This is a genomic window from Variovorax sp. P4_B10, assembly GCF_056402375.1.
The window spans coordinates 1-57303 of sequence record NZ_JBFUHN010000009.1; the positions used below are offsets into that span (position 1 = coordinate 1).

Here is a 57303-nt window from a genome sequence, read left to right on the forward strand (position 1 = left end):
GTGCGCAGCGAAGCGAATGTCCCCCGGCGCGGCCTAGGGCCGCAGGCCTCCTCCTTTATTTCGCTGCGCAGAGCACACCATCGGCGTGATCGCTCAGAGCAGTGGTTGATCGGCCGCAAACCAGCAGCGTGCCCGGTGCGCAGGGCACCGGGTGCTCCCCGCAGCGAAATAAAGGAGGAGCGAAGCGGGGGACATTCGCGGAGGGGAGYACCCGGTGKCCTGYGCACGCRCCCCGGACAAAAGCCCACAGAACACAAGCAACCCGCCACCCCGACGGGAACGTCCGCGGTCAGGTAAGAGGCACAGAGAGAAAGAAAAGACATGTTGGACCATCTGAAAGAAATCGACTACGGCACCCCCAAGCGCGAATCGACGCGCGAGGTGACGCTGGAAATCGACGGCACCGAAGTCACCGTGCCCGCGGGCACCTCGCTGATGCGCGCGGCCGTCGATGCCGGCGTCAACGTGCCCAAGCTCTGCGCCACCGACAGCCTCGAGCCCTTCGGCTCGTGCCGCCTGTGCCTGGTCGAGATCGAGGGTCGCAAGGGCTTCCCGGCCTCGTGCACCACGCCGGCCGAAGCCGGCATGAAGGTGCGCACCCAAACGCCCAAGCTGCAGGACCTGCGCAAGGGCGTGATGGAGCTCTACATCTCCGACCATCCGCTCGACTGCCTCACCTGCTCGGCCAACGGCAACTGCGAGCTGCAGGACATGGCGGGCGTCACCGGCCTGCGCAACGTGCGCTACGGCTTCGACGGCGCCAACCACCTGAAGGACAAGAAGGACGAGTCGAACCCGTACTTCAGCTACGACCCGTCGAAGTGCATCGTCTGCAACCGCTGCGTGCGGGCCTGCGAGGAAACGCAGGGCACCTTCGCACTCACCATCAGCGGCCGCGGCTTCGAGTCGCGCGTGTCGCCGGGCCAGGACGAGGCCTTCATGGATTCCGAATGCGTGAGCTGCGGCGCCTGCGTCGAAGCCTGCCCCACGGCCACGCTGCAGGAAAAGTCGGTGATCTGGCTCGGCCAGCCCGAGCACAGCGTCATCACCACCTGTGCCTACTGCGGCGTGGGCTGCGCCTTCAAGGCCGAGATGAAGGGCAATGAAGTCGTGCGCATGGTGCCGTGGAAAGACGGCAAGGCCAACGAAGGCCATTCGTGCGTGAAGGGCCGCTTCGCCTGGGGCTACGCCACGCACCAGGATCGCATGCTCAAGCCGATGATCCGCAAGAACATCAGCGACCCGTGGCAGGAAGTGAGCTGGGACACCGCGCTCAACTACGCCGCCGGCGAATTCAAGCGCCTGCAGGCCAAGTACGGCAAGGACTCGATCGGCGGCATCACCTCCTCGCGCTGCACCAACGAGGAAACCTACCTCGTGCAGAAGCTCGTGCGCGCCGCCTTCGGCAACAACAACGTCGACACCTGCGCTCGCGTGTGCCATTCGCCCACGGGCTACGGCCTCAAGCAGACGCTGGGCGAATCGGCCGGCACGCAGACCTTCGCATCGGTCGACAAGGCCGACGTCATCATGGTGATCGGCGCCAACCCGACCGACGGCCATCCGGTGTTCGCCTCGCGCATGAAGAAGCGGCTGCGCCAGGGCGCGAAGCTGATCGTGGTCGATCCGCGCCGCATCGACATCGTGAAGTCGCCGCACATCAGGGCTTCGCACCATCTGCAGCTCAAGCCCGGCACCAACGTGGCCGTGGTGACGGCGCTGGCGCACGTCATCGTCACCGAAGGCCTGATGGCCGACGCATTCGTCGCCGAGCGCTGCGACACGGTGTCGTTCAAGGAATGGAAGTCGTACGTCGAACGCCCGGAGCAATCGCCCGAGGCCACCGAAGAAGCCACCGGCGTGCCCGCGGCCGAGCTGCGCGCCGCCGCGCGCCTGTTCGCCACAGCCGGCAATGGCGCCATCTACTACGGCCTGGGCGTGACCGAGCACAGCCAGGGCTCGACCACCGTGATGGGCATCGCCAACCTCGCGATGGTCACCGGCAACGTCGGCCGTGAAGGCGTGGGCGTCAACCCGCTGCGCGGCCAGAACAACGTGCAGGGCGCCTGCGACATGGGCTCGTTCCCGCATGAGCTGCCGGGCTACCGCCACGTGTCGGACAGCACCACGCGCGCTTCGTTCGAAGCCGCCTGGGGCGTGCAGATCAACCCCGAGCCGGGCCTGCGCATTCCCAACATGTTCGATGCCGCGATCGGCGGCAGCTTCAAGGGCCTGTACTGCGAAGGCGAGGACATCGTGCAGTCCGACCCGAACACGCAGCACGTGGCCGCCGCGATGATGGGCATGGAGTGCGTGGTGGTGCAGGACATGTTCCTCAACGAAACCGCCAAGTACGCGCACGTGTTCCTGCCGGGCTCGTCGTTCCTCGAGAAGGACGGCACCTTCACCAACGCCGAGCGCCGCATCTCTCGCGTGCGCAAGGTCATGCCACCCAAGGCGGGACTGGCCGACTGGGAAGTCACCGTGAAGCTGGCGCAGGCGCTGGGCTATCCGATGAGCTACAACAGCCCCGAAGAAATCATGGCCGAGATCGCCGCGCTGACGCCCACTTTCCATGGCGTGAGCTACAAGCGCATCGACGAACTCGGCAGCATCCAGTGGCCCTGCAACGACGCAGCGCCCGAGGGCACGCCGACGATGCACATCGACGCCTTCGTGCGCGGCAAGGGCCGCTTCATCGTCACGCAGTACGTGGCCACCGATGAGAAGGTCACGCGCAAGTTCCCGCTGCTGCTGACCACCGGGCGCATCCTGTCGCAGTACAACGTGGGCGCGCAGACACGCCGCACCGACAACAACCAGTGGCACAGCGAAGACCGGCTGGAGATCCATCCGCACGATGCCGAGGAGCGCGGCGTGAAGAACGACGACTGGGTGGGCATCCAGAGCCGCGCCGGCGAAACGGTGCTGCGCGCCACGGTGTCCGAGCGCATGCAGCCGGGCGTGGTCTACACGACCTTCCACTTCCCGGAGTCGGGCGCCAACGTCATCACCACCGACAACTCCGACTGGGCCACCAACTGCCCCGAGTACAAGGTCACGGCCGTGCAGGTCATGCCGGTGATGCAGCCCTCGGCCTGGCAGCAGGAGTACAGCCGTTTCAACGAGGTCCAGCAGGGCCTGCTGAACGCGGCGCAGGAAAGCAACGAGACGGTCTCGGCCAAGTAGCTGCGAGCAAACAAGCACCATGGACATCGCCACCTTGCCCGCCGCCGACGGCACCGACACCTTCTGCGAAGGCGCGCTGCTGCTCCCGGTGCGCGGCGTGCGCGGCGGCGAGGCCTACGCGGTGCAGGACTGGGTCGCCGAGGAAGTGCCTGTGGCGCTGGAGTTCAACGGCATCTCGCATGCGGTGATGCTCGCGACGCCGCTGGACCTGGAAGACTTCGCGCTCGGCTTCTCGCTCAGCGAAGGCATCCTGGACCATGCGCATGAGCTCTACGCGGTGGAGACGGCGTCTTCGGAGCTCGGCATCACGGTGCGCCTGCAGGTGTCGAGCGGCGCCTTCCATCGCCTGAAGCAGAGGCGCCGCACGATCGCCGGCCGCACCGGCTGCGGCCTTTGCGGCACCGAGAGCCTGGCCCATGTGTCGCGCGAGCTGCCGGTGCTGGGCAATTCCGCGGCGTTGGACCGCCAGGCCATCGCCCGCGCGATGTCGCAGTTCCAGTCGCTGCAGACGCTGCAGCAGGCCACCGGTGCGGTGCACGCGGCGGCCTGGTGCTCGGCCGAAGGCGATGTGATGTGGCTGCGCGAGGACGTGGGCCGCCACAACGCGCTCGACAAGCTGATCGGTGCGCTCGCAAACAACGACGTCGATGCGGCGACCGGCTTCATCGCCGTCACCAGCCGCGCTAGTTTCGAGATGGTGCAGAAGACCGCCATGGCCGGGGTGCCGTTGTTGGCCGCGGTGTCTGCGCCGACCTCGTTCGCGGTGGCCACCGCAGAGCGCGCACGGCTCACGCTGGTCGGCTTTGCGCGCAAGGACGACCTGGCTGTCTACTGCCACCCGGAGCGCGTCACAACAACCGCTGGGCAAGAACCCAAGACCGGGCGCCGCGCGCACTGACGCGAGCGGCCGTCGTTTCCCTTCACCTCAAAGGCAGTGCATGTACGACCATGACCCGATAGCGCAATTGGTCAAGATGGCCAACCAGATCGGCACCTTCTTCCAGGCCCAGTCGCCCGACAACGCGACCCTGGCCACGAACGCGATCGCGGCGCACCTGAAATCGTTCTGGGCGCCGAGCATGCGCGTGCAGCTGATCCGCGCGCTCGACGGCGGCGCCGCCACGCAGCTGCTGCCGATCGTCGCGTCGGCGGTTCGCAGCCACCGCGAGAACCTGCTGCCCGGCGGGGCGCGCGAGGTTGGCGATGTGAAGGAGCAGTTTCCGCAGGGCGGGGGCGACGCGGGCTAGGAGCGGGTTGAAAGCGGGTCAGGCGCGGCCCTTGCCGTCGGGACTCGGCGGCGCACGCCGCAGGTTCCGCAACAGTTCGAGCGCCGTCGCCCGCGGTGCCTTGGGATCGCCGTTGACCAGAACGGTGAAGGTGATGCGAAGCTCGTTCAGCCCCATTGCCCCTTGCGTCATGTACTTGTAGCCGCCGGGCTCCGGTTGCCGGTCGGTGACGGAGAAGTAGTAACCCGTCCTTCCAGGCGCGCCCAGCTCGCTGATCTCGATGTCGCGCTCGACGGCCTGCGAGCGCACCTGGTCCGATGCGCCGCGCACCAGCCCGCGAAGCTCCTCCGGCGTGGAGCCCTTGGCCGACCCGCTCGGCCAGATGGGCGTGATCAGCATCTGCAGAGATCCGGCGGGCGAGCCGGTGATGGCAACGGTCGGCGGCAGATCGGGCCGCGCTCGCCGCACCTGGCCCTGCCATCCCGCCGGCAGGTCGATCACGAGATCGTCCCGGCCTTGCAGCGGAACGCGAAGTTCCTCGGCTGCCACGGACGCCGCCATGAAGAGTGCAAGAAGTGTCGTGATGATTCTGAGCACGGGTTCCCTTGGTTTCTAGGTGCGCTGCGCCGCGGCGCGCAACTTCGCGGCATGAAAGATCGAAGGAACGTCCGACTTCCACTCCCTGAGCACGAACGAAATCGCCAGTCCCTCGACGTCGGCGACGATCCCCAGGTAGATGGGCGCCGCGATCCACGCGCCGGTGTAGCCGCACGCCAGCAGCGCGAAGAAGGCCGCGAACAGCGCGAGGCCCCACGCCTTCGACGACCACATGTGATAGCTCGCTTCGCGCTTGAACTTCACCAGGTCGAAGACATACCGGCCTGCTTCGAGCACGGCGAGCAGCAGCAGTGCGCCGGCATGCGCCTTGATGACCTGCGGGTAGAGGTGCCACGCGGCGAACGTCGCGGCGACGTAGAAGAAGGTGTCGGCGATGCTATCGAGCCGGCGCAGGCCGGGCGTCGCGATGCCCAGCCTGCGGGCAATGACGCCATCGAAAACATCGGACAGGAAGCCCGCAAGGAGGCAGGCGCCGAACGCCCACGGATCGGGATGGAAGATGGCCAGCCCCACCACGACCGGCGCGAGCAGGGCGCGCAGCGCGGTGAGCGCGAGGGGAATGCGTAATGCGATCTTCATGCGGCTGCCACTATAGGGGCAGCCGCGACGCGGATTAAGCGCTCAAGCCGCGGTGTCCGGTGCGCTCCTGCTGCGACTTGAGCAGTGCCTCGTAGAACAGGCACAGCGGCATGGCGATGAACACCATGCCGGCCACGTAGATCACCAGGCTCAGCACCGGGAAGTTGTCGCCGCCCCAATGGGGGATCGACGTGCCCAGCGCGAGGAGGGCGATGACTGCGATCGCCGCATGCAGCGCGCTGCGCACGAGGGTGATCCGTGGCGATGCCGGTGCGTCGTTCGACGGACGGTCCGATACCGGATTCGGGCTGTGGTCGCCCTTGTCTCCATCATTTTTCATCGTCGCTCCTCGGTGAAGGCGTCGATGATTCTTGACCGCGCCCACGGCTCGGTCAAGATCGAAGTCCCTAGGATTCCGCTCAGTCGTACTTCACCGTGTAGATCAGGTCCAGCCCGCTTTTCTGGCCGGCCTGCCCGCGCAGCGTGAGCCTTTGCGTGAGGTCGTAGAAGATGAAGATGGTGCCGAAGGTGCCGCCCAGGCTGCGCTCGTAGGTCACGTAGAAATCCTTCGACAGCCGCTTGCCCAGCGTCATGGCCGACTCGCGCAGGTCGCCGCCGTTGCCGGGGCCCTTGAAGCCGAGTTCGTCGAGGCCGAAGCGGCTGGCCAGGCTGCCGCCGCTGCCGCTCTTGCCGATCTTGCCCAGCACCGCCAGCGCGGCCTGCTGCAGCAGTGCCGATTCGCCGCCGCTGGTGGCCGAGGCGCGCCCGAGGATCACCCACGACAGCGTTTCGGCATCCGACAGCGCCGGCTCCGAGTAGAGCTTGACGCGCGGCGATTGCGCAGTGCCCGTGATCTGCACGCCGGCACGCTGCGAGAGGTTCGGCCGGATCGCGAGGATGTCCAGCGCCGGGTTGTCGAAAGGCCCGTTGAAGCGCGCCACGCCGGTTTCTACGTCGAGCTGCTGGCTGTACGCGCGGTACTGGCCCCTCACCGTCTTGACCTCGCCGGTGATGCGCGGCGGGGCATTCAGCTTGGTGCTGCGGATTTCGAGGTTGCCTTCGAGCCGCGTGGTGATGCCGCGCCCCTGCACCGCGAAGTCGTCGCCGAGGTCGAAATTCACGACGATGTCGGGCGGCTTGGCGGTCTGGGGCTTGGCGGCCTGCGCATCGGCGCGTGCCGATTCACGCTGCGCCGCTTCGGCGGCCTCGCGGTCCCTGGCGGCCGAGCGCACGACCACGTCGCCGCCGAGGCTGGGTGCGGTTTCGTCGGGCAGGATGATCACGGCGCGATCGGTCTTGAGCTTGCCGCGCACGGTGAATTGTCCGTTGTCTAGCCGTGCCTGCAGGTCGCCCGAGAGCGTGACCTGCCGGTCGGTGCGCACCAGCACGCGCAGTGCGCGCAGCTCGCCTTGCATCGCCATGCGGATGCTGGGCGCCGATGCACCCGATGCGCCCCAGCCGAGCTCGCCGTGCACCGAGAGCGATCCGCCGTCGGTGCCGGCTTCGCTCGCCGCGGTGCTGCGGTTGCCGCTCTGGCCGCCAATGCGGGCGGAGTTGCCGGCGCCGCCCTTGAGGGTGAACTCGGTGACTTCGATGCGCTCGCCGGTCATCGTGGCTCGCAGGCGGCCGTCGCGCAGGTCCAGCCCTTCGACCGGTGCGCGCAGCGCGAGCTTGTCGGCGCCGAGCGTGCCGTTCCAGCGCGGCGCGGCGCGGTTGCCCGAGAGCGCGGCGTTGGCATCGAGCGTGCCGGCGATGCGCCAGCCCGGCGGCGCGAGCATCGACCACACGCCGAGGTTGGGCAGCGTGGCCTTGATGGTGCCGCCCAGCGGCGCATCGGGCGCCCATTGCCAGCCGCCCGCACGTTGCGTCACGCGCGTGTTCACGTCGGCGTTGATCTTGCCGGCACGTTCGCTGTCCCATGCGAGCGCGGCGCGCACCGCATCGCCTTCGGCATCGAGCCGAAGCTCGGCCTGGCGCAGGCCCGCCGGTGTGCTGGGGGCTTCCGCGCCCGCCGCCGAGGCGGCGTTCATCGTGCGCTCGCTCGCGGTGCCGGTTCCTGTGCTCGTGATGCGGGTGACGAGCGCGGCCTCGCCGGCCTGCACGCGGATGTCGCCGCTCTGGCGCGCGATCCGGGCCTTGGCGCGCAGCGTGTCGCCGGCGTCGATGTCCCAGTCGCCGTCGAACATCAGGTCGCCGCTGATGCCAAGTTCGCTCAGCGTCGAGTTCGCGCCGAAGGCGCCGGCCCAGGCCATCGGCAGCCCCTGCATCCGGCCTTTCGACTGCACGCGGAAGACCTTGTTCGGCGCCGCGCCGCTCTGGCTGAAGCGCAGCGGCTGCCAGTCGATGCGCACGGTGCCGGGCACGGGGCCGCGCAGCGTGGCCGCAGCAGCTGAGGCTTCGACGTCGAGACGGCCGGCACTGCCGCCGGCACGGATGGTGGCGGAGACTTCGCGGCTCAACTCCAGCAGCCAGGGGCTGCCGGGGCGTTCGCTGTCCTGTGCCTGCAGGCGCAGGCTGGCGAGGGCTGCGCGCCATTGGTTGGCGCCCGCGAGGCCGCCGCTGGCGCGGGTGTCGAGCATGAGTTTCTGGGTGCCGGTGCGGGCTTCGCCTTTCAGCGCCAGCGTGGCCGCGGCGAGGCTGCCCGCGAGGTCGGCCTGCAGTTCGCGCAGTTGCACGGCGGTGGCGGTACCGCCGGGTTGGGCGGCCGCCAGGGTCAGGTCGAGGCGGGGGACGCCGAGCGCGGCCTTGAGGCTGGGCTCCGCGACACCGCGCTGCGCTGGCGCGTTGGCGTTCCCGATCCGGCGCTGGATGGTCTGCCAGCCGCCTTGCCAGCTCGCATCGAGTCTGGCGGCGCCCTTGGCCGTTGCGCCCGCGAACACGCCCGAGAGGCCGGGCAGGGCCTCGATCCAGCGCTGCACGGCGTCGGCATCGTCGATGCGCGCCTGGATGTCGCCACCGCCTGCGTTCGGCGCGATGCGGCCTTCGAGTTGCGCGCCGCCGCCGGGGAGCGCGAGGTTCAGCTTGCCGCTGGCGGCCTGCTCGGCCACGCGCACCTGCAGCCTGCCGACGATGCTGGCGCGCTGGGCCTCGACGCGCAGCGTGCGCAGGTCGAGCACCTGGTCTTTCCACTGGCCTTGCGCCAGCGCGCGGTCGAGCGCAAAGCCCGGCAGCGCCTTGCTGCCGGCGCCGCCTTCTGCCCTGAGCGCCATGTCGAAGGCGATGGTGCTCTCACGCTGCTGCGCGGTGAGCTGGCCGCTGACGGGCGCGCCGGAGAGTTCGCTGTACAGCGCACCGGGCCGTACGCCGCGCACCGTGGCACGCGCCTGCCACGGCGACGGTGCGGGGCTCCAGCGGCCTTCGGCCTCGATGCGGCCGCCGCCTGCGCGCACGGTGGCTTCGGGGAGGGTCCAGTGGGTGCCGTCGAAACCCACGCGCCCTTGCACCTGTTCGACCGGCAGCTTCGCCTTGTCCCAGGGGCCGGGCACGGCATTGCGGATGTCGGCCGAAGCCTTCCAAGCGGCCGGGCCCGCGTCTGCATCGGGTTCGAGGGCGACCGTGCCGGTCAGCTGGGTTTCCGGGGCGCCCGGCCACAGGCTCGATGCATCGACGTTGCGGAGATCAGCCTTGGCATCGATCACCGGCTGCGGCAGCCAGGGCGCGATCTGCGCCTGCAGCCTGGCTTCCATGGGCGCTTCGGTGTTCTCTTCGGCGGGCTTCAGTTCGGCGGCGACCTGCAGCCGCGCCGCCGTACCGGACAGCGTGCCCTTCACCGTGGCCTGGGCCAGCACGTCGATGCTGTGGTCCTCGGCGAGCGGCGCCTTCACGCGGCCGTCGAGCGACGCGTCGAGCGCCATCGGCGCCGGGCCCTGCAGCTTGACGCGTGCGCCGTAGTGGCCGTCGGCAATGTCGACGCCCTTGACCTCGAGCGCATGTTCCGCGGCCTTGTAGGTGTAGCTGCCGGCAAGGTTGCGCGCCTGCAGCGCGGGCGGGCCGGCCCAGCGCAGATCGTCGATGCGGAAGGGCACGTCGACGTCGACCGGCAGTGCGAGTTGCGCCAACGGTTCCACGGGCTTGTCGCTGGGCGGGCCGCGGCGCTCGATCAGCACCTGCGCTGCATGCACCTCGCCGAGCTGCACCTTGCGCTGGAACAGCGGGGCCAACTGCCAGCCGATGGTGGTGTCCTTGACCTCGACGGCGATGCTCTCGCTCTGGTACTTGAGCCAGCCGATGCGGCCGCCGGTGCGCAGCGAGCCGGTCACGTCGCGGCTTTCGAGCGTCTGGCCCGCAGGCAGCCGCTGCGCCGCCTGCGCGAGCGCGAAGGCCAGCGACTTGTTCGAGCCCAGCCACCACCAGGCGCCCGCGCCGAGCAGGAGCACCATCGCGAACAGTGCCGCCGCGGTCCATGCCAGCGCGCGCATCGCCCGGCGCGCACGCGAGCGGCGGACGACAGGTGGCGTGGGCTTGGAGACGGAGTCGGTCGACATCGATGCGGGAGGTCAGAAGGTGAAGCCGAGGCGCAGGTGCAAACGGAATTTCTTCGAGTCCACGCCGTAGGCGAGGTCGGCCTGCACCGGCCCCACCGGGCTGCGCCAGCGCGCGCCGACGCCCACGCCCACCTTGGGCTTGAGCTCGCCGGGCTTGTCGGCCACGGCGCCGGCGTCGACGAACACCACGCTCTCCCATTCGGTGAGCTTGCCGTTGTAGACGAAGGGCCGTTGCCACTCGACGCTCGCCACGCCGAGGTAGCGGCCCGCGATGGTCTGGCCGTCGGCGCGCACGGTGCCGATCTGCTTGTAGCTGTAGCCGCGCACGGTGGTGTCGCCGCCGGTCAGGAACATCAGGGTGGAGGGAATCTGCGCGCTCTCTTTGGCCGCGACCGCGCCGGCTTCGACGCGCAGCTGCAGGCGGCTGCGGCGCGCGCGCGTTTCGGTGTCCTCGGCCGCGCCGATCGGCACGATGCCGAGCCAGCGCGCATAGGTGCGCGTGAAGGGCAGTTGCTGCCCCGTGAGCGTGTAGCCCGCCGCCACTTCGAGCGCGAGGGCGTGGCCGCGCGTGGGGGCGGCGTTGTTGTCGAAGTAGCGTCCGGTCCAGCCCCAGTTGGCGGTGACCGCCGAGGCCGAGGGCGGCGCATTGGTGCCGCGGTTCTGCGCATAGTCGTACTGCAGGAAGTAGCTGCGGTCGATGTGGTCGCTGGCCTTGTTGCGGCCGCCGCGGACGCGCCCGCTGTCGACGATGTAGCTGCCCGATGCCTCGCGCTTGAGTTCGCCGCCGGTGAACCAGCGCCAACCGCGGTCGTTGGGGATGGCGTTCCACTCGGTGCCGAGCGACTTGATGTCGTTGTCCACCGAGAGCCGCGACACCGCGCGCCAGCCGAGCAGCGGGATCTGGTTGTGGATGTGGTCGATCGAGAGGCGCGGGCCGTTGTCGGTGGTGAAGCCTGCGCCCATCACCACCTTCTGCAGCGGCGCCTCGCGCAGCTGCGCGATCACGGGCGCGGCCAGCGGGTTGCCGCTCTCGGTGTCGAGCGTGAGGAACACAGAGTCGTAGTAGCCGCTGCTGGCCAGGCGCTGCTGGGCGTCGAGCAGCTTCTGCTGGTCGTAGTCGGTGCCGGTGGGCAGGCGGGCGATGCGGCGCGCGCCGTCGGGGTCGTAGCGCTGGAGGCCGCGCAGCATCAGCGGACCGAACTTGTACGCCGGCCCCGACTGGTAGGTGACGCTGAGGCGGGCTTCGCTGCGGTCGGCATCGACCTCGGCGCGGCTGACCTCGATGTTGCCGGTCGGGAAGCGTTTGGCGGTCAGGCTGCGCAGCGCGGTGGTCTTGGCGTCGTCCCAGGCCTGCTGGGCGAAGGGCAGTCCGGCGCGCAAGGCCCAGTCGGTGCGGATCGCGTCGCGCTGCGCTTCGGCGGCCGCGTCGCTGGCGATCGGGCCGGCGTAGCTGATCTGCACATTGCTCACCTTGGTGAGCTCGCCGGGCGCGACCGTGATGACGATTTCGCGCGGGGCCTTGGCGCCCTCGGGCGTCTCGTTGAGTTCGAGCGTCAGCGTGGGCGTGAAGTAGCCGAGGGTGCCGAGCAGTTCGCGGGCGTTGGTCTCGGCGGCCACCATGAGCCGCGAGATCTCGGTCGCGCCGAGGTCGTCGAGTTCGCGGTAGCGCTGGATTTCGAGGTGCAGCGCGAGGTAGTCGCGCACCGTTTCAGGCCCGCGCACGTCGACGGTGAAGGCGTCGCGCCGTTCGGTCTTTTTTTCGTCCTTGCTGTCCTTGTCGCCCGTGGTGCCGGCCTCGCCGCTGCGCACGAGGCCCGCGACCGGCTTGCCGTCGGTGCTTTCTTTTTTCGGCAGCAAGCTGCAGCCTTGCAAGAGCAGGACGCCGGAAAAAAGCAAAGCCGGCCACCACGCCGGCGCAAAAGCGGAAACCACCCTGACCATGGGCGGATTCTGACAGCAAGATTCGCCGCTTCCTGAAGCGGCCGGATACAGGCGGTTGCGTCCTACTTGGAGAGCATCCGCATCGCTTCTTCGAGACCCCGCAAAGTCAGCGGGTACATGCGGTTCGACATCAGCTGCTGCATCACCGCGATGCTCTGCCGGTATTGCCATACGCCCTGGGGCTCGGGATTGATCCAGGCGAACTTCGGGAAGGTGTGCGTCAGGCGCTGGATCCACTCGGCGCCGGCCTCTTCGTTGTTGTATTCGACGCTGCCGCCGGGCTGCAGGATCTCGTAGGGGCTCATGGTCGCGTCGCCGACGAAGATGAGCTTGTAGTCCTTGTTGTACTTGCGCAGGATGTCCCAGGTCGCGAACTTCTCGGAGAAGCGGCGCTTGTTGTTCTTCCACATGAAGTCGTAGACGCAATTGTGGAAGTAATAGAACTCGAGGTGCTTGAACTCGGTCTTCACGGCCGAGAACAGCTCCTCGACGCGCTGGATGTGCTCGTCCATGGTGCCGCCCACGTCCATCAGCAGCAGCACCTTGACGTTGTTGTGGCGCTCGGGCCGCATCTTGATGTCGAGGTAGCCGGCGTTGGCCGCGGTCGACTGGATGGTGTTGTCGAGGTCGAGCTCTTCCTCGTGGCCTTCGCGTGCGAACTTGCGCAGGCGGCGCAGCGCGACCTTGATGTTGCGCGTGCCCAGTTCCTGGCTGTCGTCGTAGTCCTTGTAGGCGCGCTGGTCCCACACCTTCACGGCGCTCTTGTTCTTGCCGGCTCCGCCGATGCGGACGCCTTGGGGGTTGTAGCCGCCATTGCCGAAGGGCGAGGTGCCGCCGGTGCCGATCCACTTGCTGCCGCCTTCGTGGCGCTCCTTCTGCTCCTCGAAGCGCTTCTTGAGCGTGTCCATGAGCTCGTCCCAGCCCATCTTCTCGATCTTGGCCTTTTCTTCCGCCGTGAACTCGCGCTCGAGCGTCTTCTTGAGCCAGTCGAGCGGCACTTCCTTCGTGAAGTCGGCCAGCATCTCGACGCCCTTGAAGTAGGCGGCAAAGGCGCGGTCGAACTTGTCGTAGTGCTTCTCGTCCTTCACGAGCGCGGTGCGCGAGAGGTAGTAGAAGTCGTCGAGGCCGAAGGCGCCGTCGGAGTTGGGGCCCACCACGTCGGCCTGCAGCGCCTCGAGCAGCGTGAGGTATTCCTTTACGGACACCGGCAGCTTGGCCGAGCGCAGGGTGTAGAAGAAATCGATGAGCATGGAGGGCGTCCTAATTTCGGCTTCGAAGTTGAGTTGGAGCGCAAGTCAACGCTGGAGGCTCATTTGCGCCAGCACAGGATTCTGAAGATGTCTCATGCATGGAAAGATGTAGGCGCCTATAACGGATGCATCATCCCAGCTCGACCAACGAAACGGGCCGAGCTTCGCATCGGCATCTTTGATGACTGCAAGTTTTCTTGAATCGATCTTCGACTCAATCAGCGTGACTGTCGTTTCGTCAATGGTGGTGCCTTGTTTTCTGGCACCTAGCAACCAGTAATAGGCGGCGATGAACTCGTCCTCGGTAGATGCTTTACGGAGCAGTCGTTCGGCGAGTTGTAACTGCGATTTATGATGGCCATGTGCCGCAGCAAACTCTAGCCACCACGTATTCTTCGATTCAGACTTGGGTATTCCTAGGCCCTTGTCGTACATCTCTGCTACCAGCTTGACTGCATGAGGGTTTCCTCGCCGGGCGGACAGTTCCAGCCACGGCAGGCTTTTCTCGTAGCTTTGCGGAACGTTATCGCCAAAATAGTAAGCAATTCCGATGAGCCACGGCGCAGGGGCAGACCCTAGTTCGCTCAACTGGTGCAGCAACTCGAATGCGCGCCGCGTATCTTTTGGGCGCTCATCGCCGCAATACAAAAGCAGGGCGAGATTGCCAATGGCTTCCCTGTTCCCTTTTTTCGCAGCCTTTTCATACCACGCCTCTTTTTGCGCGATATTCGGAGTCGTCACGGCGTTCAAGAATTGACTGCCCGCGATGCCCGCGCTTCCCATGATCTGATGGTAGTTCCCGAAAATATCAGGAGATGCGCTCTGCGCAAGTGCGTGCTGTGAAAATGCCCAGCCACAAGCGAACATCAAAAAAAATCGCTTGAGATTGGCGTAGCTGGATGAGTTCAGCATGAAGACGATAGTGCGGAGAATCAGCGGAGCCGAATTGTTATTGATCGAAGCGCCTGCAGACGAGCCGCGTCCCTTCAACTGCGCGGCTTGTCGAGCAGATAGAGCAACTGGGCCTTCACCTCGGGCCACTCGCCCGCGCGCAGGCTGTACATGACGGTGTCGCGGATGGTGCCGTCGCGGCGCATTGCGTGGCCGCGGATCACGCCGTCCTTCTTCGCGCCCAGGCGCTCGATGGCGCGCTGCGAGGCGAAGTTGAAGTTGTCGGTGCGCCAGCCCACCGTGTTGCAGCCCAGCGCGTCGAAGGCATGGCTCAGCATCAGCAGCTTGCAGGTGGTGTTGACGTGGGTGCGCTGGCAGCGCGCGGCGTACCACGTGTAGCCGATCTCGACGCGCTTCACGCCGGGCAGGATGTCGTGGTAGCTGGTGCTGCCGAGCACGGTGCCGGTGGCCGCCTCGGTGACGGCGAAGGCGAAGCGGTCGGCCGTCTTCAGCGCGGTCTCGATGTAAGTGCGGGTGTTCTCCGGCTCGGGCACGGAGGTAACGCGCAGCTTCCAGAGCTCGCCGTCGGCGGCCGCGGCGCGCAGGCCCTCTTCGTGGTCCAGCGACAGCGGCACCAGCGCGATGTCGCGGGCCTTCAGCGTGACAGGTTCGACGAACGCCATCTCAAACACCCCTGAATTCAGCTTCTCGGATTGCCGTACTTGCGCACATACCAGGCCCGCGCGATCTGCACCCCGCCACCGCCGCCCAGGCCGATCAGCAGGATGCCGAAGATTTCCTTGTTGCCATAGCCGCCGGGGCCGAAGGCATCGAGACCCAGCAGCAGCCCGACCCAGCGGCCGAGCAGCGCACCCGCGACGAACAGCACCGCCTGGGCCAAGCCCAGCTTGAGCAGTTGGCGCGTGGGGTGCGGCGACTGGCTCATCGGTTGTTGCGTTGCATGAAGACGAGCTTCTCGAAGAGCGTCACGTCCTGTTCGTTCTTGAGCAGCGCGCCCACCAGCGGCGGCACGGCGACCTTGTCGTCCTTGCTCTGCAGGGCCGCGAGCGGAATGTCTTCGGCCACCAGCAGCTTGAGCCAGTCGAGCAGCTCGGAGGTCGAGGGCTTCTTCTTCAGGCCGGGCAGGTTGCGCACGTCATAGAAGGTCTTCATCGCGGCCGTGAGCAGCTCCTGCTTGAGGCCGGGGAAGTGCACCGCCACGATGCTCTTCATCGTCTCGGCATCGGGGAACTTGATGTAGTGGAAGAAGCAGCGGCGCAGGAAGGCGTCGGGCAGCTCCTTCTCGTTGTTGGAGGTGATGAACACCACCGGCCGGTGCTTGGCGCGGATGAGTTCGCGCGTCTCGTAGCAGTAGAACTCCATGCGGTCGATTTCGCGCAGCAGGTCGTTCGGGAATTCGATGTCGGCCTTGTCGATCTCGTCGATCAGCAACGCCACCGGCTGGTCGGCCGTGAAGGCCTGCCAGAGCACGCCCTTGACGATGTAGTTCTGGATGTCCTTGACGCGTTCGCCGCCGTCCACATCGGAGAGCTGCGAGTCGCGCAGGCGGCTCACCGCATCGTATTCATACAGGCCCTGCTGCGCCTTGGTGGTCGACTTGATGTGCCACTGCAGGAGCGGCAGTCCCAGCGATTGCGCCACTTCCTCGGCCAGCATGGTCTTGCCCGTGCCGGGTTCGCCCTTGACGAGCAGCGGGCGCTTGAGGGTGATGGCGGCATTGACCGCCAGCATCAGGTCCTGAGTGGCGACGTAGTTGTCTGAGCCCTTGAATTTCATGAGTGAGCGGAGGCGAGGTGGAAAGGCAGGGTGGAGAAAAGAACACACTCGATTCGCATCGCACAGCCTCTTGGGCGGCCCGCGCGGGGTTCCCGCGGGACCCTTGCATATAATCGAATGTTGATTCGAAAAACTGTATCTCCACGAGATTGTGCGCGCAAAATGAACAAGTTGTTGACCACGATGTTTGCCCTTGCTGTCGCTTGCGTGACGCTCTCGGCAGAAGCCCAGCAAGTCACGGGCAAGGCCCAGGACGGGGCGAAGAAGGTTGCGATGTGCGTGGGCTGCCACGGCATCATCGGCTACCAGGCCAGCTTCCCGGAGATCCACAAGGTGCCGATGATCGCTGGCCAGAGCGCCACCTACATCGTCTCCGCGCTCACCGCCTACAAGGGCGGCGACCGCAAGCACCCCACCATGCGCGCCATTGCCGACACGCTCACCGAGCAGGACGTGGCCGACCTGGCCGCCTACTACAGCCAGCTGGGCGCGAAGGAAGGCGATGCGCCGCCGGCCGCTCTGGCCAAGGCCATGCCCGACAACATCACCGCGCTCGTCGGCCGCAACGGCCCCGACAACAGCTGCACCAAGTGCCACGGCGCCAACTTCAACACGCCGAACGACGGCACCGTGCCCAAGCTGGCCGGCCAGCATGCCGACTACCTCTTCGTGGCGCTCAAGTCCTACCGCGTCAAGAACAACGCCCACCTCGGCCGCTCGAATGCGGTGATGGCCGGGCAGGTCGAACCCAAGAAGTTCACCAACGCCGAGCTCAAGACGCTGGCCAGCTACATCAGCTCGGTGCCCGGCGAACTGAAGACGGTGCCCGAGTCCCGCATGCATCACGCGGCACAGTAAGCGCTTCGTTCCCCAACAAAAAGCCCGCGCGATGCGGGCTTTTTTGTGTCCGGGATTTCCCTGAGATCAAACGTCGAAGAAGGCCGTCTCGTCCGCGCCCTGCATGCGGATGTCGAAGCGGTAGCTCACCGCACCGCCCTGTTCGACGCGTTCGGCGATCAGCGTGTGGCGGCGGTCGGCCGGCACGCTGTTGAACACAGCATCCTTCGCGTTGGCCTCGGCCTCGTCGCTGAAATACACGCGCGTGAACGCGTGCAGCAGCAGGCCGCGCATCAGCACGATCACGTTGATGTGCGGCGCCTCACCGGGCGTCTCGGCGCCGGGCTTGACGGTATGGAACACGAAGCGGTTCTGCGCATCGGTGCCGGTGCCGACGCGGCCGAAGGCGCGAAAGCCCAGCGCGCGGGCTTCTTCCGGCGTCTGCGGATAGCGGCCTTCGCCGTCGGGCTGGCTGATCTCGACCAGCGCGTCGTTGATCGGGTTGCCGTCGCCGTCGATCACCCGGCCTTCGAGGCGGATGCGCTCGCCGGCGGCGTTGTCCAGCGCCACGACGGCATCGAAGGGCTGGTCGAAGTCGTAGCCGTACTGCGTGGCGGTGAGGCCGTAGGCGAAGTAGGGGCCCACGGTCTGGGAGGGGGTCTGGCCGAAATCGGCTTCCTGTGCGGTCATCAACATGGTGGTCGTCTCCTGGCTCAGCGGTTCTCGAAGGGGGTCTCGTCGGCGCCGCGCAGCACGATGTCGAACTGGTAGCCCAGCGCGTAGCCCTCTTCGGTGATGTCGAGGCTGAAGTCGGCAATGAGCCGGTTGCGGTAGCGCTCGGGGGTGCCGGTGATCATCGGGTCGTACTGCATCAGTGGGTCGCCGGGGAAGTACATCTGCGTGACCAGGCGGCTCGCAAAGCTCTGGCCGAACAGCGACAGGTGGATGTGCTGCGGGCGCCAGGCGTTCGGGTGGTTGCCCCAGGGGTAGGCGCCGGGCTTGATGGTCAGGAAGCGGTAGCGGCCTTCGCTGTCGGTCAGGCAGCGGCCGGCGCCGAGGAAATTGGGGTCGAGCGGCGCGTCGTGCTGGTCGACCTTGTGCACGTAGCGGCCCGAGGCATTGGCCTGCCAGAGCTCGACCAGCGTGTTGGCGACCGGACGGCGGCGCTCGTCGAGCACCTGGCCGGTGAGGATCATGCGTTCGCCCAGCGGCTCGCCGTTCCTGCGGGCATTGCGCGTGAGGTCGTGGTCGAGTTCGCCGATGCTGTCGTGGCCATACACGGGCTGCTGCAGCTCGCCCAGCGAGGCCTTCAGCGGGATCAGCGGCTTCTGCGGGCCGCGCTTTGCCGTGGACTTGTAGCCCGGGTAGATGTAGGCGGGGTGGGCTTCCCAGTCGCGCGGGGTGAGCGTGGGAAGGGGGCCCTGGGTCTTGGTCAACATGTGCGTTGTCTCCTGTCGTGGGACGAATCCGGAAGCCCAGACTTTAGAAGCGGCATCCGATGATGTAAATTGAAGATTGATCCAGTTTCCATAACCAGCAGGCATTGAAAAACCCCGCCGACCTTCGCCAGGACTTCGTGCGCAACGTGCAGTTGCGCCATCTGCGCGCCTTTGTCGCCGTGGCCCAGGAGCGCCATCTCGCGCGCGCGGCCGCGCGGCTTGCGCTGAGCCAGCCGGCCGTGTCGAAGACCCTTTCGGAACTCGAAGCCATCGTGGGCACGCGCCTGGTCGAGCGCAGCCAGGCCGGCCGCCGGGGCGTGCAGGGGCTCTCGCCGGCCGGCGAGCAGTTGCTGGCGCATGCGCTGCGCGTGCTCGAGGCGCTCGATGCCAGCGCCGAGGCGGTGGCGCCGGCCTCCGGCGAGCGCATCGATCGCCTGCGCATCGGCGCGCTGCCTAGCGTGGCGCCGGCCCTGCTGCCGGCGGCGCTGGCGCGGCTTCGCGACCATCGGCCCGCCGCGCAGATCGCCGTGAAGAGCGCCGCCAACGCGGTGCTGCTCGACGAACTGCGCGCCGGCGAGCTCGACCTGGTGGTGGGCCGCATGAGCGATCCGCGCCTGATGGGCGGCCTGAGCTTCGAGCTGCTGTACACCGAGCCGCTGGTGTTTGCCGTGCGCACCGGCCATCCGCTCGCGCTCAAGCTCAAGGCAGCGCCGCTGCAGGCGGTGCTGGGTTATCCGCTGGTGGTGTACGGCGAGGGCACGATCCCGCGCCACAACACCGAGAGTTTCCTGTCGGCGCGTGGCCTCGTGCTGCCGGCCAACGCGCTGCAGACGCTCGACGTGGCGGTGGCGCGCGCGCTGGTGGCGGTGTCCGATGCGGTCTGGATCACGCCGCTCGGCGCTGCGCGCGGCGAGCTGGCGGAGGGCCGCCTCGTGCGCCTGCGCATCGACACCACGGGGACGGAGGAGCCGGTCGGCTTGCTGCTGCGCAGCGACGCCGAGCCGTCGGCCTTGCGCAGCGCCATGGCCGCGCTGCTGCGCGAAGCCGCGAAGCAGCAGGGTGCCTTGCCGCCGCAAAGTAGGCAGAAACCCTGATCAGTCTTTCGTGGCGCGGCGCTGCACGCAGGCTACGTAGCTTTCGCCATCGGGCGGGCGTCCCGCGCGCTGGCTCTCCCACATCATCTGGCCCAGGCAATCCATCGCTTCGTGATGCGCATGGAGCAGCGAGCCGCGGCGCGCTGCCAGCAGCTCGACGGCCTGGCGGATGCCGCGCGGCTGGTCGATGGAACACTGCTCGCTGATCGACAGGTGCATCGACAGATGCAGGAACGGGTTCTCGCGGCCGTTCGATCCGTCGTAGACGCGCGCCACCGCGGCGTCGGCATCGAGCAGGTCCTCGTGGTACTCGGGGTGTTCGTCGATCCAGCCGGCCGCGATGGTCTCGAGCGCTTCCATCGGAAGGCCCTGCCGGTGCTTGGCGTACACGTCGCAGAAGAAGCGGCGCACGTCTTCCTGGGAGGGATTGAACATATATGGATGGAGGAGAAGAAAAGTGAAGGAGAAGAAGCAGTGCGTGAGGCCATCGCGTTTGGCGCCTGAAGGACCCGGGAACGCGCGCGGCGTTCCGGGTACAGGACGTTACATCGTTACGTAACGAATCGCGAAATGACCTCCTTGCGAGCTCTTTTCACAAGCGGCCCTGCAAGCAGATTTCAGAAAAATATTCATACAGATCAATGACTTGAATCGTTGGCGGCGCGTCGTTGGCAAGGCTGCAAGAAAGCGGCACGCAAGTTGCCCCTGTACATGCATCTTTTGTCACAGAGGCTGCCATGACCGCTCAACAAGCATCGACCCCATCGACCGAAGGACTTGCCGCAAACAGCGCAGCTCCTGTGGTCATCGCCCAGGCCACCGTCACTCCTCTCGGCAGTCCTGCCGTGATGAGTTCGGCGGCTTCCACCGCCCCTTCCGGGCCAGCCAGCGTGGGCACATTGTCCAATGCTACGCCCGGCGTTGCCGTGATGCGCGACGGTGTCCGCATCCCGGTCGACGGCAATCAGACGCTGATCGCGGGCGACCGGGTGATCGTTCCGCAAGACGGCCACGCCAATGTCCTGTTCCCCGGCTCGGCCAGCAACAAGGCGCCGCTGGCCGGCGTCTTCACTGGCGGCACCGATGCCACCATCGGCTCGACCAAGCTGCCCGGCGGCCTCGAACAAGTGAATGTCGACGTCGCCTCGGGCGACCTGCAAGTGACCCCGCCCGACAGCGATGCCGACGCAGCCGCTCTGGCCGTGACCAAGAAGCTCGCAGCCGGTAGCGGCCTGGGCCTGGGCGAATTCGCGCTGGGCGCATTGGGTGCTGCTGCACTGGGTGCCGCGCTGGGCGGCGGCAGTGATGGTGGCAGCAGCGGTGTGCCGCTCTTTGTTCCTGGCGTGGGTGAGTCCGACGCCGATGCCGACGCGGACGCCGATGCGGACGCTGATGCCGATGGTGATGCCGACGCGGATGCCGACGCAGACGCAGACGCAGACGCAGATGCAGATGCCGACGCAGACGCAGACGCAGATGCAGATGCAGATGCAGATGCAGATGCAGATGCAGATGCAGACGCGGATGCTGATGCCGATGCCGATGCCGATGCCGATGCCGATGCCGATGCAGACGCAGACGCAGACGCGGACGCAGATGCCGATGGAGACCACCTGCTCGATCCATCCGACAAGCTCACCGGCGGCGCGGTCGGCGCCGTGGACGGCACGCTCGGCCTGGACGGCGCGCTCGACCCGGCGCCGCCGCTGGCCGACGGCCTGACCGATGTCGTCGACAACGCGCTGGCTCCGCTGCTCGGGTCCGAGTTTTCGCGCAACGACGCCAACGAATTCGACCCGGTCGACGACTTCGCCTCCAACATCACCGATCCGCTCGGCAGTTCGCTGAGCCCGCTCGTGGACAGCCTGCTTGGCGACGGTGTGGCCGCGGCTCTGTCGAACCAACTCGAAGGCCAGGTCGACTACCTGACCGACGGGCTCCACAACCTTCTTGCCGATGACGGCCTGCTCGGCGGCGTGACCGGGAATCTCGGCCTCGACGGCGTGCTGGGTGAAGACGGTGTCGTGGGCGGCTTGCTCGATGGCGTGCTGGGCGACAGCGGCCTTGTCGGCGGCCTCGTGAGCGAAGACGGCCTGGTGGGCGGCCTGTTGAGCGAGGACGGCCTCGTCGGCGGCCTGCTGGACAGCGTGGTGGGCGATGACGGCGCCCTCGGCGGCGTGCTCGGCGATGACGGCCTCCTCGGCGGTCTGCTGGGGGGCGATCTGCTGGGGGGCGACCTCCTCGGCGGCGTGCTGGGGGGTGATCTCCTCGGCGGCGTGCTCGGTGGAGATGGCGTTGTCGGCGGTCTGCTGGGTGGCGACCTTCTCGGCGGCGTGCTGGGTGAAGACGGCGTCGTCGGCGGTCTCGTGGGCGAAGGCAGCGTTTTCGACGGCCTCCTGGGTGAAGAAGGCGTGGTCGACAGCCTCCTGGGTGAAGACGGTGTTGTCGACGGTCTGCTCGGCGGTGACCTGCTGGGTGGCGACCTCCTCGGCGGCGTGCTGGGTGAGGACGGTGTTGTCGGCGGTCTGCTCGGCGGAGACCTGCTGGGTGGCGATCTCCTCGGCGGCGTGCTGGGCGAGGACGGTGTTGTCGGCGGCCTGCTCGGCGGAGACCTGCTGGGTGGCGATCTCCTCGGCGGCGTGCTGGGCGAGGACGGTGTTGTCGGCGGCCTGCTCGGCGGTGACCTGTTGGGTGGCGACCTCCTCGGCGGCGTGCTGGGTGAGGACGGTGTTGTCGGCGGCCTGCTCGGCGGTGACCTGCTGGGTGGCGATCTCCTCGGCGGTGTGCTGGGCGAAGACGGCGTTGTCGGCGGTCTGCTCGGCGGTGACCTGCTGGGTGGCGATCTCCTCGGCAGCGTGCTGGGTGAGGACGGCGTTGTCGGCGGTCTGCTCGGCGGTGATCTGCTGGGTGGCGATCTCCTCGGCGGTGTGCTGGGCGAAGACGGCGTTGTCGGCGGCCTGCTCGGCGGCGACCTGCTGGGTGGCGACGTCCTCGGCGGCGTGCTGGGCGAGGACGGCGTTGTCGGCGGCCTGCTCGGCGGCGACCCGCTCGGCGGCGACGGCCTCGTGGGCAGCCTGCTCGGTCAGGACGGCCTCGTGGGCGACCTGCTGGGCGGCACCCTCGGCGGCGACACCCCGGTCGCCAACATCCTGGAGCCGGTGACGAACGCTGCAAGCGGCCTGACGGACGCCGTCGAGCCGATCGTCTCGGCGGTGGAAGGCGCTGCTTCCGGTGCGACGGAGCCGGTGACCGACATCCTGGCCGGCACAGGGGGCGCGGCAGCGCCGGTGGTCGATACGGTGAACAGCGTCGGCGACGGCATCGCCCCGCTGGTGACCGAGGTCGTGACGCCGATCACGAGCCTGGTCGAACAGACCGCAGGAGGCAGCACCGTGTCTCCCGTGACGAACATCCTGCACGGCCTGCTGGGTTGACGAGAACGAGCGAAGGAGAAGGGGAACCACAGCACCAGGGACAGGCCGCCACCGGCCTGTCCCTCGAAAGGATTGGATATGAAGAAGAGTCTCCGGATACTGGCCATCGTCGCTGTCGGGGCAAGCCTCGTCGCCTGCGGTGCGCCACCCAAGAGCGGCCGCGACGACGCGACCTACTACTACTCGAACAAGGTCGCCGCGCCCCCGGTGGCGAAGGTGGAACCGCCGAAGCCGGAGCCGGTGCAGAACGGCCCGGCCGGCGTGTCGAGGATCGTGTATTTCGACTTCGACAAATACAACATCAGGCCCCAGGACCGCAACATCGTGGAAGCGCATGCAAGCTTCCTGAAGAACCGTCCGGCGAGCAAGGTGGTCATCGAAGGCCACACCGACTCGCGCGGCGGCCGCGAATACAACCTCGCGCTGGGGCAGCGCCGTTCGGAATCGGTGCAGCGGGCGCTCACGCAGCTCGGCGTGCCGGCCGAACGCATCGAGGCCGTCAGCTGGGGCACCGAAAAACCTGCGTCTCTCGAAACCACCGAGGAGGGCTATCAGCTCAATCGCCGGGACGAGTTCGGCTACCGCTGAAACAAGGGATAGCGATGACTTCGAGGGCAGTGTCCGGCCAGCGACCACGTCGAAGCGAGAGCCGATGACGGGCGCGGCCGGTTTCCCGCACTCGATCGGGGCCGAATGATGTCCTTCTCAGACCAGCTCCACGCCTGCCACGAACGCCTGGTGCCCGTGTGCGCGGCACTGCCAGCCCCTTACCCCGCCTTCACGCTTTTCTTCTCGGTCAGCGACGGTTCGCAGCGTGCGCATGTCGTGCATGCGCGGGCCGCCGAATTCGAGACCGCCTGGCGCGAAGGCGCCGGCATCGTCGAGCGCTGGGTGAGCGAACACGGCATGGTGTCGCCGTGGCTGCGCATCGACTGGATCGAGGGCGCGAGCCCGATGGACTGGGGGCAGTTCAAGACCCAGCTCACCGCCGTCAAGCGCAACTACTTCCGTCTCGGCCTGGCCTTCGACCAGGACTTCGAGATCGCCTTCACCGAGCAGGAGCTCAACGCCAACGCGATGCTGTGCGGCGACTCGACCGTTGCGCACGCGGTGGTGAACCCGCGCAACTTCGAGGCCTACGGCCAGGCACGCTTCCAGCGCACGCCGGCGCTCGACGTGCCGACGGACCGGCCGGTCTACCTGCTCGCGACGGTGGGTGTGTTCTGCCAGCCCGACGGCGTGGTGCACAAGCTCGTCGGTACGGGGCTCGACGCGGGACGCCGCCACCTGCCGGCACTGAACCCGCAGGCAGTGCTGGAGCTTGCGCGCAGCGGCTCCGCCTACCTTGCGCGCCAGGTGCAGAACGACGGGCTGTTCGTCTACGGCTACTTCCCGTGCTTCGACCGCCGCATTCCAACCTACGACGCGATGCGCCACGCGAGCGCGCTCTACGCCATGCTCGAGGCGTGGGAGCTCACGCGCGACGAAACGCTGCGCTCGGCCATCGACCGCTCGCTCGACCATCTCGTCAACCGGCTGATCCGCGACTACCGGCTCGCGGACGGCAGCGAGGTGGCGTTCCTCGTCGACACCGGCGGAGAAATCAAGCTGGGCGGCAATGCAGCCTGCGTGCTCGCGCTGGTGAAGTACTGCGAGCTCGTGGACACGCGCCGCTGGCTGCCGCTGCTGGAAAAGCTGGCGCTCGGCATCGTGTCGTTGCAGGACCCGGCCACCGGCCGCTTCAATCATGTGCTGCATGCCACCGACCTGGCGCTGAAGCAGGCCTCGCGCGTCATCTACTACGACGGCGAAGCGGCCTTCGGTCTCATGCGCCTCTACGGCCTCACGCGCGACGCGCGCTGGCTGGCCGCGGTCGAGAAGGCCTTCGATCATTTCATCGCGAGCCAGCACTGGCAGGCGCACGACCACTGGTTGAGCTGCTGCGTCAACGAGCTCACGCACTGGAGCCCGCAGGAGAAGTACTTCCGCTTTGGCCTGCAGAACGTCGCGGGCTACCTCGACTTCGTGCTCGACCGGAAGACCACCTTCCCGACCCTGCTCGGACTCATGCTGGCGGCGCAGCAGATGCTCCAGCGTCTCGAGAGCATGCCCGCGATGCGGCACTTGCTCGACGAGCTGGACACCGAGAAGTTCTACCGCGCGCTCGACTACCGCGCCCACTACCTGCTCAACGGCTTCTTCTGGCCCGAGATGGCGATGTACTTCCGGCGGCCATCCACGATCGTCGGCTCCTTTTTCATCCGCCACCACGCGTTCCGGGTTCGCATCGACGACGTCGAGCAGTATGTGTCGGGCTTCGCGGCCTACCACCGCTACCTGCTGGAGCGCCGCGTACCCCTCGGCGTGAACAGCGCCAGCAGCCCGAGGGACGAAGGCGCCGCCTGGACGGCAAGCGAAATGGCGCGCGTGACCGGCGGCGAATGGGTGGTGTCCCCGGAGGATGGGTGGCGCGCCAGCGGCGTGACGCAGCGCTCTTTCATGCGCAAGGGCCGCGTCGTGTTCGAGCACCAGGCGCGGCTGTCGAAGGCGCCGCTCGCGGCCGTCACGCTCAAGGGCGTGCTGCAGCCGGCCGCGGCCGTGCTGTGCACCGACCCCGCACCGCACCTCGACAAGCGCGTGCCCGTGCTCAAGGTGCCGAACGTGCTGCAGGCCGTCCTGCAGCTGGGCGAGCATGCGCGCACCGAGTTCACCGGGCGCGTCTGCGGCGTGCTGGGCAACGGCACCGGCAGCAGCACCGTGGCCGCCATGATGGCCGGTGCGCTGACGGTCTGGGGCGAGGTCGGCCGGCCCGAAGGCAACATCAGCCTGCCCTCCGGCATCGCCTGGAACCTCACCTGCATGCCGCGGCATGCGGCCTACTGGGTGCTGGAGATGGGCACCTCGCACATGCCGGCCTCGTCGCAGCTGGTGCGGCCGTCGCTGGTCGTGGTGACGGGGCTCTCGGCCGCTTCGCAGAAGCACCGCGGCCCGTCGGAAGCCGCCGCGCGGATGGACAGCCGGATCTTCCAGGGCATGGCGGCCGGGGACAGCGTGGTGCTGAACCGCGACATGCCCGAGTTCGCGATCTTTGCCGAAGCCGCGATGGCGCATCAGCTGCAGATCGTGACCTGCGGCGAGCACAAGGACGCCGACATCCGCCTGCTCGCTTTCGACCACGGCGAGGTGCAGGCGCTGGTGTCGGGCGAACCCTTCCAGCTCCGGCTCAATGCGCCGGGACGCCACATGGGCGCGAGCGCCGTCGCTGCGCTTRCCGCCTTGCAGGCGCTGCGCCTGCCGCTGGCCGCGGCCGTCGAACCCTTCGCACACTTCGAGCCGCCGGGCGGACGCGGTGCGCTGCACACCATTCACATCGGCGGCGGAAGCTTCAAGCTGATCGATGAAACCTACGACGCCAACCCGAGTTCGATGCGGGCGGCGCTGGAATTGCTGTCACAAGCCCCCTGCGAGCCTGCACGCCGCGTGGCCATCCTCGGCGACATGCAGGAGCTCGGCCCCGCGGCGCAACGCCATCACCTCGACCTCGAGGCCGAACTGCTGGCCTCGCAGCCCGATCGCGTGCTGCTGTGCGGTCCCTTGATGCGGGCGCTGCATGCGCGCATCCGCACCAAGGTCCGCTCGCACTGGTTCGTCGACGTGTCGGATCTCTCCACCGCGCTCGGCGGACTGCTGCAGCCGGGCGACTGGGTGCTGGCGAAGAGTTCTGCGGGTGTCGGTCTCTCCCGGCTCGCCCGGGTTCTGAAAGCATTGCCATGACGAGATGGAACGCGCGCATTCACATGCCTTGCGAACGCGCATCGGAATCGCCGCGCCGCTGGTGGCTCGGCTGGCTGCAACTGTTGTGCGCATGGGTCGTCTGCATGCTGCTGTGCGCCAACCTGGCGCTCGTGCTGGCCAAGGGTTTGCCCGAGGCAAGAAGCGAATCGACGGGGTACCGGCAGGCCGGCTGCGCGGCCGCCGAAACTGCGTCGCAACGCGATGCGAAACATGAGCGGCAGGCCGATCCGACGAAGGGGCACACCCCCCGATGCTGAGGCGCACGGAGCGTGATTTTTTGCCTTGTAACAGTCGAGTAACAGTTGATAATGACTCAGGCGTCATTGCACGACGGATCGGCTCTTTCTCATGATCAAGTTCCTCCTGCCCAGCCAGTTGGTTGCCGAAACGCCGGACGAGCCGGGCGCCAGTCCCTACGCGGGTGCGCTCAATACGGCGTTCCGCGCGGCCTACCCGCTCGTCAAGAGCGCGGCATGGCGCTCGCTGCCCATCAGCCTGTTCGGGTTGCTGCCTTCGATCTTTCTGCTCCAGGTCTATGACCGCGTGCTGTCGCGCAGCGGGATCTCGACGCTCGCCGCGCTGGTGAGCGGCATCCTGTTCTTCCTTTGCATCGAGTTCTGGCTGCGCACGCGGCGCTCGCGCATGCTGCGCAATGCGGGCGCGATCATCGACCACGGCGTGTCGGGCGCCTTGCTGCAGTCGATGCTGGCCCGCCCGCTGCGCGCGCTCGAGGCGCGGCCGGCCTCGGTCTGGCAGCAATACTTTCGCGACGTGGGCTCGGTGCGCGGCACYGTCACGGGCGGGCTGGCGCAGTCGATCTTCGACCTGCCGATGGCGATCTTCGCGCTCGCCGTGATCGGCATCGTTGCCTTGCCGGTGCTGCCGGTGGTGGCCGCGTTCCTGGGCATCATGTCCTTCCTGGCCTGGTGGTGGGCCGACGAAGTGCGCGCCGGACGCGTCGAGGAAGTGCAGCGCGGCCGCGGCCTCGACCGCATGACCTCCGAGATCTGCAATGCGCGCGAAACGCTCAAGACGCAGGCCAACGACGGCCCGATCAGCGACATGTGGCGCCAGACCTACAACGCCTGGCTGACCGAGAGCTTCAGCAAGAACGGCCAGATCGAAAGCGCGCGCGACGGCACCACGGTGCTGCTCACCGTGTTCTCGGTCATCGTCGTGACCGTGGGCGCGGTCTCGGTGATGGAGCAGTGGATGACGGTGGGCGGCCTGGTCGCCTCCAACATGCTGGCGCTCAAGGCGCTGCAGCCGGTGGCGGGGCTGGTGTCGAACTGGCGCGCGCTCGCCACCGCAAAGGAGGCGGCGAAGCGGCTCGAAACCGTGCTGCGCGAGCCGGTCGAGAAGCCGCCCACGGGCATGACGCTGCCGCAGCCGCTGGGCCGCATCACGCTGAAGGACGTCAGCTTCAGCTTCTCCGAAGCCTCGCAGCAGCCGGTGCTGGAGAACGTCGACCTCGACATCGGCCCGGGCGGGCTCCACGTGATCGTCGGGCGCAACGGCGCGGGCAAGTCGACGCTGCTGAAGCTCGTCTGCGGCCTGTATGCGCCCACGCGCGGCATCATCAGCATCGGCGAGTACGACCTCTCGCAGTTCGGCCGCGAAGAACTCTCGCGCTGGATCAGCTACCTCTCGCAGGAGGTCTACTGGTTCGGCGGCACGCTGATCGACACCATGCGCCGCGCCGCGCCGGGCCAGAGCGACGAGCAGATCGTCGCAGCCTGCAAGCTCTCGGGTGCGCACGACTTCATCTCGCGGACGCCCGACGGCTACCGCACCATGGTCGGCGAAGGCGGCACCGGCGTGTCGGTGGGCGAGCGGCGCAAGCTGGCACTGGCCATGAGCTTCCTGCGCAAGCCCTCGGTGCTGGTGCTCGACGAGCCGAGCAACGACCTCGATTTCCAGAGCGAGCGCAACCTGCTCGCCACGCTGCTCGCGGTGGCCAAGGTGCGCACCGTGGTGGTGGTCACGCATTCGCTGCGCATCGTGTCGGCGGCCACCGTGGTCTACCACGTGACCGGGCAGGGCGATGTCGAACTGGGCACCGCCGCGGTCATGGTGCCGAAGCTCTTCGGCGTCAAGAAGCCGCTGGTGGCGCTGGGCGATTCGGAAGACAACGCGGGGGCTGCGGCCTCCCGCTCCATGGCGTGATGCTGCTTGATTCATGACGAGTGATTGGGGACCGTGACCTTGAAATCAGACTTGCCGCAGATACTCCAGGATGAAGACCAGAAGCGCGCGGCGCGGATGTCGCCACAGGGGCGGCGGCGCCAGTGGATCATCGGCGGCGCCATCGGCGTGCTGGCCCTGGTCGGGCTGGGCTTTCCGATGGAGACCGTGGTGGTCGCACCGGGCCGCGTGATTCCTTCGGACCGCGTCAAGTCGATCCAGCATCTGGAAGGCGGCATCGTCAGTTCCGTGCTGGTGAAGGAAGGCGAGAAGGTCAGGCAGGGCCAGTCGCTGGTCGAGATCGACCTGGGCGGCAGCGGCCTCAACCTCGAAGAACTCACCGCCCGCTACGCGGCCACCCAGGCGACCCGCGTGCGGCTCATCGCCGAGAGCCGCGGCCAGCCGCTCACGCGCGGGTCCTTCGCCACCGACATCGACGAGAGCGTGTTCGAAGGCGAGTCCGGCGCCTACCAGGCGCGCGCCCTCGAGCAGCGCGGCGTCATGGCCGGCGCCGTGTCGGGCCTGGAGCAGGCGCGCAGCAAGCAGCTCGAACAGCAGGCCAAGGTGAAGGGCCTCGGCGACCGGCTGGCGCTGATGCAGAAGGAGCTCGAGATCTCCGAGCAACTGCTCAGCGAGAAACTGGTCGGGCAGGTCGAGGTGCTCGAGAAGCGCCGGCAGGCCGAGGGCGTGCGCAGCGAACTCGCGGTGGCGCGCCAGGGCGTGATCTCCGCGAACGCCGCCATCACCGAAGCCCAGGCCAAGATGGCCGAGGCCGAAGGCCGCTACCGCCGCCGCGCATCGGACGAACTGGCCACGGTCGAACGCCAGTTCGCCAGCCTGAGCGAAGACCTGGCGCGTGCCCGCACCCAGCGCTCGCGCACCGTGGTGAAGGCGCCCTCGGACGGCATCGTCAAGGGGCTGCGCAACTCCAGCCCCGGCTGGGTCGTGAAGCCCGGCGAAGCCATCCTGGAGGTCGTGCCCGACAAGGACGAGACCATGGTCGAGGCCCGGCTCAATCCGAACGACCGCGGCTTTGTCGAGATCGGGCAGTCGGCGCGCGTGAAGATCACCGCCTACGACTACCTGCGCTACGGCGCCGTCGAAGGCAAGGTGATGCTGGTGGCGGCCGATGCCGACCGAGACGCGGCCATTGCCAGCGGCGCGCCTTACTACCGCCTGCTGATCAGCATGTCGCAATCGCATGTGGGGCGCGAGGAGAACCGCATCACCGCCGGCATGGAGTCCGAAGTCGATCTGCGCGTGGGCACCGATCCGTTCATCTGGTACATCCTTCGTCCTGTGCTCAAGCTGCGGCGCGAAGCCTTCCGCGAGCCATGAAGGGAGAAACCTTGGCAGCCCGGCGCCGCATGGGCCCCGGTGTACTTTGCGCGGCGCTTTGCGCCAGCTTCGTGCTTCCTTCTACCGCCCTGGCGCAGGAAGAGCGGGCGCCGTCGCTCTCACTCGCACGCCGCCTTTCGACCCCGTCGATCGGCGCAGCGAGCTACGCCCAGCGCGTGAAGCAGGCGCTGATCGCGCTCTCCACCGAATACCCCGAGGTGCAGTCGGCCCAGGCCGCGGCCAACACCAGCGGCTTTGCCGTGGACCAGGCCAGGAAGGCCCGCTACCCGCGCTTCAAGGTCGGCACCTCGTCCGGCAACTACAACAGCGGCGCGGACAACGCCAAGACCCAGGGCTACACCGTGCTCACGGCCGAGGCGCGCGTGAGCCTGGTCGACGGCGGTGCCATGAATGCCGCGGTGCGGGCCGCCGAAGCGGGCAACCAGGCGGACGACGAGGCCGTGGCCACCACTTCGCAGAAGGTGGTGCTGGATGCGCTCACCGCCTACCTCCAGGTGCAGCGCTTCGACCTGAAGAAGCAGATCGCGCACAAGGCCACCGACGTGATGGCGGAGCTGTCCAGGGCGGAAGCCCGCCGCGTCGCGCTCGGCGTGTCGGGCGACAACGACCTCAACATGGCCGCCTCGCGGCGCGCACTCGTGGCGGCACGCGAATCCGACTTCGAGGCCCAGCGCGACGAAGCGCTCGCCAAGTTCCGCAACTACTTCAAGTTCACGCCCAACACCGAGTCGCTGCCCGTGCTCGCGGCGGCGCCGCAGTGGCGCATCAGTTCGCAGGAAGAGGCGCTGCGCCGCGCCGAGGCCCGCAGCACCGAGATCGCCGAAGCCCAGGGCCGCATCGACCGCGCCAGGGCCCTGGTCGACCAGCAGGATGCCAGCCTCTATCCGACGCTCGATGCCGTGGTCGTGAAAAGCAAGGACCCGCGCGGCGTCTCGCCGCAGGACCCGACGCGCGCCGCCTTCGAACTCAGCTGGAACTTCGGCAACGGCTTCGACCGGCAACTGCGATTGAAGTCCGCGCTGGCCGAGGTTGCCAACCAGGAAGCCAAGCTCGAGGGCGTGAAGAACAACCTGTTCGAACTCACCTCGGCGTCGTGGGCCCGCACGGTCTCGGGACGCGAGCGCGAGAAGCAGCTCATGGAGGCCGTCAGCACATCGGGCCAGGCCTTCCGCGGCCGCCGCCGGCTGATGGAGTTCGGCCGCGAGACCCTGCCCAACGTGCTCAATGCGCAGCTCGACTACTACACGCTGCTGTTCGACTATGTCGACGGTGTCTTCGACCTGCGCATCGCCGAGCTGCGCCTTGCACGCACCACCGGCGAACTGCGCATCGAGCCCGAAGCCGGCACCAGCTGGCTCGATCGCGTCTTCGGCCCGCCGAACCGCTCCATGCTCACCGAAGACGGCCTGCTCTCGGCGCTGTGCATTTCGAGCAACGCAGCCTGCCCGAACGAGCCCGTCGCCGAGCGCTCCCCGGCCGCCTCGACCGCCAACCCTCCGCTGCGCCGCACGCCCCGTCTGGCACCGCGTTAGGCAGGGGACGGCAAGCGCAGCGAAGCCCCTTCGTGAAACACCGAGGAACCGGCTCCGCCGGGCCTCAGGTGTTGCCCCCGGTAGGGGGAAGGAGAAGCGACACGAAGTGCGCGAAGCCTGGGGGCGAGCCTAGTCCTCTGGGATACCGGGTTCGCCGTCGAGGATCTGGTACTTGCGCATCTTTTCCCACAGCACCTTGCGGCTGATGCCCAGGTGCTGCGCGGTGTCCTGCCGCTTCCAGTCGTTGATCTCGAGCGCCGCGATGATGCGGTTGCGCTCGCCGCTGTTCCAGCCCTTGCGCTCGCCGTTGCCGTCGAGCGCGACACCGCCGCCGCCATTGCCATGCCGGTCGACCGAGATCGCCGGCGCCGGCGTGCCGCGTGTCAGCGCGATCGCGCGCTGGATCAGGTTCTGGTCCCAGCTGTGCAGTTGCCGCGCGATCACGCCCACGCGCTCCGCCAGGTTGCGCAGCTGCCGCACATTGCCGGGGAAATAGGTTTCGGCCACTGCATCGCTCAGCCAATGCGGCGTTTCGCCCAGCGTCTCGAGCTCGTCGCCGAGCACGTTGCTCAACAGCGCCTTGAAGATCGCGATCTTGTCGACCTCGCCGCGTTCTTCGAGGCTCGGCACATGCAGCTCGATCACGGCGAGCCGATAGAACAGGTCGGCGCGGAAGTCGCCGCTTGCCACCATCTCGCGCAGGTTGCGGTTGGTGGCCGCAACGAGCCGGAAGTCGACCCGGATCGGCGACGTCGCCCCCAGCCGCGTGACCGCGTTGTCTTCCAGCACGCGCAGCAGCTTGACCTGCTGATAGCGCGGCAGGTCGCCGATTTCGTCGAGGAACAGCGTGCCGCCGGTGGCCTGCTCGAAATAGCCCCGGTGCGCATGCACGGCGCCCGTGAACGAGCCCTTGGTGTGACCGAAGAACAGCGATTCGAACAGCCCGTCGGGAATCGCGCCGCAGTTCACCGCCACGAAGGCGCCCTTGCTGTAGTTCTGGTGCCCCAGGTGCAACTGCTGCGCGATGCGCTCCTTGCCCACGCCGGTCTCGCCGCGCACCAGCACGGGGTGGTTGCAGTCGGCAAAAGCGCCCACTTCGGCGAGCAGCGCCTGCATCGCTTCGGAGTGCGCCACCAGCACATCGGGCGCCTGCGGCGCCACGTCGCGCGCGCGCAGCTGCCGCACCAGCTTCGCGACCATCGTGCGCAGCTCGGCGCAGGTGAAGTCGTAGGGCAGCACGTGCAGGTATTCGGGCGGATAGGTGCGCGAATCGCGCTCGCGCGAACCCGCGGCCACCCAGATCACCGGCATGCCCTGCAGCAGCTCGGTGGCATGCGCGAGACCGCCGTTGTCGATGACGGTGACGCTGATGATCGCGACCGACGGGCGCAGCGCGACGCCCCGGTCCTGTTGTGGAGGAGGCAGGCCGTCGGCCCGGATCACCTCCACGTCGAAACTCGCCATGCACCGCGCGATGCGGTCGAGGATGTCGGCTTTGCCTTCCCAGACAAAGAGGTCGAGTTCGTCGAAGTTGGAGGAAGCAGGATTCATCGGAAGAGGCGTCAGTACACCAGCTTGGCGTTCTTGCAATTCAGTGAATGCAGGTGGACGTCGGTGCGGCCGAGCTCGAGGCCCAGTGTGTTGCCGAGCAGATTGGAAATGAGACCACCGACAGAGTCGAGGATAGGCTGCAGCAACTCAAGCAATGGGCCGAGGATAGTGGAGAGCAGAGGAGTGCCTTGGGCATCCCGGCTCAGGCCGAGCAAGTTGGACACCAGATCGACAAGTCCGTCGAGGAGGCCGCCAACGATGCCATTCTGTGCAGGGGACTGAAGCGATTCGATCAGCTTCGCGCGAATACATGAAGCTGAGGGTGAACCGAAGAGAGGTGTGCATCCTCCTGGCGGAAGTGCAGCAATCTTTCCGGCCCATTCTTCCGGCATTGGAATTGGGAGGAGATTTAAAAGCCCGGGCCTGTTCCAGGTCAGGTGGTCGGCATTGAGTAGTGTCTTGATGGCACTGACATTGGTGGAGCTGCCTGCGCGGGCAATGTAGTAGTCCGCGAGTTTTGCCGCGATCTCGGGGTTGGATGCCCTGTCTGCTGGCGTATCGTCGGAGCCGGTGTTGCCGCCCAGCAGTAGCTTGAGCAACTGGTCGAGTAACGCCGTGACGGTGCTGCCGATGTTCAGCGGATTGCGGCTTGTGGTTTTCGTCTCGCCGACCGAAAGCGTGATGTCCTCGTCATAGGGAAGGGCAGGAATGGCCACCTTGCCGTTCAGTAGGTTGATGCCGAGCAGCTTGACCAAGGGCATTGTCCCGAGGTCCGTCGTGCAGACGTCGGATTTCGACCAGAGCGCGGTTGGATTGATATTTCCGATACAAGCGTTGAGGATGGGCGCCTTGACGTGAATCGTCGCCTCCGGCGGTGCTGCGTCGCAATTGATGGCGTCCAGCCGACCGAACGCGTTCACCACGTCGATCGCCATAGGAAGATGGATCTCTGTGCCCAGAGCACCGAGCAATCCGCCCAAAACCGAGCCGCTGGAATTGATGTCGAGCGCAACGCGAACTTGCGAGTTGTAGGCCTTCGTACCGACGGGGCCAATGCCAATGGAGGGCGGCTCGATGATGCGCGACTGGAGGGTGACCCCAATCGGATTCACGCCGGTGTTCACATTCACTGCGTGACCGCTTGTGCTGATCCCCACCGCCGTTGTTACCAGATCGAGCGCGTCGACTTCCGCACTCAGCGCGGACGCAGAGGTAGGCGCAGTGATCTGGGCAAAGAGGCCGCGCACCGCACTGGTTGAATCGGTCCCGAGTGGCACCGGCAGCTTGTCCGCGCTCACGCCCGCGCTGAGCAGGGAATTCACGAGACTCGTGTTGGCCGACACTAGGCCAGCTTGCCCCGCGACGGTCGCGACGGCATTGAGCAACTGGCCCAGGGTGATTTTTTCCGCTGCCAGCAGCGCATTGAGGCCTCCGACCGTCAGGTCGGTGGTAACAGGAATTCCGAGCGCCGCGAGCAGTCCGCCCGGCGTGATTTTTACGCCGGCGAGGCCGGAGTAGCACCCGCCGCAGGATCCGGAAACATCGGCGCCTACAAACTTGAGAATCGAAATCAGTGGTGCATCCGAATTGATGTCGACGAGCTTCGACCCGACGCTGAACACGGCCAGTGGTTCGTCCTTCGCTGCGATCGCGCTGACGGTCACGGCACGCACCTCATTGCCAGGCAACGAGGGAAATAGAAGCGGGGGGCGACCAATTATGGTGACGGAGAGCGCATTGATCTCGTCTGTGCCACTCAAGGTGGTACTGAAATGCGACCCCGTCGTGTATTTCGTGGGATTCCAGACGCCGCAGGTTGCAGTGAGTTCGTATTGCGAGGCGAGGAATGGCAGGTTCCGTGCCGCATTCGCCGAAGCTGCTGTCGTCGCCCCGCCGCACTCGGTGGGGCTGAGAACCTGGGCGCCCGCGAGCGCTGCGAGGTCGGCCGCCTTCTGGAGCTCTCGTTTCATATAGAACAGGTAGCCAAGTTCGGTACCCACAAGAACGACGACGAGCAGGCTGAGGGCGATTGCCGCATTGATGACGACCGAGCCAGTTTGCCGCCGGGCTGGTCCTCGATTGGATGGCTGCATTGTTCTGTCCCTGTCTATCTGGTAGCCGTAGCCTTGCCGGTCAGCTTCTCAGGCAACAAGCTCGAGGTAAGTGCGAGCGGCGGAAACAACGGATTGGCGCGATAGGGATAGGTCACCCTCACTTCGATTTCATCGGGCAGCAGGTTGACCACGGGTAGGGTCTTCATCTCTGCCCGAAGCCAGGCTTCCTTGGAGGAAAATGTTCCACCTGCGGCGGCCGGGGTAATCAACGACAGGGCCAACGAACGATAGATCGCTGTCCGGGCATTCGCTTGCAGGTCGGTAGCGGAGATGGTGCCGCCTGCGAGTTGAGCCGCTCTCGCTCCATCCTCCGCCGCTCGGGAAACTGCCTGCTGGACGTAGAGCACAGCGCTGAATGTCACGAAGCCATAGATGCCCAGGAAGAGAACACTGAAGACGAGTGCGAACTCGATGGCGGCGACCCCTCTCTGCAGGCGAGGATTCACGCGTTTCGGTTGTCGGAGGCCGGATTTCATAACGACCTCCCATCGAGCAGCATGCTGGCCTTGCCTACGATCCGGTCGGGCACGGCAAAGCTGGGGAAAGCGGGGAACAGCGCTTCTATGCCACTGACCGTGACCGTGACGACCATCTGGCAACGGTTGCTCCAGGCCGGCCCGCAGGCAGGCGCGGCTTGCTGGCAGTCATCCTCTCCGGCAATGCAGATGTTTGCCGCGACTTCCAGATTTGCTTTCAGAGATGCAGGCAACCAGCCAGAGCGATCGATCGCCACACCGCTGGCTGTGGTTTTTCTTTTGTTCAGCTCACTTTGATAGCGCAGACCGGCGCGGGCACCGTCTTCCGCTGCGTTCTGCAGGCTCATGCGCATCGTCAACAAGAAGCCGTAGCAGATGACGGCATAGAGCAGCGCAAAGACGATCAGGAACACAAATGCAAACTCGATCGCATACACGCCGCGCTGGGCGCGACCGGGCTTTGCGTGAGTGCGTATGTCCATCGCGGTTCTCTTTGCGTGGCGAGGATCGGCTCGTCGCTTACCGAGACCCGGAAGAAGAACCGCCAGCACCGCCGTTGGACTTCATCACCGTCGAACGAAGCTGCTCGGGAATCGCATGCTCGAAGCTCTTGACGTAGCGCTCATAGCTCCGGTTGGCAACGCTTCCAGCGATGGGCCGGGGTGTGGGCGATGCAATCTCTCCGCTGCGTTGCCAGGCAAGCAGGTTTTGTGTCGCATCACCCAGCAGCAGTGGTGGTGGGTCGAATTCTTCGGACTCGGCCATCTGCTTCTCTGCGGCTTGATTCTGTGCAGGCCGATCAGCGGGGGCGGCGGGTGCTGTTGCGGCCTTGGCTGTTGGGGCAGCCATTGGCGTCGCAATGGCCTTCGCTTCATCTGATTTGGCCGTATTCGCTTGCGCGAAGGCGCTCGTTGCCATGAAGAGAAGTGCAGCGGCCAAGACTGCACGAACGGGCAGCGTGGCAATCCGTTCGGTGGATTCGTGGTTCATTGTGTGCCTCGTGAGGTCGAGTTCGGAGAGAAGGGCGCTTCCGCGGCCGACGCCGTCGGATTCGTCTGGCTCGCAGTCCGCATGCCGCCCACGCTTGACCATCGCGACGGTTTGAGCGCCAGGGGCGCAACAATGGGTTCACCGCGAATTGACGCGGATGTCGTGGCAGCGACGGGTGCAGCAGCCAGTCCGCCCGGTGCACGCATCTGCAGCGCCGCTTCACGCACGGCCAGGCGTGTTGTTGCGGACATGCGGTTCGCATCCATCAGCGCTGTTGCCTGATCCCGCTGGTTGGTGACTTCCAGATAGAGCGCGAGATTGGCTTGCGCTTGCGTGCTGTCGGGTCGCAACTGCATGGCCTGCATCAGCGGCAGTCGTGCCTCCTCGATCTGGCCGGCGCGCAAGTGCGCGTAGCCCAGGTCGCTCAGCAGGAGCGCATCGGTGGGTGTCCGGCGCTGCGCCTGCGCAAGCAGCTGCACTGCCTCGGCGTAGTTGCCGCGCGTGCCCGCCAGCAGGCCCAGTCCGCGGTAACCGGCGCTCGCCAGCGGCGTGCCCAGCAGGCGCTTGTAGGCGGCTTCGGCGGGAGCAGCCTGCCCTGTCTGGCGCAACGCTTCGGCACGCGTGCGCGTGGATTCGGGCGAGACACCCCAGCGCTGTTCAAGCGCGTCGATGTGCGCGAGCGATGCAAACCACAGGTCCTCCTTCTGCATCTGTTCGACCAGCTTGAGGTACGTCGCCTGGGTGTCTACGTTCGCCCCCGCCTTCGTGTCCGCGGCCGCTTCGGCGGCCATGCGCTGTTGCGCATCGGCGCTGGCGGCGTACTGGTCCTTGAGGCCTGCGCAGCCGGTGACGAGGAGGGCCGCGGCGGCTGCAGAGCCGAAAGCCAGCATGCAGCGGTGAGCAGGACGCGAGCTCGCGTGAAGGTCGATTGGTTTCATTTGGCAGCGGCTCCCAGTGAGCGGAAGATTGCAAGGAAGGCCGGTCCTGCCGTGACGATGACCAGCGCCGGCAGCAGCGTGGTCACCATGACGGCGGTCATCTTCACGGTGATCTTTCCGATTCGTTCCTTCATTTCAGAACGCCGGTGTTCGCGCAGCCGGTCGCTGAAGATGCGCAACGGTTCCTGCACGGCGCCGCCGTGTCTGTCGACCTGCACCAGCAGGGACACGAGCCCGCGGAGGTTCTCGTTCTTGTGCAGGGTCGCGAGGCGCTGCAGCGAATGCTCGCGGCTGCGGCCACGGCTGTACTGGTTGTTGGCAAAGGTCAGCTCGTAGCCGAGCACGCGCAGCACATGCGAGAAGTCGCTGGCCATGATCTGCAGGCTCTGGTCCAGGCTCAGCCCGACGCCTTGGAGAAGGCGCAGCAAGTCGATGAACAGCGGGAGCTCCTGGTTCACCCGCTCGCGGCGTTTGGCCGCAAAGCGGCCCAGCGTCCATTTCGGTGCCATGAAGCCTATGACGAACGCGGCCGCCAGCACGATGATGACGGTGCGCTGCGGATGGCCCGCGCTCCACAGAACGTAGGCGAGAAATGGAAGAAGGAATGCAAGAAGGATGCGAGCCACCAGGAAAACCAATTGCGCCCGCTTCGAGGGAAGGCCGCACTGGTCGATGAGGTTGCGGTCTTCGTTTGCCACGAGCGCCCGGCCAATCCGCGAATCGAGCCAGTGGAACGGCAATTCGATGTCCGGCTTTGCCGGGGCGTTCAGCTCTTCGGTCGAATCGACGGAGGCCTTCGAATCGCGCGGAGCCGTCACGACCTGCTGGATGGCGCGGTCGATGACTTTTCCGCTGCGCGTGCGTCGCAATTCGGCCGCAATGAGTGCGCCAGCACCGGCCATCAGGCCCAAGGCCAACAACGCCAGACTGAAGATCGCCAGTTGATCGGGGGTGACGGTCATGCCAGTTTCGCCAACCGGTAGAGGAGCGCCGCACCGAACAGTTGAAAGCCGGCGGCAGAGAGGACCATCATGCGGCCGGTCCCATCGTTCCACATTCCCATGAAATAGCCGGGATTGGTCAGGATGAAGAAGGCGCCCACGCTCACGGGCAACAACCCGAGGATCCAGGCGGAAAGCCGGGTTTCCGACGACATGGCGAGCAGCTCGTGCTCGGCTTGCTCGCGATCGCGCATGAAGTTGCCTACGCGCTCCAAGAGCAGATCGGAGCGTCCGCCATAACGCACACCCAGGCCGAGGATGGAGGCCAGCAGGTACATCTCCTCGATGCGGACATTGCTGGCTGTCTGGTGCAGGGCGCGGTCCAGGTCCATGCCTGCGCGCACCAGCGATGCCGAGCGTTCCAGTTGGCCGCGCAACGGAGCCTCCGTGGTGGCAATCGCAAGCTGGAATGCCGCCTGCGTGGAATTGCCGATGGTGATCAGTCGCACCATCGCGTCGATGTAGGTGGGCAACTGGCCGATCAGCTTGCGGCGGAACTTCTGCAATCGCAGCCAGACGGCGAAGACTGCAAGGAGCGCCAACAGGGTGAGCGCACTCGACGCCGCAATCCAACCGCCGAACAGGCCGGCGAGCGCGCTCAGGACCACGATGGCGGCCAGGCCCAACGCGGCAGCGCGCGGCTCGATCACGCCTGTCAGCCAGCCGGGCAAGATTTTTTCAAGAAGCCCGGTGGGTGCGACAGCTGCGGCGCTTGCGTCGGTGTCGAGCCATGGGTCCGTGGTCACGCCCGTCACAAGACCGTCGCTGGGCAGATCCCGCAAAGGTATTGGCAGCGGCGCCGCAGCGGCTGTGCTGGCCAGGATCTGCTGGTTCAGATGCCGCCCCGCCGCCTGCCGTGTCTGGCGCCCCTTTGCCCATTGCCACAGCAGCAGCCCCGCGGCTGCAAGCAGCAGCGCGATGCAGGCCACCGTCAGCAGGACTTCACGCACGGTTGTCTCCCTGCTGCGCGCGTGCCAGCGACTGGCGGAAGCGCGTGATCTTGGGCGAATGCGGCGCAATGCCGAGCGATACCCAGCGGTCGCGCTCCTCGCCGTCGGGCGAGACGATCGGTTCGTAGCGGTAGAGCTCCTGCATCGCGACCACGTTGTCGTTGACGCCGGTGACTTCACTGAGCGAGAGAATGCGGCGCTGGCCGCTCGAAAGGCGGCCGATCTGCACGATGAAGTCGATGGCATTGGCGATCTGCCGGCGCAGGCTCACTTCGCTGCCCTGGTAGCCGGCGAAGCCCGCGAGCATTTCGAGCCGGTAGAGGCATTCGCGCGGCGAGCTCGCGTGGATGGTGCCCATCGAACCTTCGTGGCCCGTGTTCATCGCCTGCATCATCTCGATCACTTCGGCGCCGCGCACTTCGCCCACGATGATCCGGTCGGGCCGCATGCGCAGGCTGTTGCGCAGCAGGTCGCGGATCGAGACCACGCCCGTGCCGTCGAACCCACCGGGGCGGCTTTCGAGCCGGACGACGTGGCTGGTGCCGAGCGAAAGCTCCGCCGTGTCTTCGATGGTGATGACGCGCTCGCGCGCGGGAATGAAGGTTGCGAGCGCATTGAGCAGCGAGGTCTTGCCCGAGCTGGTGCCGCCGCTGACGAGGATGTTGCAGCGCGCACGCACGGCAATCTCCAGCAACTGCGCCATGCCTGCGTCGAAGGTGCCGAGCTTCACCAGGTCGGCCGGCGTGAGCGGCTCCTTGCGGAACTTTCGGATCGATACCGAGAGCCCGTCGATCGCCAGCGGCTCGATGATCACGTTGATGCGGCCGCCATCCGGCAGGCGCGCATCGACCATCGGATTGGATTCGTCCAGCCGCCGGCCGAGCGGCGCGAGGATGCGGCGCACGATGCGCATCACATGCTCCGCATCGGCAAAGCGCACGGTCTCGCGCTCCAGCATGCCGTGGCGCGACACGTACACGTTCTGGTAGCCGTTGATCAGGATGTCTTCGACGGCGGGATCGTTGAGCAGGTCTTCCAGCGGCCCGAAGCCTGCAAGCTCCTTGGTCAGCGCATCGGAGATGAGCTGCATCTCCCGGTCGTTGATCGGCACGCGCCGCAGGCGCACGAAGCTGTCGACCTCCAGCTCGACGAACTGCTGGATCGAGGCGCGCGACCAGCGGCCGAACTCCGCTCCGAGCTCTTCGATGCGGCTCAGCAGATGGTCGTGCGTCCAGCTCTTGATGTCCTGGAACTGCTGGGAATTGATGAACGCCTGGTCGTCGTCGGCGAATTCGAGATCGTTGGACATGGGGCGGTTCAACCTTGGCTAGAGCTTTTCCAGAAACCGGCAACTTGCGACATTCGCGCCACCCAGCTGGATTCCTTGGCCGGCGGCTGGCCCGCATCGGCCATGTATTCCTGGTTCAGCCCGCGTGCGAGGCCGGCTACGGCTTGCGAATACGCGTCGTTGCGCGCGGTGCGCACCAGCATTTCGCCGCGGCTCGCCGCAGCCAGAAGTTGCGTGCTGCGCGCCGGCAGCACATGGTGCAGCGGCAGTTCGAGCCGTTCGGCAATGTCCTTGGCCGGCAGCCCGACGTGGCCGTCGAACTTGTTGACCACCAGCGACAGCCGATCGGTATCGACGCCGCGGGTGCGCAGTTCCTTGAGCATGTTTGCCGTGGAGACGATCGCGCCGATGCTTTGGTCACACACAACCCAGCTGCGCTGGGCTGCCTTCACGGTCTGTGCGACGAAATCGAGGGTCGAGAAACCGCCCAGGTCGGCGATCTGGAAATCGTAGAAGTCGCCGAGCCGCTTGATCAGCGCCACCGAATCCGCATGCGAGATCTCGCGCACTTGCGCGAGGCTCGCGGGCAGCGGCAGCACGGCAACGCCGCTCGTGTGGTGGGCCAGTGCGGTGTGCAGCAGCGTCTGGTCGAGGCGGCGCAGGTTGCGCACGCCATCGACAAAGCTGAAGCTGCTTTGCGTGTCGAGATACAGAAGACCGTCGCGGGCCGGCAGCCCGAGATCGAGCAATGCCACGCCGCGGCGCGTGTTGCGGCCATGAGGGGGCGTGGTTGCCTGGGACGGTTGGTCGTTGAGCATCAGCGACAGGCTGGTCGCGAGCGTGGTCACGCCGATGCCCGGTCGGGCGCCGAGCAGTGCGAGCGTGCATCCGCGGGCGCGGCTCTGCAGGCTGCTGTGACGATCGAGCAGTTTGCGCAGCGTGTTGATCGCATCCGTTGGCGGTGCGCTCATGTCCACGAAATCGTCCACGCCGGCACGCAATGCGGCGAGCATGGAAGCCGGCTCGACCGACACGCCCGTCGCCAGCACCGGCAGCGTCGGCCACTCGCGCTTGAGGCGCTGGTGAAGTTCGCTGGCCGCGGTGGCATGGTCGCCCGAGAAATCGAGAAAGACCGCCGCCGGACCGAGCAGGGCGATGCGCTCGTCGATCGACTTGGCCTCGGGCGGAAGAATCACCACCGTGCCCAGCCGGCCGAGCGCATCGGTCAGCCATGTGATGTGGCTGCTGTTCGGCGATGCGAAGAGATAGGTCTCGGCACCGGTCTCAGGGAGGCTGTCGCGTGGAGCGTTCATGGCATCGGTCCCCGGCTTTGTGTAGCTTGTTTCCGTCAACGCGAGAAACCCGGGACCGTCGTGCCTGAAGCCGGCCCCAGCAGATGCGCGCGCCACACGGGGCCGTCGCGTTGTTCGGCACCACCGGGGAGGTACGGACCGAGATCCGTGCCGCGCGCGATCGGTTTCACCAGGTGCGGCGTGACGAGGATCACCAGTTCCTTCTCGCTCATCTGGTATTTGTTCTGCTTGAAGAAGGCTCCGAGCACCGGGATGTCGCCGAGCAGCGGAACCTTGTCGGCGTTGGAGGTCGTGGTGCGGCTCACGAGGCCGCCGATGATGAAGCTCTCGCCGTCGCCGAGTTCCACCGTGGTGTCGGCGCGTCGCGTGCTGATGGCGGGCACGGCGACACCGCCGATGCTGAGCGAGTTGGTGTAGTCCAGGTCGCTGGCCTCGGGTGCCACCTTGAGCACGATGCGGTCGTTCGACAGCACGGTGGGCGTGAGCGTGAGGCCGATGCCGAAGGGCTTGTATTCGATGCTCGTGGTGCCCAGGCCCTGGGGCGCGGGCACGGGCAGTTCGCCGCCGGCCAGGAAGCTCGCGCTCTGGCCCGACAGCGCCACCAGCGTCGGTTCGGCAAGCACGCGGGCCATGCCATTGCCTTCGAGGAAGCCGACATTCAGGCCGATGCCGGCCTTGCCGAAATTGAACAGGAGGCTGAAGGCCTGCGCGAGCGGATTGTTGTATTCGCCGCTGATCGCGCCGTTGGGAGCGAACGACGCCGAGCGCAGCGATGAGGGCGTGAAGACCCCGAAGCTGAAGCCGTTGGAATTGGCGCGGGTGCTGAAGATGTTGAGGCCGGCCTGCTTGAGCACGCTGCGGTTGAACTCGACGATCTTGACCTCGACCTGCACGGTGTTGCTTCGCACATTGACGACGGAGCGGTCGATCAACGCCGATTTTTCTCCGCCGGCCGACATGGCCGCATCGCGCGCCTCCTGGTGTGCGTCCATGCTGTTGAGCGAACCGTTGAGCGTGGAGGTGCGGCGCCGGACTTCGAGCGCATAGACCGTCGCGGCCGACTGGCCTTTTTCCCAGACCATGAGCGTGGTCCGGCCCRCTGCCTTGCCGGTGACGATGAGGCGCGCGGCCGGCGAGTTGGGCGATTGGCGGGTGAGCGCAACACCCGCCACCGTCTCGTCGGCGATGGCCATGCGCTCGATGCCTTTGCCGATCAGCAGCTCCTTTTGCGTGCCTGCATCAAGGCGCAATTGGAGCGCAGGGCGTGAGGACGTCGCCTCTGCTGCATCGGCCGCTGCGGACGCCACAGGCCAGACGCCCGGCGCCAGCAGGCACAGCACTGCGAGTGTTGGACGCAGGGGACGTGCCGGGCCGGTTGTTTTCGCGCGGAAGGCGATCGTCATGGTGTTCGTTTCCTGCGTGGCGTGCATGGGCTTGCCACTTGTTGCTGATCAGTAATTGATGGTTTCGGTGCGGTCGCCGCGGATGACCTCGACCTGAAGCCCGCCACGGGAATCGCCGGTGCGAGCCGTCGGAGTCCGCACGGCAGCGACGGTCGGCGCGCGCGAGGCGCCCGGCTTGCCGCCGGTCACGAAATCTGCCGTGGTGACGCCGGCCTGCGCGCGGTCCAGACCTTCGAGTTGCGGGCGACGCGGTTCGCCGGCTTTCGGCGGAGGCGGTTGCAGGGCGGCGGGCAACTCGGCAAAAAGCTTCGGATCGGGTTCCGACATGTCGGCGGGGTTGCGCAGCGCCAGCAGCAAACGGCCGCTGTTCTCGGCGAGCGTGAGCCTGTTGATATCGTCCACCGGCACTGCGAGCACAGCGGTCCGGGCTGGTTCGGCGCGCTGGGCCTGCTGTGCTGCGCCGTTCTTGTCCATCCCGGAAGGCAGGCCATCGACGGAGGCGCTGCCGTAGGCCAGCACGCGCTTGCGCGACAGGAGCAGGCGCGCCTGGCTGCGGTCGATGTCCTTGCCGTCGGCCTTGAGCATCAGGAAGACATCGACGAAGTCGCCGGGCCGGACCTTGTTGCCCACACCCATGGTCTCGTCGGTCTTGATGGCGACCGCACGCTCGCCTTCGGTGACGCGCAGGGCCAGACCGGAAGCGAGCTGGCCTTCGAGAAGCGGCGTGCCTTCGCCCAGGTCAATCACGGGCACACGCCCAGCGAGCGGTGCGGTGTCCCGGAAGGCACCCACAGGGTTGATCGTCAGGCGTTCGATGCGCAGCGCGTCGGCCGGAATCGCCTGGCCCGCGGGCAGCGGCTTGGCCGCCACGACCACGGGGAAGGTCTGCGCCTGGGCGGCCTTGCCGGGACCGGCGACTGCGGGGGCGACCGCAATGGGCGGTGGGGGCTGGCGGCTGAGCATCCATGCATAGCCGCCGAGCGCGAGCGCCAGGAGCACGAGGACGGCAGCGATGATTTTGGTGAGATTGATCATGGGCGGCGTGTCGAGGGAGAAGCAATTCAAGAGCTATCGATGAACAGCCCGTGGTGGCGGGGCGGCTAGCCGCCCTGTCGACCCCAAACCATCCACACCGCGGCGCCCAGCGCGAGATAGGCCGCATAGGGAACAAAGCGAACCCGGGTCGGCGATGGGTTGCCATCTGCCGGGGACGGTGGCCCGAAAAGCACGAGCGAAAGCCGGGGGGAAACAGGCCAGCGCTGAAGAATCAGCCAGAGCGCGGTATGCAGGCCGGCAAGGAAGCTGCCGATGAGCCAGACGGGGAGCAGTGCCGAAAGGCCGACCCACAGTCCAAGCGCTCCGGCGAATTTCACGTCGCCGGCTCCCATGACCCCGAAAGCGTAGAAAAGCAGAAGGAAGCCAAAACCCAGTCCCGCACTGAGCAGGGCGGCCGTCCAGTCGTGCTCGACGGGCCCCGCCCCCAATGCCAGTGCCGCGAGAGCCAGGGAGGCGCCTGCGAGCACGAGCCAATTGGGGACGCGGCGTTGCCTGAAGTCATAAGCGGCAATGAAAAGCAACCACATCAAATACGCTGATGTCATTGCTTGCGCCGGCACTTTATGCAGCGGCGGTTGCGAGGGATGATTTGATGCTGTTCCAAATGCTTTCCAGGCTGGCACCTATTCCGCCAGTGCCGGTGATGGCCGTAATCATCACAACCGAAATCAACCCCGCAATAATTCCATATTCAATTGCAGTAGCACCTTCTTCATCGCGCAGAAAACGAGCAATAGAACTGAGCATGATTTAACCCTTTAAGGTAGTGTTAACAAAGGCTTGCAACGTGGATGTTATACAGCGTAACTCCGTGTATCAACAAGAGAAACCCGAGGAGATGAGGTCCTTGGTGTGCTAGTGCGAAAGAGATAGCAGGATGCCGGCCAGCCCCCTGCCACCCGGGCCCAGGTCGCCCTGGTCAGGTCTGTTTGCAATCGCGAGATAGATTCTTCCCTCTGTAAACCGCGTCGAACCTCCCATGAAGATGGGAGGGGGTGTTACGGGGGCTCGTAACGCGCGGAAAGGGAGTGTTACGGGAACGTAGGCGTTACGTGTTACGTGACACGGATACTCCGAGGCGAGTTGTAACAGCGAAGAAAGGTACCCTGCGTGCGCAATAAATCACGAATTCAGGGTGGTGACCTCGTCACCGAGAGGGCATCAGCCCAGGATTTCTTCGTGGAAGAGCTTCCACTCGCTGCCTTGGCGCAGCCAGTACTGGCGCCGTGTGCGCCCGCTCTTCTCGCCTTCGAAGACTTCTCCGAAGGTGGCGACCATGGTGTCGTCGCCGTCGCGCCAATGCAGGTACGACATGTCCTTGAATTGCACGCGCTTGCCCTGCGCGTATTCCACTTCGTCGCGGGGCGCGGAAATACCGTCGATCGGTTTTTTGCTGTTGCGCTGGAAATCGGGCAAATAGAATTTCTTCAATTGCGCTTCATTGCCGCTGGCTCTCGTATCTTTCCAGGCGGTCATTGCACTGGTAAATGTCTGGGCTTCTTTTTCGGCCTGCGGCTGCGAAATCCATTGCAGGCTGCGCGCGGTGACCACCGGCGTGGCGCCGATCTGCACCTTGCGCAGCAGCTGCTTCAGGTCGGGGTTGGCCATGACCACGCAGCCGTCGCTGGCCAGCGGCGCCCGCGCGAACTGCTGGGGCGGGGTGCCGTGCAGCCAGATGCCACCGCCGGTCTTGCCGCGCCGCACGTCGTACGGGTTGGGGTAGTTGATGGGCAGGGCGCCCGCGCCGTAGAAATCCTTCAGCGACTTCGGATCGAGGCTGCTGGTGATGTAGTACACGCCCAGCGGGGTGCGCGCATCGCCCTCGGTGACCTTGTCGGTGCCCGACTTGCCGACCGAGATGTAGTAGTCGGCCACCAGCTTCAGGCCCTTGTCGGAGTTCTCGAGCAGGTACAGGCGCGAGCGCGAGGCGTCGACGGCAATGGCGTAGCGGCTGCGGGTCGAGAGCGAAAGGAACTGCGAGGGCACGGCGCCCGCGGGGGGCCTGTCGCGCAGGGCCTGCAGGCGGCGGCGCGATTCCTCGTGCAGTTCGGCCATGGCCGGATTGCCGCGCAGCCGCGCGATGCCTGCCGTGTCGGGGAGGGCGTTGGTCGGCGGCACCTGCGCCGCGAGCAGGTCGCCGTAAACGAGCTGCGCGAGCTGGAAGTTCGGATAGTCCCGCACGAGGTCGCGGGCCTTGGCCAGCGCGGGGCGGGCCTGGCCGCGGCCAAACAGTTCGTAGACCGAAATCAGGCGGGCTTCGGCGCTGCTGGCTTCCTGGATGGAGGCTGCAGATGCCGCCTTGTGCGCGGGCTTGGCAGCGGCAGCGGCGGTTCGGGTCTTCGCCGGCAAGGCTTTCCTGCCCTGGGCATGGGTCTTGCCGGCCTTGGCGCTGCTGGCGGTTTTTGCGCTGCCCGGCTTGTTCGATGCGTAGGCGGCAGCGGGTGCCGCTAGCACCAGCGCCGATGCGGTCATCAGCGCTGCGAGCATGTGCCCGCTCCGGCGGAACGGGGGATTCTGAAGCCGGCCGCGCCGGACGATGTCTGCCACTAGCCGCCGACGCTTTCCTTGCGAATGTGCCATTGAGTGCCGCTGCGCTGCATGTCCAGCGTCTTCCGGCTCGAGATGTTGAGGTTGTCCGCGCGGTAGACCTGGCGGAACCTGGCCGTGGCGTTCTGTCCGTCGACCTTGATCACGAGGTTCTCGATGTTCACGCTGATGCTCGACTTGCCGGCGATGCGGGCGCGGCGGTCTTCTTCCCAGCTCTTGCGGCTCTGTCCGCCGCCCGGGACGAAGTCGGCGCCGTAGGCGGCGAAGTAGCGGTCCATGTCCTGGCCGGCCCAGGCCGAAGCCCAGCCGCGAACGGCCGATTCCACCTCGGCGGTGGAGGCGGGGGCCGGCGCAGCGGCGGTTGCCGGCGCCGGGGCTGGCGCCGCTTCAGGCGCCTTGGCCGGAACGGCGACAGGTGCGGGCGCAGCGGCCACCTTGGCGGGGGCGGGTGCAGGTGCCGGCGTGGGAGCTGGCGCCTTCGCAATGGGTGCCGCTGCGACCGGTGCCGTGGGCTTGGCGCCCGGCGGCGTCGGTGTGAAAAGGGTGCGGATCACGGCCAGCTTGGGCTGCACCGCAGTGTTGTTCTGGTCGAGCTGCAGTGCCTTGCTGTAGGCCTGGCTGGCCAGCCGCGCGTACACGTCGCCGAGGTTTTCCTGGGCGGTGGCGTAGCTCGGGTTGGTGCGGATCGCGCTTTCCAGCGCGCTGCGTGCCTTGTCGAACTGGTTCTGGCTCGCGTAGATCACCGCGAGGTTGTTGTACGGCTCGGGCAACTCGGGGGCATCCTGCGTGAGTTGCGTGAAGGCGGCGATGGCCTCGGTGCGCTTGCCGGTGTCGAGCTGGATCACGCCCTTGAGGAAGCGCATCTGCGGATCGCGCGGCTTGTCCTTCAGGAAGGCATCGGCCTTCGTCAGGGCCTCGTCCAGCTTGCCGGCCTGCATGAGGCGGTCGACTTCATCGTGCTCGGTGGCGGCCAGTGCCGGAAGCGCCACGCCGCAGGCCGCAACGGCCAGGAGCAGGGCTCGCACGGTGGGGGAGAAGCTGAAACGGGCACGAGGCCGGGGGCTCTTGGGCATTGCGGACGAGGCCTCGTAGGGGTGGGTGATGCGGCAGGGATTGTAAATGGGGGCGTAACCTTCCGACACGAAAAGCAGGCCCGCGCAGTACAGTGCCGCGGTGGACCGCCTTCAAAGCATTGAAACTTTCGTTCGTGTCGCGCAGACCCAGAGTTTTGCGGAGGCGGCGCGCCAGTTGCGGGTGGCCAATTCGGTGGTCACGACGCGCGTCAAGCAGCTGGAAGAGTTTCTCGGCGCACCGCTGTTCCATCGCAGCACTCGCGTGGTCCGGCTCAGCGACATGGGCCAGGCCTTCCTGCGCGACTGCACCGAACTGGTGGGCCGCGCCAATGACATCGTCGACCAGATGCGCGACGCACGCGGCACGCCCTCGGGCACGTTGCGCGTCCATGCGTTGACGGGCATGGTGCTCGGCCATTTCGCCTCGCTGCTGCACGAGTTCCACACCACCTACCCGGACATCCGCCTCGAGCTGATCGTGAGCGATGCGGTGGTCGACCCGGTCAAGGCCGGCGTCGATTGCGCGTTGCAGATCTTTCCCGCGGCCTCGCAGGAGCTGGTGTCGCGGCCGTTGTTTCCGGTGCGGCGGCTGCTTTGCGCCACGCCCGCCTACCTCGAAGCGCACGGCACGCCGGCCACGCCGCGCGAGCTGCATCGCCACAAGCTGGGCCTGTACTCGGGCTATCCCACGCGCGACCGCTGGACCTTTCATCACAAGGGTGAGCAGACCACGATCTATCTCGCGGCCGCGCTCTTGACCAACAGCGTGCATCTGCTGCGCGAATATGCGCTGGAGCATGCGGGCATCGTCTGCCTGCCGACGCTGGTGGCGGGCGATGCCATTGCGAGCGGCGAATTGCGCGTGGTGCTCGCCGAGCACCAGCTGTCGTCGTTCTCGCTGAGTGCGGTGTACGCGGGCACCTCGCGCAATGCGCTCAAGCTGCGACTCTTCATCGAGCACATCGCCACGCGATTCACGCGCGTGCCGCCCTGGGACGCCACGCTGATCGAGCGCGGAATGATCCCGGCGGAGCTGATCGAATAATGCTCGAACACGGCCGCGCGAGCGGGTAAACCCCAGCGATTATTCGGAGACTCCGAACAATCCTCTTCCAAACTGCTCCCTACCGGCGGCGTCGGTTGGCTCCTAGAGTTCACTCATCACAGGAGACAAGCCATGACAGCCACCACTGCGACCGCCTACAAGACCCGCTTCGGTTCACTCAAGCACTTCGAGAAGGGTCACGTCGAGCCCATCGCCGACGACGTGCGCCACTACGCGTTTTCCAACTGCTTCGAGATCGCGAGCATCAGCAAGCCGTACGAGAAGGTCGTGTTCGGGCAGAACCAGATCTACGTGCTCGAGGCGCTGCGCGCCGAGGGCACCTCGCCGTGGTTCACCTGCGCGCACGACGAATTCGCGCTCGTGATGGACGGTGATGTCGAGGTGCACCTCGTGCAGCTCGACGCCGGCCAGACGGTGGCTGACAAGGAGAAGAACGGCGCCGTCCTCGTGAAGGGCGAACCCAAGGGCAAGAAGATGGGCTGGATGAAGCTCTCGCGCGGCCACCAGGGCCTGCTGCCGAAGAACACCGCCTACCAATTCCGAAGCGCCGGCGATCCGGGCGTGATCGTGCTGCAGAGCTGCAAGGGCGATCTCTCGGTCGAGAAGTGGGCCGACATCTGCCAGTCGCATTGAACGCACACCCATCCAGGAGCCACACACCATGAACGCACCCGCTGAACTCGCCAAGGTGATCGCGTCGCAGCCCGACGCCACGCTCGGCTACAAGGACTTCTCGCTCGGCACTTTCAGCTTTCGCCGCGACGAGTATTTCGTTCACATCGGCTGGAAGACCCGCGACGGTCGCCCCATGAGCCACACCATGGATGCCGGCAGCTACCTGCGCGCGCTGATGCGCGACGTGGCCTGGGGCTTCTTCTACGGCTGGGTCAACTTCGACGATGTGGTCGGCACCGTCAACCACTACGAGTCGGTCGACCTCTACGCCGGCAGCTTCAACGGCACGATGAAGGACGCGGGCATCGACCTGCTCGAGAACTTCCCGACCGCGCAGATCCGCGCCACCTTCGAGGCCATGCTCGACGACTGGACCAACGAGGCCTTCGACCCTTTTGCCGCGCCGCAGGAAACCGGCTCGCCCTACGGCCGCAAGAAGGGCAACAACACCGCCAAGATCACCAGGGCGCGCGAACTGGCCAAGCGCTGCGTGGGCCTGAAGGGCGACCTCGACCTGCGCAGCGACGCACGCGGCGCGCCGGTCAATCGCGCCTTTGCCGACGTGCCGCAGGCCGAGCCCGAACTGCACCCCGAGCCCGGCTTCGAGAACGAGGTGCATGCCTTCAACCTCTTCGGCTTTTTGAGCCGCTCGCAGGTGACCTGGAACCCGAGCTTCACCTCGGTGGTGAAGCACAGCTACATGTGCCCGACGACCGAGGAGCACATCCTGCCGATCATCCACGGCAACGACCGCGTCGAGTGGTTCTTCCAGATGACCGACGAGATCCACTGGGACTGCGGCGACAAGAACACCGGCCGTCCCATGGCCCGCGTGATCATGAAGGCCGGCGACATGGCCGCCATGCCCGCCTACTGCCGCCACCAGGGCTTCAGCCCCAAGCGCTCGATGCTGCTGGTGTGGGAGAACGGTTCGCCGAGCCTGGTGTACGAGATCCAGAAGGGCGAGAGCCCGGAGATTCCGGTCGAGTTCTGAATGGCTCCCTCTCCCGCGAGCGGGAGAGGGCTGGGGTGAGGGTGGTGTTCGTGCCACCGCCGCCCCCTCACCCCAACCCTCTCCCCAAGGGGAGAGGGAGGAATGCAAAAACATGAAGCCCACTGACATTGCCGCCGCGGCAGGCCTGCGCACGCCCATCCGCCACCAGCTCTTCATCGACGGCCGCTTCGTCGACGCCGAATCCGGCGAGACCCTCGCCACGCTGAACCCGCACGACAACACGCCCATCGTCGATGTCGCGCTCGCAGGCAAGGCCGACGTCGACAAGGCCGTCGCCGCCGCGAAGCGCGCCTTCCCCAGATGGAGCCGCATGGCCGCCGCCGACCGCGGCCGCATCCTGCTCAGGCTCGCCGACCTGATCGAGGCCAACGCCGAAGAACTCGCCCGCCTCGAATCGCTCGACACCGGCCATCCCATCCGCGACTCGCGCCGGCTCGACGTGCCGCGCACGGCGGCGTGCTTCCGCTACTTCGGCGGCATGGCCGACAAGTTCCAGGGCGAGACCATCCCGGTCGAAGAGGGCTTTCTCAACTACACGCTGCGCGAGCCCGTCGGCATCGTCGGCCAGGTGGTGCCATGGAACTTCCCGCTCATGTTCACGAGCTGGAAGATGGCGCCCGCGCTCGCCGCCGGCAACTGCATCGTGATGAAGCCGGCCGAGATCACGCCGCTCTCGTCGCTGCGCATTGCCGAGCTGATGGCCGAGGCGGGCCTGCCACCGGGCGTGGTCAACATGCTGCCCGGCCTCGGTGGTGTTGCGGGCCAGTACATCGCGGAGCACCCGGAGATCGCGAAGATCGCCTTCACCGGCAGCACGGCGACGGGGCGGCGCATCGTGCAGGCCAGCGCCGGCAACCTGAAGAAGGTGCAGCTCGAGCTCGGCGGGAAGGGCCCGAACATCGTGTTCGACGATGCGAACCTGCAGGCGGCCGTCAACGGCAGCGCGTGGGCCATCTTCCACAACCAGGGGCAGGCCTGCATCGCGGGTTCGCGGCTGATGCTGCACGAGAACATCGCCGATGCCTTTCTCGAGCAGTTCATTCCGCTCGCCAAGTCGATCCGTCTCGGCAACCCGCTCGACGAGAACACCGAGATGGGGCCGCTCACCAGCGCCCAGCACCGCGAGCGCGTGCTGAGCTATGTCGAGGTCGCGCAAGGCGAGGGCGGTGAGTTGCTCGCGGGCGGCAATTCCCCCGGCGGCGATCTCGCCAGGGGCTGCTACGTGGAGCCCACCGTGATGCGCGCGAAGTCGTACAAGGACCGCGTGGCGCAGGAGGAGGTGTTCGGCCCCTTCGTCACCGTGCTCACCTTCAAGACCGACGAAGAGGCGATGCAGATCGCCAACGGCACCGACTACGGCCTCGGCAGCGGCCTGTGGACCCGCGACCTGCAACGCGCCCACAAGGTGGCGCGCGACCTGCACGCCGGCATGGTCTGGATCAACAGCTACAAGCGCGTGAACCCCGGCTCGCCCTTCGGCGGCGTCGGCCAGAGCGGCTACGGCCGCGAGATGGGTTTCGACGCGATGCGCGAATACACGCAGGTGAAGAGCGTGTGGGTGAACGTCGACGCGCAGATACCGCCGCACTTCGCGCGTTGATCGACGAGTCCCGGCCGGGCGGCACCACAAACACAAGAGACGGAGACAACCATGACATTCAATCGCAGACAGTTCACGCAGGCCACCGCCGCGCTCGTGGCCTCGGGCGCGGCACCGCTGGTGTTCGCCGCCGACACGCTCAAGATCGGCTACGTCTCGCCGCAGACCGGCCCGCTCGCGCCCTTCGGCGAGGCCGACAAGTGGGTGATCGAGCAGATGAAGAGCGCCTTCAAGGACGGCATCGGCATCGGCGGAAAAAAGTACGCGGTGCAGATCGTGCTGAAGGACAGCCAGTCGAACCCCAACCGCGCGGGCGAGGTGGCGAACGACCTGATCCTGAAAGACAAGGTCGCGTTGGTGCTTACCGCCGGCACGCCCGAAACCGCCAACCCGGTGAGCGATGCCTGCGAACTCAACGAGGTGCCCTGCATCTCCAGCGTGGTGCCATGGCAGCCCTGGTTCTTCGGCCGCAAGGGCGACCCGGCCAAGGGCTTCAACTGGACGTACCACCTGTTCTGGGGGCTCGAGGACGTCATCGCCAACTTCACCAACGGCTGGAAGACGCTCGCCACCAACAAGAAGGTCGGCGGCCTGTTCCCGAACGACGGCGACGGCAACGCCTGGGGCGACAAGGAGCTGGGCTTTCCCAAGCCGCTGGCGCAGATGGGCTTCACGCTCACCGACCCCGGCCGCTTCCAGAACGGCACGCAGGACTTCAGCGCGCAGATCGCGGCCTTCAAGAAAGAGGGGGTCGAGATCGTCACCGGCGTTGTGATTCCGCCCGATGCCAAGACCTTTCTCACGCAGGCGCGGCAGCAGGGCTTCAAGCCCAAGGTCATCACGCTGGGCAAGGCGCTGCTGTTCCCCGGCGCGATCGAGGCGCTGGGCGACCTGGGCGATGGCCTGTCGACCGAGGTGTGGTGGAGCCCCTCGCACCCGTTCACCTCGAGCCTCACGCAGCAGAGCGCGAAGGCGCTGGCCGATGCCTACGAGGCCGGCGCGAAGAAGCAGTGGACGCAGCCCATCGGCTTCGCGCATGCGCTGTTCGAAGTGGCGGCCGATGCCCTGTCGCGGTCGAAGTCGCTGAAGGCGTCGGATGTGCGCGATGCGGTCGCGTCGACCTCCATCAACTCGGTGGTCGGCCCGGTGAAGTGGGGCGGGCAGGGCCCGTTCAAGAACGTCAGCAAGACGCCGCTGGTGCTCGGGCAGTGGGGCAAGGGCAAGAAGTACAAGGTCGAGCTGACCATCGTGAACAACGAGGCGGCGAAGAGCATCCCGGCCGGCGGCACGCTGCGGCTGCTCTGACATGGCACTGCTGGCACTGCATGCCGTGAGCAAGTCCTACGGCGCGCTCAAGGTCACCGACGACATCACGCTCGCGGTGGCCGAAGGCGAGACGCTGGGCATCCTCGGTCCCAACGGGGCGGGGAAGACCACGTTGTTCAACCTGATCTCGGGCGATGTGCGCGTCGATGCGGGGCGCGTGGAATACGCGGGGCGCGACGTGACGCGGCTGCGGCCGCACCAGCGCTGCCACGCGGGCATCGGGCGCAGCTACCAGGTGCCGCAGCCCTTCGGGAACATGAGCGTGTTCGAGAACCTCGTTACCGCTGCCTGCTTCGGTGGGCAGCAGACCGAGCGCGAGGCCTGGCGGACAGCGCACGAGGTGCTGGAGCAGACGGGCCTGATGCCGCGCGCGAACAAGCCGGCGGGCGGGCTCACGCTGCTCGACCGCAAGCGGCTCGAGCTGGCCCGTGCGCTGGCCACCAGGCCGCAACTGCTGCTGCTCGACGAGATTGCCGGTGGACTCACCGAGCCCGAGGCCGTGGTGCTGGTCGATGAACTCAAGCGCATCAAGGCGCGCGGCGTGACCATGATCTGGATCGAGCATGTGGTGCATGCGCTGCTGTCGCTGGCGGATCGGTTGTTCGTCATCAACTTCGGGCAGAAGCTGGCGGAAGGGGAGCCGCGGGCGGTGATGAGCGATCCGGAGGTGCGGCGGGTGTACATGGGGATGGAAGCATGAGCGCGCTGCCTTGTCTTCGGATTTGTCCCCTCTCCCTCTGGGAGAGGGCCAGGGTGAGGGCATCGGCCTGTCAATCGCCGCGTGCCTTGCCATCGCCGCTTGCCCTCACCCCAACCCTCTCCCAGAGGGAGAGGGAGCAAGACAGATGAACTCGCCGCTGCTCACTACCCACGCCCTCAAGGCCTTCTACGGCGACGCCCAGGCCTTGTTCGGCATCGACTTCTCGCTGGCCCCGGGCGAGCTCGTCGCCATCATCGGCGCCAACGGCGCGGGCAAATCCACATTCCTCAAGAGCCTGACCGGCCTGGTCCGCGCCCCGCGCGACGCGATTCAGTTCAAGGGTGAACCCATCGGCGGGCTCCCTCCCGGCGAGATCGTGCGGCGCGGCCTCGCGATGGTTCCCGAAGGCCGCCGCCTCTTCCCGAGCCTGAGCGTCGAAGAAAACCTGCTCATGGGCGCCACCGCGGCCCGCAAGGGCCCGTGGAACCTGCAGCGCCTGTATGCCCTGTTCCCCATCCTCGCCGAGAAGCGCCACCAGCCGGGCACGTCGCTGTCGGGCGGCCAGCAGCAGATGGTCGCGCTCGGCCGCGCGCTCATGAGCAACCCCGAGGTGCTGCTGTGCGACGAGCTCTCGCTCGGCCTTGCACCGATCGTCATCCGCGAGATCTATGCGGCCATGCCCACCATCACGGGCGAGGGCATGACCGTAGTCATCGTCGAGCAGGACGTGACCATGGCGCGGCAGGTCTCGCAGCGTATCTACTGCTTCCAGGAAGGCCGCGTGTCGCTCGAAGGGAAATCCGGCGACCTCACGCGCGAGCAGATCTCGCAGGCCTACTTCGGCATCGAGGCCGCCCATGCTTGAGACGGTCATTCAAGGCGTGCTGCTCGGCGGCCTCTACACGCTGTTCGCGCTCGGCCAGTCGCTGATGTTCGGCGTCATGCGGCTCACCAACACCGCGCAGGGCGACTTCATCATCCTGGGCGCGTTCGCGGTCATCGCGGGCGTTTCGCTGGCGGGCGACGGCATGGCGTGGCCCGTGGCACTCGCGGTGCTGCCCGCGGCCTTCGCGTTCGGCTATGCACTGCAGCGCTACGTGCTCAACGGCACGCTGGGCAAAGACCCGCTGCCTTCGCTCGTCGTCACCTTCGGCCTCTCGATCGTCATCCAGAACCTGCTGCTCGAACTGTTCTCGGCCGACCCGCGCGCCATCGAGACCGGCGGGCTCAACACGCAGGGCGTGGCGCTGGGCGATGCGATCTCGCTCGGGGTGCTGCCGCTGATCGTGCTGGCCGTCGCGCTCGTTGCGACCGGCGCGCTGCAATGGCTCTTCGCGCGCACGGCGCTGGGCCGCTCGTTCCGCGCCGTGTCCGACGACCGCGAGATCGCCGAGCTCATGGGCCTCGACGCGAAGAAGGTCTACGCCTTCGCGACCGCCATCGCCTTCGTGCTGATCGCCATTGCGGGCGCACTGCAGGGCATGCGCACGACGGTCTCGCCCTCCGATGGACCCTTGCTGCTGCTGTTCGCCTTCGAGGCCGTGATCATCGGCGGCATGGGCTCGTTCTGGGGCACGCTGGCCGGCGCGATGATCCTCGGCATCACCCAGCAGATCGGCTTCCGGCTCGATCCGGGCTGGGGCATCTGGKCCGGGCACATCGTGTTCCTGATTGTGCTGGTGCTGCGGCCGCAGGGCCTTTTTCCGAAGACACGTGGATGAAGCGGATGACGAACATGCCTCCCCCTCTCATCGCCGTCGAGCGCGCCACCGCGGCGAGCCGCATCGCGCTCGTCGTCGGCATCGCGCTCGTGCTGATCGCCGCCAGCCTGCCGTTCTGGGGCGAGTCGAGCTGGATGCGCGAGTTCGTCGAGATCGCCTGCTATTTCATCTTCGCGATGATGTGGAACCTGCTCGCCGGCTACGGCGGCATGGTGAGCATCGGGCAGCAGGCCTTCTTCGGTTTCGGCGGCTACGTGATGCTGATGCTCGGCAACTTCGCCGGACTCAACCCCTTCGTGGCGGTACCGTTGGGCGCGCTGGCGGCCGGGCTCATCGCCGTGCCCGTGTCCTTCGTCGCGTTCCGTTTGTCGGGCGGCTACTTCGCCATCGGCACCTGGGTGATCGCCGAGGTGTTCCGCCTCAGCTTCGCCAACGTGTCGGCGGTCGGCGGCGGCTCGGGCACCACGCTCACCGCGCTGCGCGGCATCGAGAAGGCCACGCGCGAAAGCACCACCTACTGGATGGCGCTGGCCTGCGTGGTCGCGGCCATTGCGCTGGTCTACCTGTTCCTGCGCAGCAAGCGCGGGCTCGCGCTGCTGGCCATCCGTGACAACGAGGTGGCCGCCGAGTCGCAGGGCATTCCGGTGGCGCGCATGAAGCTCGCGGTGTACGTGGTCGCGGCCTTCGGTGCGGGGCTCGCGGGCGCGCTCTATTTCGTCGGCAACCTGCGCATCAGCCCCGACGCGGCCTTCAGCGTCAACTGGACGGCGTTCGCCATCTTCATGGTGGTGATCGGTGGCATCGGCCGCATCGAAGGGCCGCTGGTGGGCGCGCTCATCTTCTGGGCGCTC

At 66.7% G+C, this 57303-nt stretch carries 50 protein-coding genes (1 of these 50 only partly in view); 21 read left to right on the top strand and 29 right to left on the bottom strand.

Going from position 1 to position 57303, the window contains the following annotated elements; translation table 11 throughout:
* Positions 1-321 precede the first annotated feature (321 nt).
* Genes fdhF through AC1DXX_RS06595 form a run of 3 tightly spaced genes read left to right on the top strand, consistent with a single transcriptional unit; the run spans position 322 to position 4436 of the window.
* A complete protein-coding gene (gene fdhF / locus AC1DXX_RS06585) occupies positions 322-3189 on the top strand; it encodes a formate dehydrogenase subunit alpha (RefSeq protein ID WP_478133369.1) in 2868 nt (955 codons plus the stop codon).
* Between the two features lie 19 nt (positions 3190-3208).
* Positions 3209-4087, top strand: coding sequence for a formate dehydrogenase accessory sulfurtransferase FdhD (gene fdhD, locus AC1DXX_RS06590; RefSeq protein ID WP_478133370.1), 879 nt, complete (start codon positions 3209-3211; stop codon positions 4085-4087).
* A gap of 40 nt (positions 4088-4127) precedes the next feature.
* A complete protein-coding gene (locus AC1DXX_RS06595; protein WP_478133371.1) occupies positions 4128-4436 on the top strand; it encodes a formate dehydrogenase subunit delta in 309 nt (102 codons plus the stop codon).
* 18 nt (positions 4437-4454) lie between these two features.
* Here the strand turns inward: AC1DXX_RS06595 and AC1DXX_RS06600 are convergent, their stop codons facing one another.
* From AC1DXX_RS06600 to AC1DXX_RS06645, 10 genes are all read right to left on the bottom strand, one after another.
* Positions 4455-5012 (bottom strand): hypothetical protein, encoded by a 558-nt coding sequence (locus AC1DXX_RS06600; protein ID WP_478133372.1) that lies wholly within the window; start codon positions 5010-5012, stop codon positions 4455-4457.
* A gap of 15 nt (positions 5013-5027) precedes the next feature.
* Positions 5028-5612: a CDP-alcohol phosphatidyltransferase family protein gene (locus AC1DXX_RS06605; RefSeq protein ID WP_478133373.1), complete on the bottom strand. Its 585-nt coding sequence runs from the start codon at positions 5610-5612 to the stop codon at positions 5028-5030.
* Between the two features lie 34 nt (positions 5613-5646).
* Positions 5647-5952, bottom strand: coding sequence for a hypothetical protein (locus AC1DXX_RS06610; RefSeq protein ID WP_478133374.1), 306 nt, complete (start codon positions 5950-5952; stop codon positions 5647-5649).
* Positions 5953-6031: 79 nt separating this feature from the next.
* The gene (locus AC1DXX_RS06615; RefSeq protein ID WP_478133375.1) at positions 6032-10096 is read right to left on the bottom strand and encodes a translocation/assembly module TamB domain-containing protein; all 4065 of its coding nucleotides are present in this window, start codon (positions 10094-10096) and stop codon (positions 6032-6034) included.
* A 12-nt stretch (positions 10097-10108) separates the two neighbouring features.
* Positions 10109-12037: an autotransporter assembly complex protein TamA gene (locus tag AC1DXX_RS06620; RefSeq protein ID WP_478133376.1), complete on the bottom strand. Its 1929-nt coding sequence runs from the start codon at positions 12035-12037 to the stop codon at positions 10109-10111.
* A 62-nt stretch (positions 12038-12099) separates the two neighbouring features.
* Entirely contained in the window at positions 12100-13287 is a 1188-nt protein-coding gene (locus tag AC1DXX_RS06625; protein WP_478133377.1) for a vWA domain-containing protein, read from the bottom strand.
* Positions 13288-13332: 45 nt separating this feature from the next.
* Entirely contained in the window at positions 13333-14199 is an 867-nt protein-coding gene (locus tag AC1DXX_RS06630) for a tetratricopeptide repeat protein (protein WP_478133378.1), read from the bottom strand.
* Positions 14200-14273: 74 nt separating this feature from the next.
* Positions 14274-14861: a GNAT family N-acetyltransferase gene (locus AC1DXX_RS06635; protein ID WP_478133379.1), complete on the bottom strand. Its 588-nt coding sequence runs from the start codon at positions 14859-14861 to the stop codon at positions 14274-14276.
* Positions 14862-14878: 17 nt separating this feature from the next.
* Positions 14879-15124, bottom strand: a complete 246-nt coding sequence (locus tag AC1DXX_RS06640) for a hypothetical protein (RefSeq protein WP_478133380.1) — start codon at positions 15122-15124, stop codon at positions 14879-14881.
* Positions 15121-15975, bottom strand: a complete 855-nt coding sequence (locus AC1DXX_RS06645; RefSeq protein ID WP_478133381.1) for an AAA family ATPase — start codon at positions 15973-15975, stop codon at positions 15121-15123. The genes AC1DXX_RS06640 and AC1DXX_RS06645 overlap by 4 nt, the downstream gene beginning before the upstream one ends.
* Before the next feature lie 162 nt (positions 15976-16137).
* Here AC1DXX_RS06645 and AC1DXX_RS06650 point away from each other — a divergent pair, with 162 nt between their 5' ends.
* On the top strand, positions 16138-16833 hold the full coding sequence (locus AC1DXX_RS06650; RefSeq protein WP_478133382.1) for a c-type cytochrome: 696 nt from the start codon (positions 16138-16140) through the stop codon (positions 16831-16833).
* Between the two features lie 66 nt (positions 16834-16899).
* Here the strand turns inward: AC1DXX_RS06650 and pcaG are convergent, their stop codons facing one another.
* The gene (pcaG, locus tag AC1DXX_RS06655; protein ID WP_478133383.1) at positions 16900-17508 is read right to left on the bottom strand and encodes a protocatechuate 3,4-dioxygenase subunit alpha; all 609 of its coding nucleotides are present in this window, start codon (positions 17506-17508) and stop codon (positions 16900-16902) included.
* Between the two features lie 17 nt (positions 17509-17525).
* Complete coding sequence (gene pcaH / locus AC1DXX_RS06660) at positions 17526-18251, bottom strand: protocatechuate 3,4-dioxygenase subunit beta (protein ID WP_478133384.1); 726 nt, start codon at positions 18249-18251, stop codon at positions 17526-17528.
* A gap of 104 nt (positions 18252-18355) precedes the next feature.
* On the opposite strand from pcaH, the gene AC1DXX_RS06665 reads away from it, so the two are divergent.
* Complete coding sequence (locus AC1DXX_RS06665; RefSeq protein WP_478133385.1) at positions 18356-19345, top strand: LysR substrate-binding domain-containing protein; 990 nt, start codon at positions 18356-18358, stop codon at positions 19343-19345.
* Here AC1DXX_RS06665 and AC1DXX_RS06670 read toward each other — a convergent pair whose 3' ends face one another.
* The gene (locus tag AC1DXX_RS06670) at positions 19346-19780 is read right to left on the bottom strand and encodes a DUF1841 family protein (RefSeq protein WP_478133386.1); all 435 of its coding nucleotides are present in this window, start codon (positions 19778-19780) and stop codon (positions 19346-19348) included. It abuts the gene before it with no gap.
* A gap of 302 nt (positions 19781-20082) precedes the next feature.
* On the opposite strand from AC1DXX_RS06670, the gene AC1DXX_RS06675 reads away from it, so the two are divergent.
* The 7 genes from AC1DXX_RS06675 (at position 20083) to AC1DXX_RS06705 (ending at position 31649) form a co-directional block, all read left to right on the top strand.
* Entirely contained in the window at positions 20083-22779 is a 2697-nt protein-coding gene (locus tag AC1DXX_RS06675; RefSeq protein WP_478133387.1) for a hypothetical protein, read from the top strand.
* A gap of 78 nt (positions 22780-22857) precedes the next feature.
* On the top strand, positions 22858-23367 hold the full coding sequence (gene pal, locus AC1DXX_RS06680) for a peptidoglycan-associated lipoprotein Pal (RefSeq protein WP_478133388.1): 510 nt from the start codon (positions 22858-22860) through the stop codon (positions 23365-23367).
* A gap of 105 nt (positions 23368-23472) precedes the next feature.
* Positions 23473-26553, top strand: a complete 3081-nt coding sequence (locus tag AC1DXX_RS06685) for a glutamate ligase domain-containing protein (RefSeq protein ID WP_478133389.1) — start codon at positions 23473-23475, stop codon at positions 26551-26553.
* The gene (locus AC1DXX_RS06690) at positions 26550-26831 is read left to right on the top strand and encodes a hypothetical protein (protein WP_478133390.1); all 282 of its coding nucleotides are present in this window, start codon (positions 26550-26552) and stop codon (positions 26829-26831) included. Before AC1DXX_RS06685 ends, AC1DXX_RS06690 begins: the two co-directional genes overlap by 4 nt.
* Positions 26832-26922: 91 nt before the next feature.
* Entirely contained in the window at positions 26923-28740 is a 1818-nt protein-coding gene (locus AC1DXX_RS06695) for a peptidase domain-containing ABC transporter (protein ID WP_478133391.1), read from the top strand.
* Positions 28741-28773: 33 nt separating this feature from the next.
* Entirely contained in the window at positions 28774-30096 is a 1323-nt protein-coding gene (locus AC1DXX_RS06700; protein ID WP_478133392.1) for an HlyD family type I secretion periplasmic adaptor subunit, read from the top strand.
* Between the two features lie 71 nt (positions 30097-30167).
* Positions 30168-31649, top strand: a complete 1482-nt coding sequence (locus tag AC1DXX_RS06705; protein WP_478133393.1) for a TolC family protein — start codon at positions 30168-30170, stop codon at positions 31647-31649.
* A gap of 129 nt (positions 31650-31778) precedes the next feature.
* On the opposite strand, the gene AC1DXX_RS06710 is transcribed toward AC1DXX_RS06705, so the two are convergent.
* The 16 genes from AC1DXX_RS06710 to AC1DXX_RS06785 form a co-directional block, all read right to left on the bottom strand.
* Positions 31779-33200 (bottom strand): sigma 54-interacting transcriptional regulator, encoded by a 1422-nt coding sequence (locus AC1DXX_RS06710; RefSeq protein ID WP_478133394.1) that lies wholly within the window; start codon positions 33198-33200, stop codon positions 31779-31781.
* An 11-nt stretch (positions 33201-33211) separates the two neighbouring features.
* Positions 33212-35293: a pilus assembly protein TadG-related protein gene (locus AC1DXX_RS06715; protein ID WP_478133395.1), complete on the bottom strand. Its 2082-nt coding sequence runs from the start codon at positions 35291-35293 to the stop codon at positions 33212-33214.
* A gap of 14 nt (positions 35294-35307) precedes the next feature.
* Entirely contained in the window at positions 35308-35790 is a 483-nt protein-coding gene (locus tag AC1DXX_RS06720; protein WP_478133396.1) for a TadE/TadG family type IV pilus assembly protein, read from the bottom strand.
* Positions 35787-36272 carry a TadE/TadG family type IV pilus assembly protein gene (locus AC1DXX_RS06725; RefSeq protein WP_478133397.1) on the bottom strand — a complete coding sequence of 162 codons (486 nt, stop codon included), beginning with the start codon at positions 36270-36272 and terminating at the stop codon, positions 35787-35789. Before AC1DXX_RS06725 ends, AC1DXX_RS06720 begins: the two co-directional genes overlap by 4 nt.
* A gap of 37 nt (positions 36273-36309) precedes the next feature.
* Complete coding sequence (locus AC1DXX_RS06730; RefSeq protein WP_478133398.1) at positions 36310-36780, bottom strand: DUF3613 domain-containing protein; 471 nt, start codon at positions 36778-36780, stop codon at positions 36310-36312.
* On the bottom strand, positions 36777-37718 hold the full coding sequence (locus AC1DXX_RS06735) for a tetratricopeptide repeat protein (RefSeq protein WP_478133399.1): 942 nt from the start codon (positions 37716-37718) through the stop codon (positions 36777-36779). Before AC1DXX_RS06735 ends, AC1DXX_RS06730 begins: the two co-directional genes overlap by 4 nt.
* A complete protein-coding gene (locus AC1DXX_RS06740; RefSeq protein WP_478133400.1) occupies positions 37715-38680 on the bottom strand; it encodes a type II secretion system F family protein in 966 nt (321 codons plus the stop codon). The genes AC1DXX_RS06735 and AC1DXX_RS06740 overlap by 4 nt, the downstream gene beginning before the upstream one ends.
* On the bottom strand, positions 38677-39669 hold the full coding sequence (locus AC1DXX_RS06745; protein ID WP_478133401.1) for a type II secretion system F family protein: 993 nt from the start codon (positions 39667-39669) through the stop codon (positions 38677-38679). Before AC1DXX_RS06745 ends, AC1DXX_RS06740 begins: the two co-directional genes overlap by 4 nt.
* Positions 39662-40978, bottom strand: a complete 1317-nt coding sequence (locus tag AC1DXX_RS06750; RefSeq protein WP_478133402.1) for a CpaF family protein — start codon at positions 40976-40978, stop codon at positions 39662-39664. The genes AC1DXX_RS06745 and AC1DXX_RS06750 overlap by 8 nt, the downstream gene beginning before the upstream one ends.
* An 8-nt stretch (positions 40979-40986) precedes the next feature.
* On the bottom strand, positions 40987-42270 hold the full coding sequence (locus AC1DXX_RS06755; protein WP_478133403.1) for a CpaE/TadZ family protein: 1284 nt from the start codon (positions 42268-42270) through the stop codon (positions 40987-40989).
* A gap of 35 nt (positions 42271-42305) precedes the next feature.
* The gene (locus AC1DXX_RS06760) at positions 42306-43673 is read right to left on the bottom strand and encodes a type II and III secretion system protein family protein (protein WP_478133404.1); all 1368 of its coding nucleotides are present in this window, start codon (positions 43671-43673) and stop codon (positions 42306-42308) included.
* Between the two features lie 48 nt (positions 43674-43721).
* Positions 43722-44708, bottom strand: a complete 987-nt coding sequence (gene cpaB / locus AC1DXX_RS06765; RefSeq protein WP_478133405.1) for a Flp pilus assembly protein CpaB — start codon at positions 44706-44708, stop codon at positions 43722-43724.
* Positions 44709-44773: 65 nt separating this feature from the next.
* On the bottom strand, positions 44774-45274 hold the full coding sequence (locus tag AC1DXX_RS06770) for an A24 family peptidase (RefSeq protein ID WP_478133406.1): 501 nt from the start codon (positions 45272-45274) through the stop codon (positions 44774-44776).
* Between the two features lie 16 nt (positions 45275-45290).
* On the bottom strand, positions 45291-45476 hold the full coding sequence (locus tag AC1DXX_RS06775) for a Flp family type IVb pilin (protein ID WP_478133407.1): 186 nt from the start codon (positions 45474-45476) through the stop codon (positions 45291-45293).
* Positions 45477-45890: 414 nt separating this feature from the next.
* On the bottom strand, positions 45891-47309 hold the full coding sequence (locus tag AC1DXX_RS06780) for a L,D-transpeptidase family protein (protein ID WP_478133408.1): 1419 nt from the start codon (positions 47307-47309) through the stop codon (positions 45891-45893).
* Positions 47276-48349, bottom strand: a complete 1074-nt coding sequence (locus AC1DXX_RS06785) for a YybH family protein (protein ID WP_478133409.1) — start codon at positions 48347-48349, stop codon at positions 47276-47278. Before AC1DXX_RS06785 ends, AC1DXX_RS06780 begins: the two co-directional genes overlap by 34 nt.
* Positions 48350-48449: 100 nt before the next feature.
* Between AC1DXX_RS06785 and AC1DXX_RS06790 the strand changes: the two genes are divergently transcribed.
* The 9 genes from AC1DXX_RS06790 to AC1DXX_RS06830 form a co-directional block, all read left to right on the top strand.
* A complete protein-coding gene (locus AC1DXX_RS06790; protein WP_478133410.1) occupies positions 48450-49394 on the top strand; it encodes a LysR family transcriptional regulator in 945 nt (314 codons plus the stop codon).
* Positions 49395-49526: 132 nt separating this feature from the next.
* Entirely contained in the window at positions 49527-50048 is a 522-nt protein-coding gene (locus AC1DXX_RS06795) for a cupin domain-containing protein (RefSeq protein WP_478133411.1), read from the top strand.
* A 28-nt stretch (positions 50049-50076) separates the two neighbouring features.
* Positions 50077-51084 (top strand): hydroxyquinol 1,2-dioxygenase, encoded by a 1008-nt coding sequence (locus AC1DXX_RS06800; protein WP_478133412.1) that lies wholly within the window; start codon positions 50077-50079, stop codon positions 51082-51084.
* Between the two features lie 157 nt (positions 51085-51241).
* Positions 51242-52705 carry an aldehyde dehydrogenase family protein gene (locus AC1DXX_RS06805; protein WP_478133477.1) on the top strand — a complete coding sequence of 488 codons (1464 nt, stop codon included), beginning with the start codon at positions 51242-51244 and terminating at the stop codon, positions 52703-52705.
* A gap of 51 nt (positions 52706-52756) precedes the next feature.
* Positions 52757-54010: an ABC transporter substrate-binding protein gene (locus AC1DXX_RS06810; RefSeq protein ID WP_478133413.1), complete on the top strand. Its 1254-nt coding sequence runs from the start codon at positions 52757-52759 to the stop codon at positions 54008-54010.
* Between the two features lies 1 nt (position 54011).
* Positions 54012-54731: an ABC transporter ATP-binding protein gene (locus tag AC1DXX_RS06815; protein ID WP_478133414.1), complete on the top strand. Its 720-nt coding sequence runs from the start codon at positions 54012-54014 to the stop codon at positions 54729-54731.
* Between the two features lie 145 nt (positions 54732-54876).
* A complete protein-coding gene (locus tag AC1DXX_RS06820; protein WP_478133415.1) occupies positions 54877-55596 on the top strand; it encodes an ABC transporter ATP-binding protein in 720 nt (239 codons plus the stop codon).
* Positions 55589-56452 (top strand): branched-chain amino acid ABC transporter permease, encoded by an 864-nt coding sequence (locus AC1DXX_RS06825; RefSeq protein WP_478133416.1) that lies wholly within the window; start codon positions 55589-55591, stop codon positions 56450-56452. Before AC1DXX_RS06820 ends, AC1DXX_RS06825 begins: the two co-directional genes overlap by 8 nt.
* Before the next feature lie 14 nt (positions 56453-56466).
* Positions 56467-57303, top strand: partial view of a branched-chain amino acid ABC transporter permease gene (locus AC1DXX_RS06830; RefSeq protein WP_478133417.1) — the 5' portion only. 168 nt of this gene lie beyond the right edge of the window; only the first 837 of its 1005 coding nucleotides appear in the window; it begins with the start codon at positions 56467-56469; its stop codon lies beyond the right edge, outside the window.

Bases quoted from the DNA above. Each gene is read 5' to 3' on its own strand.
- pal (WP_478133388.1), top strand. From the start codon at position 22,858: ATGAAGAAGAGTCTCCGGATACTGGCCATCGTCGCTGTCGGGGCAAGC.
- AC1DXX_RS06770 (WP_478133406.1), bottom strand. From the start codon at position 45,274: ATGACATCAGCGTATTTGATGTGGTTGCTTTTCATTGCCGCTTATGAC.
- AC1DXX_RS06710 (WP_478133394.1), bottom strand. From the start codon at position 33,200: ATGAATCCTGCTTCCTCCAACTTCGACGAACTCGACCTCTTTGTCTGG.
- fdhD (WP_478133370.1), top strand. From the start codon at position 3,209: ATGGACATCGCCACCTTGCCCGCCGCCGACGGCACCGACACCTTCTGC.
- fdhF (WP_478133369.1), top strand. From the start codon at position 322: ATGTTGGACCATCTGAAAGAAATCGACTACGGCACCCCCAAGCGCGAA.
- AC1DXX_RS06625 (WP_478133377.1), bottom strand. From the start codon at position 13,287: ATGCTCATCGATTTCTTCTACACCCTGCGCTCGGCCAAGCTGCCGGTG.
- AC1DXX_RS06775 (WP_478133407.1), bottom strand. From the start codon at position 45,476: ATGCTCAGTTCTATTGCTCGTTTTCTGCGCGATGAAGAAGGTGCTACT.
- AC1DXX_RS06640 (WP_478133380.1), bottom strand. From the start codon at position 15,124: ATGAGCCAGTCGCCGCACCCCACGCGCCAACTGCTCAAGCTGGGCTTG.
- AC1DXX_RS06620 (WP_478133376.1), bottom strand. From the start codon at position 12,037: ATGGTCAGGGTGGTTTCCGCTTTTGCGCCGGCGTGGTGGCCGGCTTTG.
- AC1DXX_RS06755 (WP_478133403.1), bottom strand. From the start codon at position 42,270: ATGAACGCTCCACGCGACAGCCTCCCTGAGACCGGTGCCGAGACCTAT.
- AC1DXX_RS06740 (WP_478133400.1), bottom strand. From the start codon at position 38,680: ATGACCGTCACCCCCGATCAACTGGCGATCTTCAGTCTGGCGTTGTTG.
- AC1DXX_RS06605 (WP_478133373.1), bottom strand. From the start codon at position 5,612: ATGAAGATCGCATTACGCATTCCCCTCGCGCTCACCGCGCTGCGCGCC.
- AC1DXX_RS06630 (WP_478133378.1), bottom strand. From the start codon at position 14,199: ATGCTGAACTCATCCAGCTACGCCAATCTCAAGCGATTTTTTTTGATG.
- AC1DXX_RS06800 (WP_478133412.1), top strand. From the start codon at position 50,077: ATGAACGCACCCGCTGAACTCGCCAAGGTGATCGCGTCGCAGCCCGAC.
- AC1DXX_RS06715 (WP_478133395.1), bottom strand. From the start codon at position 35,293: ATGCAGCCATCCAATCGAGGACCAGCCCGGCGGCAAACTGGCTCGGTC.
- AC1DXX_RS06815 (WP_478133414.1), top strand. From the start codon at position 54,012: ATGGCACTGCTGGCACTGCATGCCGTGAGCAAGTCCTACGGCGCGCTC.
- AC1DXX_RS06725 (WP_478133397.1), bottom strand. From the start codon at position 36,272: ATGGACATACGCACTCACGCAAAGCCCGGTCGCGCCCAGCGCGGCGTG.
- AC1DXX_RS06720 (WP_478133396.1), bottom strand. From the start codon at position 35,790: ATGAAATCCGGCCTCCGACAACCGAAACGCGTGAATCCTCGCCTGCAG.
- AC1DXX_RS06730 (WP_478133398.1), bottom strand. From the start codon at position 36,780: ATGAACCACGAATCCACCGAACGGATTGCCACGCTGCCCGTTCGTGCA.
- AC1DXX_RS06670 (WP_478133386.1), bottom strand. From the start codon at position 19,780: ATGTTCAATCCCTCCCAGGAAGACGTGCGCCGCTTCTTCTGCGACGTG.
- AC1DXX_RS06635 (WP_478133379.1), bottom strand. From the start codon at position 14,861: ATGGCGTTCGTCGAACCTGTCACGCTGAAGGCCCGCGACATCGCGCTG.
- AC1DXX_RS06785 (WP_478133409.1), bottom strand. From the start codon at position 48,349: ATGCCCAAGAGCCCCCGGCCTCGTGCCCGTTTCAGCTTCTCCCCCACC.
- AC1DXX_RS06615 (WP_478133375.1), bottom strand. From the start codon at position 10,096: ATGTCGACCGACTCCGTCTCCAAGCCCACGCCACCTGTCGTCCGCCGC.
- AC1DXX_RS06595 (WP_478133371.1), top strand. From the start codon at position 4,128: ATGTACGACCATGACCCGATAGCGCAATTGGTCAAGATGGCCAACCAG.
- AC1DXX_RS06810 (WP_478133413.1), top strand. From the start codon at position 52,757: ATGACATTCAATCGCAGACAGTTCACGCAGGCCACCGCCGCGCTCGTG.
- AC1DXX_RS06820 (WP_478133415.1), top strand. From the start codon at position 54,877: ATGAACTCGCCGCTGCTCACTACCCACGCCCTCAAGGCCTTCTACGGC.
- AC1DXX_RS06645 (WP_478133381.1), bottom strand. From the start codon at position 15,975: ATGAAATTCAAGGGCTCAGACAACTACGTCGCCACTCAGGACCTGATG.
- AC1DXX_RS06795 (WP_478133411.1), top strand. From the start codon at position 49,527: ATGACAGCCACCACTGCGACCGCCTACAAGACCCGCTTCGGTTCACTC.
- AC1DXX_RS06735 (WP_478133399.1), bottom strand. From the start codon at position 37,718: ATGAAACCAATCGACCTTCACGCGAGCTCGCGTCCTGCTCACCGCTGC.
- AC1DXX_RS06750 (WP_478133402.1), bottom strand. From the start codon at position 40,978: ATGTCCAACGATCTCGAATTCGCCGACGACGACCAGGCGTTCATCAAT.
- pcaH (WP_478133384.1), bottom strand. From the start codon at position 18,251: ATGTTGACCAAGACCCAGGGCCCCCTTCCCACGCTCACCCCGCGCGAC.
- AC1DXX_RS06650 (WP_478133382.1), top strand. From the start codon at position 16,138: ATGAACAAGTTGTTGACCACGATGTTTGCCCTTGCTGTCGCTTGCGTG.
- AC1DXX_RS06690 (WP_478133390.1), top strand. From the start codon at position 26,550: ATGACGAGATGGAACGCGCGCATTCACATGCCTTGCGAACGCGCATCG.
- cpaB (WP_478133405.1), bottom strand. From the start codon at position 44,708: ATGATCAATCTCACCAAAATCATCGCTGCCGTCCTCGTGCTCCTGGCG.
- AC1DXX_RS06610 (WP_478133374.1), bottom strand. From the start codon at position 5,952: ATGAAAAATGATGGAGACAAGGGCGACCACAGCCCGAATCCGGTATCG.
- pcaG (WP_478133383.1), bottom strand. From the start codon at position 17,508: ATGTTGATGACCGCACAGGAAGCCGATTTCGGCCAGACCCCCTCCCAG.
- AC1DXX_RS06780 (WP_478133408.1), bottom strand. From the start codon at position 47,309: ATGGCACATTCGCAAGGAAAGCGTCGGCGGCTAGTGGCAGACATCGTC.
- AC1DXX_RS06675 (WP_478133387.1), top strand. From the start codon at position 20,083: ATGACCGCTCAACAAGCATCGACCCCATCGACCGAAGGACTTGCCGCA.